Source organism: Nonomuraea sp. B208 (assembly GCF_057536035.1).
The window spans coordinates 55744-112281 of record NZ_BAAJOU010000028.1 but is presented as its reverse complement, the minus strand read 5'-3'; the positions used below and the strand labels follow the sequence as shown (position 1 = coordinate 112281).

The 56538-nt window shown below is 72.2% G+C and carries 50 protein-coding genes and 1 pseudogene (2 of these 51 cut by a window edge); 31 read left to right on the top strand and 20 right to left on the bottom strand.

The genetic code is table 11. The annotated features are described in order from the left end of the window. Together AC27IY_RS36810 and AC27IY_RS36805 are read right to left on the bottom strand one after the other, a co-directional pair. Window positions 1–367, bottom strand: partial view of an acyl-CoA dehydrogenase family protein gene (locus AC27IY_RS36810; RefSeq protein ID WP_487180858.1) — the start only. It extends 668 nt beyond the left edge of the window; only the first 367 of its 1035 coding nucleotides appear in the window; its start codon is at window positions 365–367; the stop codon falls past the left edge of the window. After that, window positions 364–1530 carry an acyl-CoA dehydrogenase family protein gene (locus AC27IY_RS36805; RefSeq protein WP_487180857.1) on the bottom strand — a complete coding sequence of 389 codons (1167 nt, stop codon included), beginning with the start codon at window positions 1528–1530 and terminating at the stop codon, window positions 364–366. The genes AC27IY_RS36810 and AC27IY_RS36805 overlap by 4 nt, the downstream gene beginning before the upstream one ends. A 215-nt stretch (window positions 1531–1745) precedes the next feature. Between AC27IY_RS36805 and AC27IY_RS36800 the strand changes: the two genes are divergently transcribed. The 3 genes from AC27IY_RS36800 to AC27IY_RS36790 all read left to right on the top strand — a co-directional run bounded on the left by AC27IY_RS36800 (window position 1746) and on the right by AC27IY_RS36790 (window position 4219). After that, a complete protein-coding gene (locus AC27IY_RS36800; RefSeq protein ID WP_423450880.1) occupies window positions 1746–2345 on the top strand; it encodes a TetR/AcrR family transcriptional regulator in 600 nt (199 codons plus the stop codon). 66 nt (window positions 2346–2411) lie between these two features. After that, window positions 2412–3398, top strand: coding sequence for an AurF N-oxygenase family protein (locus AC27IY_RS36795; protein ID WP_423450881.1), 987 nt, complete (start codon window positions 2412–2414; stop codon window positions 3396–3398). Beyond that, window positions 3395–4219 carry an SDR family NAD(P)-dependent oxidoreductase gene (locus AC27IY_RS36790; protein ID WP_487180856.1) on the top strand — a complete coding sequence of 275 codons (825 nt, stop codon included), beginning with the start codon at window positions 3395–3397 and terminating at the stop codon, window positions 4217–4219. The genes AC27IY_RS36795 and AC27IY_RS36790 overlap by 4 nt, the downstream gene beginning before the upstream one ends. On the opposite strand, the gene AC27IY_RS36785 is transcribed toward AC27IY_RS36790, so the two are convergent. Continuing rightward, window positions 4173–4940, bottom strand: coding sequence for a class I SAM-dependent methyltransferase (locus tag AC27IY_RS36785; RefSeq protein ID WP_487180855.1), 768 nt, complete (start codon window positions 4938–4940; stop codon window positions 4173–4175). The two genes, AC27IY_RS36790 and AC27IY_RS36785, sit on opposite strands and share 47 nt — an antisense overlap. Window positions 4941–4991: 51 nt before the next feature. Between AC27IY_RS36785 and AC27IY_RS36780 the strand changes: the two genes are divergently transcribed. Together AC27IY_RS36780 and AC27IY_RS36775 are read left to right on the top strand one after the other, a co-directional pair. Next, on the top strand, window positions 4992–5858 hold the full coding sequence (locus AC27IY_RS36780) for a copper resistance CopC family protein (RefSeq protein WP_487180854.1): 867 nt from the start codon (window positions 4992–4994) through the stop codon (window positions 5856–5858). Beyond that, the gene (locus AC27IY_RS36775; protein WP_423450885.1) at window positions 5855–6886 is read left to right on the top strand and encodes a copper resistance D family protein; all 1032 of its coding nucleotides are present in this window, start codon (window positions 5855–5857) and stop codon (window positions 6884–6886) included. The genes AC27IY_RS36780 and AC27IY_RS36775 overlap by 4 nt, the downstream gene beginning before the upstream one ends. 30 nt (window positions 6887–6916) lie before the next feature. Here AC27IY_RS36775 and AC27IY_RS36770 read toward each other — a convergent pair whose 3' ends face one another. Further along, window positions 6917–8095 (bottom strand): hypothetical protein, encoded by a 1179-nt coding sequence (locus tag AC27IY_RS36770; protein ID WP_487180853.1) that lies wholly within the window; start codon window positions 8093–8095, stop codon window positions 6917–6919. A 90-nt stretch (window positions 8096–8185) separates the two neighbouring features. On the opposite strand from AC27IY_RS36770, the gene AC27IY_RS36765 reads away from it, so the two are divergent. Then, on the top strand, window positions 8186–8719 hold the full coding sequence (locus tag AC27IY_RS36765) for a GNAT family N-acetyltransferase (RefSeq protein WP_487180852.1): 534 nt from the start codon (window positions 8186–8188) through the stop codon (window positions 8717–8719). Here the strand turns inward: AC27IY_RS36765 and AC27IY_RS36760 are convergent. After that, window positions 8610–9983, bottom strand: a complete 1374-nt coding sequence (locus tag AC27IY_RS36760) for a cytochrome P450 (RefSeq protein WP_487180851.1) — start codon at window positions 9981–9983, stop codon at window positions 8610–8612. The two genes, AC27IY_RS36765 and AC27IY_RS36760, sit on opposite strands and share 110 nt — an antisense overlap. 123 nt (window positions 9984–10106) lie before the next feature. On the opposite strand from AC27IY_RS36760, the gene AC27IY_RS36755 reads away from it, so the two are divergent. The 3 genes from AC27IY_RS36755 to AC27IY_RS36745 all read left to right on the top strand — a co-directional run bounded on the left by AC27IY_RS36755 (window position 10107) and on the right by AC27IY_RS36745 (window position 14378). After that, window positions 10107–10562, top strand: coding sequence for a PaaI family thioesterase (locus AC27IY_RS36755; RefSeq protein ID WP_487180850.1), 456 nt, complete (start codon window positions 10107–10109; stop codon window positions 10560–10562). A gap of 112 nt (window positions 10563–10674) precedes the next feature. Next, window positions 10675–13536: a CocE/NonD family hydrolase gene (locus AC27IY_RS36750; RefSeq protein ID WP_487180849.1), complete on the top strand. Its 2862-nt coding sequence runs from the start codon at window positions 10675–10677 to the stop codon at window positions 13534–13536. Further along, window positions 13533–14378 (top strand): ABC transporter permease, encoded by an 846-nt coding sequence (locus AC27IY_RS36745; RefSeq protein WP_344212497.1) that lies wholly within the window; start codon window positions 13533–13535, stop codon window positions 14376–14378. The genes AC27IY_RS36750 and AC27IY_RS36745 overlap by 4 nt, the downstream gene beginning before the upstream one ends. A gap of 159 nt (window positions 14379–14537) precedes the next feature. Here the strand turns inward: AC27IY_RS36745 and AC27IY_RS36740 are convergent, their stop codons facing one another. Continuing rightward, window positions 14538–14993, bottom strand: a complete 456-nt coding sequence (locus AC27IY_RS36740) for a GNAT family N-acetyltransferase (protein ID WP_487180848.1) — start codon at window positions 14991–14993, stop codon at window positions 14538–14540. 281 nt (window positions 14994–15274) lie between these two features. Between AC27IY_RS36740 and AC27IY_RS36735 the strand changes: the two genes are divergently transcribed. After that, window positions 15275–17401 (top strand): ATP-binding protein, encoded by a 2127-nt coding sequence (locus AC27IY_RS36735; RefSeq protein WP_487180847.1) that lies wholly within the window; start codon window positions 15275–15277, stop codon window positions 17399–17401. 15 nt (window positions 17402–17416) lie between these two features. Here AC27IY_RS36735 and AC27IY_RS36730 read toward each other — a convergent pair whose 3' ends face one another. Beyond that, window positions 17417–18418 carry a terpene synthase family protein gene (locus AC27IY_RS36730; protein WP_364444099.1) on the bottom strand — a complete coding sequence of 334 codons (1002 nt, stop codon included), beginning with the start codon at window positions 18416–18418 and terminating at the stop codon, window positions 17417–17419. Window positions 18419–18593: 175 nt separating this feature from the next. Here AC27IY_RS36730 and AC27IY_RS36725 point away from each other — a divergent pair, with 175 nt between their 5' ends. Both AC27IY_RS36725 and AC27IY_RS36720 read left to right on the top strand, forming a co-directional pair. After that, window positions 18594–19502, top strand: a complete 909-nt coding sequence (locus tag AC27IY_RS36725) for a proteasome assembly chaperone family protein (protein ID WP_344212505.1) — start codon at window positions 18594–18596, stop codon at window positions 19500–19502. Window positions 19503–19521: 19 nt separating this feature from the next. Beyond that, window positions 19522–20562: a Gfo/Idh/MocA family oxidoreductase gene (locus tag AC27IY_RS36720; RefSeq protein WP_371252004.1), complete on the top strand. Its 1041-nt coding sequence runs from the start codon at window positions 19522–19524 to the stop codon at window positions 20560–20562. Window positions 20563–20581: 19 nt separating this feature from the next. On the opposite strand, the gene AC27IY_RS36715 is transcribed toward AC27IY_RS36720, so the two are convergent. Beyond that, a complete protein-coding gene (locus AC27IY_RS36715; protein ID WP_344212509.1) occupies window positions 20582–21376 on the bottom strand; it encodes a tyrosine-protein phosphatase in 795 nt (264 codons plus the stop codon). A gap of 74 nt (window positions 21377–21450) precedes the next feature. Here AC27IY_RS36715 and AC27IY_RS36710 point away from each other — a divergent pair, with 74 nt between their 5' ends. Further along, entirely contained in the window at window positions 21451–22323 is an 873-nt protein-coding gene (locus tag AC27IY_RS36710; protein WP_487180846.1) for a hypothetical protein, read from the top strand. Between the two features lie 4 nt (window positions 22324–22327). On the opposite strand, the gene AC27IY_RS36705 is transcribed toward AC27IY_RS36710, so the two are convergent. Then, a complete protein-coding gene (locus AC27IY_RS36705; protein ID WP_487180845.1) occupies window positions 22328–24874 on the bottom strand; it encodes an ATP-binding protein in 2547 nt (848 codons plus the stop codon). Between the two features lie 83 nt (window positions 24875–24957). After that, window positions 24958–27060, bottom strand: coding sequence for a M6 family metalloprotease domain-containing protein (locus tag AC27IY_RS36700; RefSeq protein WP_487180844.1), 2103 nt, complete (start codon window positions 27058–27060; stop codon window positions 24958–24960). 106 nt (window positions 27061–27166) lie between these two features. Between AC27IY_RS36700 and AC27IY_RS36695 the strand changes: the two genes are divergently transcribed. Continuing rightward, complete coding sequence (locus tag AC27IY_RS36695) at window positions 27167–28315, top strand: PucR family transcriptional regulator (protein ID WP_487180843.1); 1149 nt, start codon at window positions 27167–27169, stop codon at window positions 28313–28315. An 82-nt stretch (window positions 28316–28397) separates the two neighbouring features. Then, window positions 28398–29438: an amidohydrolase family protein gene (locus AC27IY_RS36690; RefSeq protein ID WP_371251999.1), complete on the top strand. Its 1041-nt coding sequence runs from the start codon at window positions 28398–28400 to the stop codon at window positions 29436–29438. Window positions 29439–29529: 91 nt separating this feature from the next. On the opposite strand, the gene AC27IY_RS36685 is transcribed toward AC27IY_RS36690, so the two are convergent. After that, window positions 29530–29994, bottom strand: coding sequence for a MarR family winged helix-turn-helix transcriptional regulator (locus tag AC27IY_RS36685; protein ID WP_487180842.1), 465 nt, complete (start codon window positions 29992–29994; stop codon window positions 29530–29532). 67 nt (window positions 29995–30061) lie between these two features. Between AC27IY_RS36685 and AC27IY_RS36680 the strand changes: the two genes are divergently transcribed. From AC27IY_RS36680 to AC27IY_RS36655, 6 genes are all read left to right on the top strand, one after another. After that, entirely contained in the window at window positions 30062–31798 is a 1737-nt protein-coding gene (locus AC27IY_RS36680; protein WP_487180841.1) for an ABC transporter ATP-binding protein, read from the top strand. A gap of 107 nt (window positions 31799–31905) precedes the next feature. Continuing rightward, window positions 31906–33162, top strand: coding sequence for an MFS transporter (locus AC27IY_RS36675; RefSeq protein ID WP_487180840.1), 1257 nt, complete (start codon window positions 31906–31908; stop codon window positions 33160–33162). Window positions 33163–33273: 111 nt separating this feature from the next. Further along, window positions 33274–33702 carry an Hsp20/alpha crystallin family protein gene (locus AC27IY_RS36670; protein ID WP_091092062.1) on the top strand — a complete coding sequence of 143 codons (429 nt, stop codon included), beginning with the start codon at window positions 33274–33276 and terminating at the stop codon, window positions 33700–33702. A gap of 58 nt (window positions 33703–33760) precedes the next feature. Beyond that, entirely contained in the window at window positions 33761–34072 is a 312-nt protein-coding gene (locus tag AC27IY_RS36665; RefSeq protein ID WP_423476771.1) for a MerR family transcriptional regulator, read from the top strand. Between the two features lie 42 nt (window positions 34073–34114). Then, window positions 34115–34663: a hemerythrin domain-containing protein gene (locus AC27IY_RS36660; protein ID WP_487180839.1), complete on the top strand. Its 549-nt coding sequence runs from the start codon at window positions 34115–34117 to the stop codon at window positions 34661–34663. A 63-nt stretch (window positions 34664–34726) separates the two neighbouring features. Next, window positions 34727–35032 carry a DUF5709 domain-containing protein gene (locus AC27IY_RS36655; RefSeq protein ID WP_344212532.1) on the top strand — a complete coding sequence of 102 codons (306 nt, stop codon included), beginning with the start codon at window positions 34727–34729 and terminating at the stop codon, window positions 35030–35032. 210 nt (window positions 35033–35242) lie between these two features. Here AC27IY_RS36655 and AC27IY_RS36650 read toward each other — a convergent pair whose 3' ends face one another. Next, window positions 35243–35896, bottom strand: coding sequence for an HAD family hydrolase (locus AC27IY_RS36650; protein WP_487180838.1), 654 nt, complete (start codon window positions 35894–35896; stop codon window positions 35243–35245). Window positions 35897–36015: 119 nt separating this feature from the next. On the opposite strand from AC27IY_RS36650, the pseudogene AC27IY_RS36645 reads away from it, so the two are divergent. Next, window positions 36016–36480, top strand: a pseudogene (locus AC27IY_RS36645) (Uma2 family endonuclease); the annotation flags it as partial. Between the two features lie 113 nt (window positions 36481–36593). Here the strand turns inward: AC27IY_RS36645 and hrpA are convergent. Together hrpA and ppgK are read right to left on the bottom strand one after the other, a co-directional pair. After that, entirely contained in the window at window positions 36594–40469 is a 3876-nt protein-coding gene (hrpA, locus tag AC27IY_RS36640; RefSeq protein ID WP_487180837.1) for an ATP-dependent RNA helicase HrpA, read from the bottom strand. 108 nt (window positions 40470–40577) lie between these two features. Further along, entirely contained in the window at window positions 40578–41294 is a 717-nt protein-coding gene (ppgK, locus tag AC27IY_RS36635; protein WP_344212540.1) for a polyphosphate--glucose phosphotransferase, read from the bottom strand. Window positions 41295–41459: 165 nt separating this feature from the next. On the opposite strand from ppgK, the gene AC27IY_RS36630 reads away from it, so the two are divergent. Beyond that, window positions 41460–42566 carry a TIGR03118 family protein gene (locus AC27IY_RS36630; RefSeq protein WP_423450904.1) on the top strand — a complete coding sequence of 369 codons (1107 nt, stop codon included), beginning with the start codon at window positions 41460–41462 and terminating at the stop codon, window positions 42564–42566. 151 nt (window positions 42567–42717) lie between these two features. Here the strand turns inward: AC27IY_RS36630 and AC27IY_RS36625 are convergent, their stop codons facing one another. Further along, window positions 42718–43305, bottom strand: coding sequence for an HAD family hydrolase (locus AC27IY_RS36625; protein ID WP_423450905.1), 588 nt, complete (start codon window positions 43303–43305; stop codon window positions 42718–42720). 108 nt (window positions 43306–43413) lie between these two features. On the opposite strand from AC27IY_RS36625, the gene AC27IY_RS36620 reads away from it, so the two are divergent. Continuing rightward, the gene (locus AC27IY_RS36620; protein WP_423450906.1) at window positions 43414–44232 is read left to right on the top strand and encodes a DUF4253 domain-containing protein; all 819 of its coding nucleotides are present in this window, start codon (window positions 43414–43416) and stop codon (window positions 44230–44232) included. Between the two features lie 37 nt (window positions 44233–44269). Here AC27IY_RS36620 and AC27IY_RS36615 read toward each other — a convergent pair whose 3' ends face one another. Further along, a complete protein-coding gene (locus AC27IY_RS36615; protein ID WP_423450907.1) occupies window positions 44270–45064 on the bottom strand; it encodes an SAM-dependent methyltransferase in 795 nt (264 codons plus the stop codon). Window positions 45065–45258: 194 nt separating this feature from the next. Continuing rightward, complete coding sequence (locus AC27IY_RS36610) at window positions 45259–46515, bottom strand: helix-turn-helix domain-containing protein (protein ID WP_344212550.1); 1257 nt, start codon at window positions 46513–46515, stop codon at window positions 45259–45261. Window positions 46516–46804: 289 nt separating this feature from the next. Here AC27IY_RS36610 and AC27IY_RS36605 point away from each other — a divergent pair, with 289 nt between their 5' ends. From AC27IY_RS36605 to AC27IY_RS36585, 5 genes are all read left to right on the top strand, one after another. Continuing rightward, window positions 46805–47497: a hypothetical protein gene (locus AC27IY_RS36605; protein ID WP_487180835.1), complete on the top strand. Its 693-nt coding sequence runs from the start codon at window positions 46805–46807 to the stop codon at window positions 47495–47497. Between the two features lie 131 nt (window positions 47498–47628). Next, a complete protein-coding gene (locus AC27IY_RS36600) occupies window positions 47629–48210 on the top strand; it encodes a hypothetical protein (protein ID WP_487180834.1) in 582 nt (193 codons plus the stop codon). Window positions 48211–48421: 211 nt separating this feature from the next. Continuing rightward, window positions 48422–49240 carry a maleate cis-trans isomerase family protein gene (locus AC27IY_RS36595; protein ID WP_344212556.1) on the top strand — a complete coding sequence of 273 codons (819 nt, stop codon included), beginning with the start codon at window positions 48422–48424 and terminating at the stop codon, window positions 49238–49240. Next, window positions 49237–50403, top strand: coding sequence for an FAD-dependent oxidoreductase (locus tag AC27IY_RS36590; protein WP_344212558.1), 1167 nt, complete (start codon window positions 49237–49239; stop codon window positions 50401–50403). The genes AC27IY_RS36595 and AC27IY_RS36590 overlap by 4 nt, the downstream gene beginning before the upstream one ends. An 18-nt stretch (window positions 50404–50421) precedes the next feature. Next, entirely contained in the window at window positions 50422–52128 is a 1707-nt protein-coding gene (locus tag AC27IY_RS36585; protein WP_487180833.1) for an RNA polymerase sigma factor, read from the top strand. Window positions 52129–52148: 20 nt separating this feature from the next. On the opposite strand, the gene AC27IY_RS36580 is transcribed toward AC27IY_RS36585, so the two are convergent. Further along, on the bottom strand, window positions 52149–54092 hold the full coding sequence (locus AC27IY_RS36580) for a Xaa-Pro dipeptidyl-peptidase (protein ID WP_487180831.1): 1944 nt from the start codon (window positions 54090–54092) through the stop codon (window positions 52149–52151). 152 nt (window positions 54093–54244) lie between these two features. Here AC27IY_RS36580 and AC27IY_RS36575 point away from each other — a divergent pair, with 152 nt between their 5' ends. Then, window positions 54245–54904, top strand: coding sequence for a FadR/GntR family transcriptional regulator (locus AC27IY_RS36575; protein ID WP_344212564.1), 660 nt, complete (start codon window positions 54245–54247; stop codon window positions 54902–54904). A 12-nt stretch (window positions 54905–54916) separates the two neighbouring features. On the opposite strand, the gene AC27IY_RS36570 is transcribed toward AC27IY_RS36575, so the two are convergent. Continuing rightward, window positions 54917–55612 carry an LPXTG cell wall anchor domain-containing protein gene (locus tag AC27IY_RS36570; protein ID WP_487180830.1) on the bottom strand — a complete coding sequence of 232 codons (696 nt, stop codon included), beginning with the start codon at window positions 55610–55612 and terminating at the stop codon, window positions 54917–54919. A 138-nt stretch (window positions 55613–55750) separates the two neighbouring features. Between AC27IY_RS36570 and AC27IY_RS36565 the strand changes: the two genes are divergently transcribed. Then, window positions 55751–55996, top strand: a complete 246-nt coding sequence (locus tag AC27IY_RS36565; RefSeq protein WP_344212568.1) for a hypothetical protein — start codon at window positions 55751–55753, stop codon at window positions 55994–55996. 4 nt (window positions 55997–56000) lie between these two features. On the opposite strand, the gene AC27IY_RS36560 is transcribed toward AC27IY_RS36565, so the two are convergent. Then, window positions 56001–56538 carry the 3' portion of a class I SAM-dependent methyltransferase gene (locus AC27IY_RS36560; RefSeq protein ID WP_487180829.1) on the bottom strand. The gene runs 113 nt beyond the window's last position, so 538 of the gene's 651 nt are visible here — the last part of the coding sequence; the start codon falls outside the window, past its right edge; the stop codon is at window positions 56001–56003.

Below are 56538 nucleotides of genomic sequence, written 5' to 3'. Positions count from 1 at the left end.
AGGTGGGCGCGTCGCCGGCGGGCAGGCCCAGGGTGGCGGCGAGGCGGCCGTCGGCGATGCCGGACAGCAGCTCCTTGTCGGGCGTCGCGGTCAGGGCGATCGCGGCGAACGCGGTGGCGAGGAACGGTCCCGGCAGCAGCGCGGCGCCGGTCTCCTCCAGCGCGACCGACAGCTCGGTGAGTCCGGCGCCGGCGCCGCCGTACTCCTCGGGGATGATCAGGCCGGACAGGCCCAGCTCGCCGTTCAGCCGGGCGTAGACCTGCGGGTCGTAGCCCTCGCGGGCCTTGCGCAGCGGCGAGGCCGACCCCAGGAAGGACCTGACGGACTCCTGGAGCTGCCGCTGCTCTTCGCCGAGTACGAGCTTCACGCCTGCGTCCCCACCTTCAGGTCCTTGAACGGCACGTTCTTGTCCACCCGCGGCTCCGGTGGCAGCCCGAGCACGCGGTCGCCCACGATGTTGCGCATGATCTCGTTGGTGCCGCCGCCGAGCGCCAGGCCGGGCGCGATGGACAGGGCCTGGGCGAGCGGATGGTCGGCCAGCGCCGTCTCCGGCCCGACGAGCTGGGTGGCGAGGTCCGCCTGGAACATCGTGAGCTCGGCCAGCAGCAGCTTGGCGCCGCTCCCCCGCGCGCCGGGGAAGATGCCGGCCTTGGTCTCCTGGGACAGGCGCTGGTTGAACAGGGCCAGCGCGCGGCTGCGGATGTGCAGCTCGACGAGCTGGTCGCGGACCAGTGGATCGCTCGTGTCGAGGACCTTGCGCAGCGCCTCCACGGAGGCCGGGTGGTCCTTCGAGCCGCCCATGCCGACGCCCGCGGAGATCGACAGCCGCTCGTGCAGCAGCGTCGTGACGGCCACGCTCCAGCCGTCGTTGACCTCGCCGACGCGGTGCTCGTCGGGGATGATCACGTTGTCGAAGTAGATCTCGTTGAAGTTGGACCGGCCGGACATGTCCTTGAGCGGGCGTACGGTCACGCCCGGGTGGTGCATGTCCACCACGAACATGGTGAGGCCCTTGTGCTTGGGCACCTCCACGTCGGTGCGGGCCAGCAGCAGCCCCCAGTCGGCGTGGTGGGCCACCGAGGTCCACACCTTCTGGCCGTTGACCACCCAGTGGTCGCCGTCGCGCTCGGCCTTGGTCTGCAGGCTGGCGACGTCGCTGCCCGCGCCCGGCTCGGAGAAGAGCTGGCACCAGATCTCCTCGCCGCGCAGGAGCGGGCGGACGAACCGTTCGCGCTGGGCGTCGGTGCCCCGGTCGACGAGGGTCGGGCCGGTCATCCCGAGGCCGATCGAGAAGACGTAGGTGGGCAGGGTGTAGTCGCGGGCCTCGGCGGCGAAGGCGCGCTCCTCCGCCTGCGTCAGCCCCTGGCCGCCCCATTGCGCGGGCCAGGTGATGCCGGAGTAGCCGGCGTCGTAGAGCTTGGCCATGAACTCCTTGGCCCTGGAGATGGCGTCCGTCCCGGGCGGATCGCCGTGCGGAGCGTTCTCCTCCAGCCAGGCCCTGGCTGCACGCCGGTAGTCAGCAAGGTTCACTTCGACTCCTCGGTATCAGTGCTCACTTACTCTAATCAGGCGAACGCGGGACGCATAGAGCATTGCTCTGCCGACGCGGCGCGCCTGGAGGTGGCCTGGGGGTGAAGGCCCAGGCGAGCGGGTAAGGGATGGTTTCCGGCCCTGATCGACTACGGGCGAGGACCGGCCGATACCATGATCATGAAGATAGTCAGCATTGAAAAGAGTTACCCGTTGTGACATCTGGTTTCAGCCGATTACGGCGTGAGGATCTCCTGAAGACCGCCTGCGAGGTGATCGCGGACCAGGGCTTCGGCCACACCAGGACCGTCGACATCGCCCGCGCGGCAGGGGTCAGCCAGGCCCTGCTCTTCTACCACTTCGAGAGCAAGGAACGGCTGTTCGCCCAGGCTTTCATGTACGCCGCCCGGCAGCACCTGACCACGCTGGAGGACATCGAGCAGTCCAAGGCCGGGCCGCTCGACCGGCTGCGCCGGCTGCTGCGCGTGTGCGCCCCCAACATGCAGCCGGAGGGCTGGCGCCTGTGGATCGACGCGTGGGCGGAGGCGATGCGCAACGCGGAGCTGGAGCAGATCTCCCGCCGCATCGACACGCACGGCCGTCTGCTGCTGCGCTCGATCATCGAGGACGGCGCCGCGGCCGGCGAGTTCACCTGTCCCGACCCCGACGGGGCGTCCTGGCGGATCTTCGGGCTCATCGACGGGCTGGCCATCCAGATCAACGTGCATCCCAAGGTGCTCTCGCGGCGGCGGATCAACACGCTGATCCGTACGACGGCGGCGAACGAACTCGGCTTATCCCTCGAAAAGCTGTGAAACACCCCTCTTCCCGAGTTATTGGACAGTTCGTACAATTACTTGGCGAGGAGAGGAGTGCATGCGATGACACGCGCACCGAGCTCTATCACCGCCAGGGAAGCCGACGAGCAGGTGGCCGGCCGCGCCGCCTACCGGGCGGTCATCGACCGCCTGTCGAAGGCGTCGGTGGACAAGCACTGGGAGCCCTACCGCGACATCCCCTGGGACGACCCCGAGTACCGGGTGGACCCCGCCGACCCCCGGTGGGAGCTGCCCGAGGTGGACAAGCTGGGCGGGCACCCCTGGTATCGCGCCAGGACCCCGGAGACGCGCGCCGCGATCGGGCTGTGGCGGGTGGCCACCGCCATGAAGATCGGCCTGCAGTTCGAGAACCTGCTCAAGCGCGGGCTGCTCAACTACGCCTACCGGCTGCCGAACGGGTCGCCGGAGTTCCGGTACGTCTACCACGAGACCATTGAAGAGGGACATCACGGGATGATGTTCCAGGAGTTCGTGAACCGTACCGGGATGCCGATCCGGGGCATGCCGCGGCCGCTGTCGTTAGTCGCGCAGGTCGCGCCGTTGATCCCGCTGATCTCGACCGAGCTGTTCTTCGTGTTCGTGCTCGGCGGGGAGGATCCCATCGACCACGTGCAGCGCAAGGTGCTCAAGGACGACCGGCCGCACCACCCGCTGGAGGAGACGATCATGCGCATCCACATCGCGGAGGAGGCCAGGCACATCTCCTTCGCCCGGCACTACCTGCGCAACCGGGTGCCGCGCATGCCCGCGTACCGGCGGTTCATGCTGGGCGTCGCCGCGCCGCTGATCCTCGGCGTGATGGCCCGCATCATGCTCGCGCCGCCCGGCGCGATGATCCGGCACTTCCGCATCCCCCCGAACGTCGTCGCCGAGGTCTACCTGCGCAACCCCGAGGCGCGGCGCGAGATCCGCGACTCGGTGGGCAAGACCCGTGAGCTCTGCGCCGAGCTGGGGCTGGTCAACCGGTTCACCCGGCGGCTCTGGCGGGCCATGGGCATCTGGGCGGAGCCGGGGACGGCGGGCCGGTGAGGACCGCGATCGTCACCGGAGGGGCGTCCGGGATCGGGCGGGCGCTGGCGCGGGCGCTCGCCGCGCGCGGCGTCGCCGTCACGGTCGCCGACCTGAACGAGCCCGCCGACCTCGCCGCCTGGGGCAAGGGCGAGCTGGAGTACGCGCGCGTGGACGTCACCGACGCCGAGGCCGTGGCCGCGCTCGTCGAGCGGGTGGCCGGCGAGCGCGGGCGGCTGGACTTCATGGTCAACAACGCCGGCATCGCGGTCGGCGGCACCGCGCTGGAGATGACGCGGGCGCACTGGGACCGGACCATCGACGTCAACCTGCGCGGCGTCGTGCACGGGGTGCTGGCGGCCTACCCGATCATGGTGCGGCAGGGGCACGGGAACATCGTCAACACCGCGTCGATGGCGGGGCTGGTGCCCGCGCCGCTGATGCTCCCGTACACCGCCACCAAGCACGCCGTCGTCGGGCTGTCGCTGGCGCTGCGGGCCGAGGCGGCCGAGCACGGCGTACGCGTGTGCGTGGTCTGCCCAGGTTTCGTGGACACGCCGCTGCTCGACAACGCCAACCCCGGGCTGCCCGCCACCAGGATCGGCGCGGCCGCGCGGCAGGCGATCGGCCCCGGACGGCTCTACTCCGCCGACGCGCTCGCCGCGGACGTCCTGCGCGGCATGGCCCGCGGCAAGGCCGTCATCGCGGCGCCCGCGTCGGCGCGGATCGCCTGGCGGCTGGCGCGGCTGTGGCCCGGCGGCGCGGTGCGGGTCGCCGGGCTGGCGTCCCGACGGGTCAACCGCGGGGAGGACGGCGCGCCACGACCACCTCGGTCTGCCTGACGTGCTCCCACTCGCCTGAGGGGTTGTCGGCGAGCAGCTCCCTCCTCGCGTCCTCGACGAACGCCTCCAGCCGCTCGCCGAGGTGCGCAGGCGTGCTGTAGGAATAGGAGAACTGCAGGCCGAGCACGGTGTCGAGGCCGGTCGTCACGGGCCGCTCCCAGCAGTCCGTGGTGAGGTCGGAGAAGGGCGAGGCGGCCAGGACGTCGTGATGGTGCAGGCCGGTCGCCTGGTAGGTCGCGGGCGCCGTCTGCTTCCCGACGCCGAAGCGGGCGCGCACCCGCCGCATCGCCGGCTCCCACGGCTCCTCCGGCGGCTGCCTGGACGGCCCCAACAGCACGACCACGCCGTCCGGCGGGAGCAGCCGGTCGAGCTCGGCCAGCACCGCGCGGCGATCCATCCAGTGGAACGAACGGCCCATCACCACGTGGCCGAACGGCGGCAGCGCGGCCAGCCCGGTGGAGTCGCCGGACAGCCAGCGGACGTTCGGCAGGTGCGCGCCCCGGCGGCGGCCCTCCGCCAGCATCTCGGGGTCCGGGTCCACGGCCAGGACCTCGCGTACGTACGGGGCCAGCGGGATCGCCACCGTGCCGGGGCCGCAGCCGAGGTCGAGCACCGTCGCGTCCCTGCCCAGGACGGCGGCCACGTGGGCGATGGCCTCCTCGCCGTGATCCAGCCGGTGTCTGGCGTAGTACGGCGCCGCGCCGCTGAACGGGCTTCCCATGGATGGGACCATATACGGGTTCTTGACGTGTTCGATGGAAGGCTTTCGGCTTTGAGGCGGCTACTCACGGTCCTGCTGCTCGCCTGCGTCGCGGCGGTGGTCGTACCTCCGTACGCGGCTCAGGCGCACAACGTGCTGGTCGGCAGCGACCCCCGGGACGGGGCGACGCTGACGACCGCGCCCGGGCGGGTGACGCTGGTCTTCGACCAGGCGGTGCGGCAGGGGTACGCGCAGATCGGGGTCACCGGGGCGGACGGCTCCTCCTGGGCCGACGGGGACGCGGTGGTGGCCGCGGAACGGGTGTCGGTGAAGCTCAAGGCGCTGCCGGGGGGCGGGGCGTATGTGGTGGGCTATCGCATCCTGTCGGCCGACGGGCACCCGGTAACCGGCAAGCTCACCTTCACTGTGGCCTCGGCCGGCCCCGCCTCCCCGGCACCCGCGGAGGCCACCCCGGACGCCGCGGGCACCCCGAATGCCGCAGGGGCCCCGGACGGCATGGCCACCCCGGACACTGCGACCACGCCGGACGCTGCGGCCCCGGATGCTGCGGCGGCCCCGGACGCTGTGGCGACCTCGGAGGCTGTGGCGGCCTCGGAGGCTGTGGCGGCCTCGGACGCCGCAGGGGCCTCGGGGGCGGCGGCTGAGGCGGCGGCGAACGGCGGGGCCGGGATGGCGGTCGCCTGGATCGTCGGGGCGCTGGTGCTGCTCGCCGCCGGCACCGTCGTCGCCCTCCGCCGCACCCCACCCCCGGCCCCCGCCGCACCAGGCACCCCGCCCTCGGCCCCAGCGGCACCAGGCACCCTGCCCTCGGCCCCAGCGGCACCCGCTGCTCCGGACCCGGCGGCACCCGCTGCCTCAGCTCCGACGGGGCCCGCCGCCCCCTCCACGACCGACTCCGGTGAGGGGGTGCGGTCGTGAGTGTCGCGGCTCCCGCCCTTGCCCGTCCCCGGACCGGCGGGAAGCTGCTGGCCGGGGCGTTCGGTGTGTGCGCCGTGGTCGCGGCCGTGGCGGCGAGCACGTTCACCGCGCAGGAGGCCGTCCCCGGCATCCCGATGCCCGGCCCGGTCGTCGAGGTGGGCCTGCCCGTCGTACGGGTCCTGCTCGACCTCGCCGCCGTCGCCGTGGTCGGCCTGAGCCTGCTGCCGAAGCTGCTCGGCTTCGACGCCCCCGACCGCACAGAGCCGATCCTGCTGCGGGTGCGTCCGCTGGCCGTGGTCGCGGCCTGGGCGTGGGCGATCTGCGCCCTGCTGACGATCGTGTTCCAGACGGCGGAGCTGAACCCGGGCGTCGTGCCGACGTTCGGGATGATCGCCGACTATGTCGGGAATGTCGGGACGGGCCAGGGCCTGCTGTTCAGCGCCGCGTGCGCGCTCGCCGCCGCCGGGATCGGCCTGATGGCGGTGCGGTTCGGCGAGAAGGTGCCCGCCGAGCTGCGGGTGATCGTGGCGCTGTTCGGCCTGCTGCCCATCCCGGTGACCGGCCACGCCGTCGACTCGGTCTGGCACGACCCGATCATGGTCTCGATGGAGATCCACGTGATGGGCTCGGCCGCCTGGACCGGCGGCCTGATCGCGACCGTCGCCTTCGTGGGCCCGCACCGCGACCTGCTGGCGGTGACGCTGCCCAAATTCTCCCGGCTGGCGACGTTGTGCCTGCTGCTCGTCGGCCTGTCGGGCCTGGTGACCGGGCTCGGCACGATGGCGCTGACGCCGGGCGTGACGCTGCCGGACGCGATCGTGACCAGCCACTACGGCCTGCTGGTCGTGGCCAAGACCGCGCTGGTGGCCGCGCTGGTGCCGCTGGCCGCGCACATCCGCTTCCGCCTGCTGCCCGCCATCAGGACCGGCCGGGCCACCGCCCTGGTGGGCTGGGCGGTGGCCGAGGTGTCGGTGATGGGCCTGGCGTACGGGGTGGCGGTCGCGCTCACCCGCGCCTCCATCGCCTGACCCGCCAGAATCGGGTGCCGGGATCGGGGCTCAGGCGATGACGACCGCCGGGGCCTCGATCGGCGCGGGGGCGGGGACGCGCCTGCGGGCGATCCACTCGGCGGCCAGCCAGGCGGCCAGCAGCCCGAGCCCGGCCCAGACGGCCGAGGGCGTGGCGAGGGGCGGCGCGCCGGCCAGCCCCTCCTGGCCCTTCACGGCGCCGTACACCGCGCCCATGATCGTGCTCTGGACGACGAGCGCCCCGTACGCGACGGCGGTCGCCCCCACGGCCCCCACGACGGCCCGTACCGCGGGCATCCGCAGCAGGAACGCCACGTCCACCGCGAGCCCGGCCACGACCAGGAAGAACGGCACCGCCGACGGCGGGAAGCCGGTGAAGGTCAGCAGCGGCCAGATCAGCGTGCGGAAGGCGACGTACGCCCCGGCGACGAGGGTGGCGGCGCCGAAGCGGCCGATCAGCAGCCGGGCCACCACCAGCACCGACAGCCCGGCGACCACGGCGTAGACCGGGTAGAGGAAGTCGGGCACGGGAAGTGCGAAGCCGAGCATCATCGTACGGTCCACCGGCCGCCCCATCTGGTCGGCGGCGAACTGCAGCAGGATCGGCTCGGCGTAGACGGCGTTGTTGTCCCAGGCGCCGACCGACAGGATGCCGTACTCCTGGTGCTGCTCGGGGAAGTGCACGTTCTCCAGGAAGAAGGCGAGGAACGCGGCCAGCACGAGCGTGCGCTCCCTGCCGGGCGGCGCGCCCATGAACCAGCCGCGGATCACGCCCGCGATCATGAAGAACGTTCCAACGTAGAGCATGATGTGCGACGGGCTCCACGAGGTGATGTCGAGCCCGTTGACGCGGTGGTTGATCAGGTCGAGCGGGACCGCGACGAGGAAGATCCCGGTGCCCCACTGGATCAGCCTGAGCGCGAGCTTGTCGACGCCGTAGCCGGTGTAGCCGTGGATGATCGTCAGCGCCACCACGATCGCGGTGCCCGCCGAGTTGAGCAGGTGGGGCGGGGCGAGGTCGTCGCGCAGCCACTTGAAGTGCCACGAGACGTCCCAGGCCGAGCCGAGCAGCTTGAGCGTGAGCGCCACCAGCCATCCGAAGTAGAGCACCCTGAACAGGTCGTTCGGCGTCTCGCGCCCCGCCTGGCCTCTGGTCCAGTACGGCAAGGCCCACTCAGCGGCCTTCTTGATCGATGCTGGAGACTTCACGGGAGTGAATCTTACGGTCCTCGGCGACCTCGGGGCTCGGTCCCGTGGACGTCAGGGACATCCACCCCTCCTACTGCGACAATCCGCCATATGCCATACGAAATTCGGGCGGCTCGGCCGGAGGACGCCGGCGTCATCGAGGAGGTCCGCCTGGCGACCTGGCGCGTCGCCTACCGGGGCGTCATGCCCGCGGACTACCTCGCCGGGCTGGAGGTGCGGCCCGAGATCGTCCGCGACCGCGCCGACGCCCTGGCGAGCGGGCGCGTGACGGGCCGGGTGGCGGTGCGCGACGACGTACGCGGGTTCGCCCTGTACGGCCCCTCGCGGGACGAGGACGTGCCCGGTATGGAGGTGTACGCCATCTATGTGCTGCCCGAGGAGTTCTCGACGGGCATGGGGCGGGCTCTGATGGCCGCCGCCGTCGAGGATCTGGCGTCGTCCGGGCACCGGGAGGCCGGGCTGTGGGTGCTGGCGGCGAACGCGCGGGCACGCCGGTTCTACGAGCGGTTCGGGTTCAGCCCGTCCGGCCGGTCGAAGATGCTGCCCGATCCGCCGCTGGAGGAGGTCCACTACCGGATGGGCCTTGCAGGGGGCGCGGGGTCAGGCGTACCGGCAGGCTCTTGAGCCCGTTCTGGAAGTTGGAGGTGAGGCGCCGGGGCTCGGCGGCGAGCTCGATGTCCCAGCACAGCAGCTCCCTGAGCGTCGCGCGGAACTGCGCGCGGGCCAGGTGCGCGCCGAGGCAGACGTGCGGGCCGAAGCCGAAGCTGACGTGGTCGTTGGGGGCGCGGGCGAGGTCGAGGCGGTCGGGGTCGGGGAAGACGGACGGGTCGCGGTTGGCCGAGGTGTGGTAGACGACCACCTTCTCGCCCGTGCGTACGTGCTGCCCGCCGAGGGTCAGGTCACGGGTCGCCGTACGGCGGAAGTGGATCACCGGCGGCCAGAACCGCAGCAGTTCCTCGACCGCGGGCTCCAGGAGGGACGGGTCGGCGCGCAGGCGGGCCAGCTCGGCCGGGTGCTCCAGGAGCGTGAGCAGGCCGCCGGGGATGCCGTTGCGCAGGGTCTCGTTGCCCGCGACGGCGAACAGGAAGAACATGTTCTCGAACTCGCTCTCCGTCAGCCCGCCGCGCCGCATCGCGGACATGACGGACCCGTCGTCCTCGGACGCCCCGGCGAGCGCGTGCGCGTATCCGAACATGTCCGCCAGCGCCGCCCGCGACCTCGGGTTCACGCCCGGCCGCGGCTCCGGCCTCGACGCGACCGCCCGGCGGCCCATCGGCGTGAGCGAGGCGACGTCGGCCGTGGACAGGCCCGCGTGGTCGGCGTCCTGGTAGCCGATGACCCGCGAGGCCCAGTCGTACAGCAGCCGCCGGTCCCGTGCGGGAACCCCCATCACGTGGGCCAGCGTCCAGACGGGCAGGTCGGCGGCCACCTCCACGAAGTCGCACGTGCCCTGCGCGAACAGCGCCGCCGCGCGTCCGGCGATCGCCCGCTCCAGCGCGCGGACCGCACGCGGGGTGAAGGCCGCCGCCACGATCCGGCGCAGCCTGGAGTGGTCCGGCGGGTCCATGTTCAGCATCATGTCCTGGACGAACGCCAGGTCGGACGGGGTGTCGGGGTCACGGATCTGGGTGGCGCCGAGGTGCGAGGAGAAGTCCTCCGGGGTGCGGAGCACGTGCTTGACGTCGGCGTGCCGGAAGACGGCCCAGAAGCCGGGGCCCTCGCGCCAGGGGCCGACGGCGGGCTCGGGGATCCAGCGGACCGGGGTTTCTTCGCGAAGGCGGGCGAAGAGGTCGTACGGGACGGAGTTCTCGTACGTGGACGGCAAGAAGATCCGAACCGCCTCCGCGTCCGTCGCCGCCGCCGCCATGTCCGATCGATGCGCCGTCATCCCCGCCCCTTCCTGCCGGCCCTCTCGCTCCGCATACGAGCCTTCCCCCGCCCCCGCACGCAGTTATCCACAGGCAGGCACTTCTCGCCTTCGCGATGCCGGGCGAGCGTGCATGATGACCGCGTGACCTCAGCAGACCTGACACCGCAGACTCCGGCCCCGGCCGCCGGCACCAGTCCGGAAGCCCTGGACGCCATCCTCCGTGACAACTTCGCCCCGTGGATCCAGCGGCTCGGCCTGCGCGTCGAGGAGGCGGGCGAGCGCCGCACCGTCCTCCGCCTGCCCTGGTCCGACGAGCTGGCGCGCGAGGGCGGCGGCCTGTCCGGGCAGGCGATGATGGCCGCCGCCGACACCGCCACGGCCCTGGCCGTCTGCGCCGCGCGCGGCGGGTTCGTGCCGATGACGACCGTGCAGCAGTCCACGACGTTCCAGCGTCCGGTGTCGGGCCGTGACGTCCTGGTCGACGTACGCATCACCAAGCTGGGCCGCACCCTCGCCTTCGCCGAGATCACCCTCACCGCCGAGGGCGCCGCCGAGCCGGCCGCCCAGGCCACCACCGTCTACGCCCTCCTGGGCTGACCTTTCAGTGATCTTCCTGTTCCCGCAGGTCAACGGCACCGAGCGCGACCGTGACGGGCCGCCGGGACGTCCGTCTCAGAAATCTCTCAGGTGCGGAAAGTAGGCTCTCGGCATGAAACGTGTGGCCGCGCTGGTGGCAGCACTCGCCCTGATCGGGGTGACGACCTGGCTGGTGTGGCCGTCGGCTCCGCAGGCGCGGGGCCAGGACCAGGCGATAAGTGTCGTCGACGGACCCGACGACGACCAACGGGTGCAGCTGGACGCCACCTTCTTCCCTCCCTCCGGCGGCGGCAAGGCGCCGGTCGTGCTGCTCGCGCACGGGTTCGGCGGCAGCAAGCAGAGCATGAGGCAGCAGGCGGCACAGCTCGCCCAGGACGGCTACGCGGTTCTGACCTGGTCGGCGCGGGGCTTCGGACGTTCGACGGGCGAGATCGCGCTCAACTCCCCCGACTACGAGGTCAAGGACGTCAAGCAGCTCATCGACTGGGTGGCCAAGCGGCCCGAGGTCCAGCTCGACGCCGCGGGCGACCCGCGGGTGGGCATCGTGGGCGGCTCGTACGGCGGCGCCATCGCGCTGATGACGGCGGCCTTCGACCAGCGCGTCGACGCGATCGTCCCGCAGATCACCTGGGCCGACCTGGCCGACGCCCTGTTCCCGAACAACGCCGCCCGGGCGACGTCGGGCGGGCTCGGCGACCCTGAGACCGGCGTCTTCAAGCGCATGTGGTCGGGCATCTTCTTCGGCCGCGGGCTGTCCCTCGAAAGCTTCGCCCAGCAGAGCCAGACGCAGGGCCAGGGGCAGGGCTCCGCGCAGAACGGGCAGGGTCAGAACGCTCAGGGCCAGAGCAGCCAAGGACAAAACGGCCAGACGCGCGGTCAGGGCCTCGGCCAGACGGCCGCGCCGATGACGCCGGAGGAGGCGCGGTGCGGCCGGTTCCTGCCGGCCATCTGCGACATCTACCAGACCGTCGCCAAGGACGGCCGGGCCACCGACGAGGCGATCACGCTGCTGCGCGCCTCCAGCCCGATCACCGTGGCCCACCGCATCAAGGCCCCCACGCTGCTGCTGCAGGGCCAGCGCGACTCGCTGTTCCCGCTGAGCCACGCCGACGCCAACGCCAAGGCGATCGCCTCCGCAGGCACCCCGGTCAGCCTCGCCTGGTTCGACGGCGGGCACGACGGCGGCAACGGCGAGGCCGACTGGCTCTACGAGCAGACCTCGGCCTGGCTCGCCCGCTATCTCAAGGGCGAGGGCTCGGCGCAGGCGACGCCGCCGGTCAGCGGCTTCACGGTCACCCGTGACGGCGGCCGCGACCCCGGCACCCGCCAGCGCATCCGCCTGCACCCGGAGACGGCGTCGTACCCGGGTCTCGGCGGCACCGACACCACCAGCGTCCGGCTCACCGGCCCCGAGCAGAACGTCGTCAACCCGCCCGGCGGCGCGCCCGCGGCGATCTCGACCGTGCCCGGCGTCGGCTCGCTCCTGGGCGGCCAGAGCGGCGGGGTGTCGATCGACATGCCCGGTCAGAGCGCGGTGTTCGAGTCCGCGCCGCTGACCGCGCCGCTGCAGCTCACCGGCAGCTCCACCGCCGTGGTCAAGGTGACCGGCGAGGGCGAGGCGACGCTGTTCGCCAAGGTCTACGACGTGTCCGACGGCTCGCAGCTTCCGGTCCTGCCCGCCGGGCAGGTGGCGCCGTTCCGGGTGACGTTCCCGGACGGCGGCGGCAGTGTGGAGGTCACGGTCGCGTTGCCCGCCGCCGACCACAACTTCGCGGCCGGGCACCGGCTGCGCCTGGTGGTGGCCACGACCGACATGGGGTTCGCCACGCCGGCCGAGCCCGCCACGTACCAGGTGGCGCTCTCCTCCCCTGGGCTCGCCGTCCCGACGGTGCGCACCCTGTCGGCCCCGCCGGCCGGGATCGCCTGGTGGGTGTGGGCGATGCCGCTGACCGCGATCGTGATCGCCGCCATCATCCTCGCGACGGGCCGCACCTCCTCGGGGCGCACCTCCACGAGCCGCACCCGCATCAGCCGCATCTCCATCGGCGGCGCCTCCACGAACCGCACCACCGCTCCCGACCCCACCGCCGCCGCCCTCGCTGAGGCCGCCCCCGAGCCCATCGCCACCGCCGCCGTCACTCAGGCCACGCCGGACCCCACCGCGACCAACCCCACAGCCGCCACGCCCGACACCACCACCACCGCCTCGCCCGAGCCGGGCGCGAACGGCGACCCGGCGGTTCCGTTGGACATCAAGGGGCTCACGAAGGCGTACCGCAACGGGGAGCTGGCCGTCGACGGGCTGTCGTTCCGCGTCGAGCGGGGCCAGGTCCTCGGTCTGCTCGGCCCCAACGGCGCCGGCAAGACGACCACGATGCGGATGATGATGGGCCTCATCCGCCCCGACGACGGCGAGGTCCGCATCTTCGGCGAGCGGGTGACGCCGGGCGCGCCCGTGCTGTCCAGGCTCGGGTCGTTCGTCGAGGGTCCGGGTTTCCTGCCGCACCTGTCCGGCCGCGACAACATCCAGCTCTACTGGGCGGCGACCGGCCGTCCCCCCGCCGACGCGCACTTCGAGGAGGCGCTGGAGATCGCGGGCCTGGGCAAGGCGCTGGATCGGGCCGTACGCACCTACTCCCAGGGCATGCGGCAGCGGCTCGCCATCGCGCAGGCCATGCTCGGCCTGCCGGACCTGCTGGTCCTCGACGAGCCCACGAACGGTCTCGACCCGCCCCAGATCCGCGAGATGCGTGAGGTGCTCAAGCGCTACGCGCGCGACGGCCGTACCGTGATCGTCTCCAGTCACCTGCTCGCCGAGGTGGAGCAGACCTGCAGCCACGTCGTGGTCATGCAGCGGGGGCGGCTCGTGTCGGCGGGGCCGGTGTCGCGGCTGCTCACCTCGGCCACGCCCACGAACGGGCACGGGCCGCGCCTGGAAGACGTGTTCCTCGACCTCATCGGAGACAAGCCATGACCGCCGCGCCGGGCTACGCGCCCCGCCGCACGCTGCCGCTGCGCGTGGAGATCGTCCGGCAGTTCAAGCGGCGGCGGACGCTCGTCATGTTCGGGCTGCTGCTGGCCCTGCCGTGGATCCTGGTGATCGCCTTCCAGTTCGGGCCCCAGTCCAGCAACGGGGGGCAGTCGCTGCGCATCTCCGACCTGGCGACGCAGAGCGGGCTCAACTTCGCCGCCTTCGCCCTGTCGGTGTCGGCCAACTTCCTGCTGGTGGTGGCGGTCGCGATGTTCTGCGGCGACACCGTGTCCAGCGAGGCCAACTGGTCGTCGCTGCGCTATCTGCTGGCCGCGCCGATCCCCCGGGACCGGCTGCTGCGGCAGAAGCTGATCGTGGCGCTCGGCTACTCGGCGGCGGCGGTGATCTGCCTGCCGGTGATGGCGCTGGTGGCGGGCACGCTGGCGTTCGGCTGGAACGACATCCAGGTGCCGGTCACCGGCGAGATCATCCCGGCGGTGGACGTGCTGCCGCGCTTCGGCATCGTGATCGGCTACGCGCTGGTCAGCCAGCTCGTGGTGGCGGCGCTGGCGTTCCTCGTCTCGACCATGACCGACTCCCCGCTCGGGGCGGTCGGCGGGGCGGTGGGGCTGTGGATCGTCTCGACGATCCTGCAGGCGGTCGAGGCGCTGGGGTCGCTGCGCGAGTTCCTGCCCACCTACTGGAACAGCGCCTGGACGGACGCGCTCACGCCCGAGGTGGACTGGGGCGGCATGGTCAAGGGCGCGTCGGTGTCGATCACGTACGCGGCCATCCTGATCGCGATCGCCTTCCGCCGCTTCCGCCGCAAGGATGTGGTGAGCTGAACCACCGGGACTCGGCCGGCCGGGTGAGGACGCGTGCCTCCTGGGCCGCGTACGTGAGGGCGGGCCCCAGGAGGATCGTCTCCCCTGAGGGCCGCCCGTCCCGCGATGGATGCGCAGGTGTGCCCCGGCGGTGCCGGCCGAGCCCCCACTGATGAAGGGTCAGGGGAGGGTGCGTTCGAAGGTGATCAGGGTGGTGCCGGGGCCGTTGTAGGCGGGGTGCGGGCCGCGGACCGTGAAACCCATGCGCCGGTGGAACGCGATGGACGCCTCGTTCACCGGCGAGGTGGTCGCCCTCACCACCTGCCGTCCGTGGTCCCGGGCGATGCCGAAGAACGCCTCGTACAGCCTCCGGCCCAGACCGGTCCCCCGGGCCGCCGGGGAGACGCCGACGAAGTGGATGTACGCCTCGTCCTCAGCCGACGGCGAGGGGAAACCGACGAGGAAACCGGCGAGCTCGCCCGCGTCATCCGAGGCGATCAGGCTCGTACGGTGAAAGTGGTCGAGGAAGAGCCGCGGCAGGGAGGGGAGGATGGGCCGGCCCCACCACGTGTCGACGACGGCGGCGATGGCGTCGTAGTCGCCCGGTGTGGCGGGGCGCAGCCCAGGTGCGGTCACAGCAGTCCCCTCGCGGTCATGGCAGCGCGGGCCTCAGTCCCAGTGCGGGGCCTCAGTCCCAGTGCGGGGGCCTGTTGTCCAGGTAGAAGCTGTCCGCGTCCTCGTCGGGGAGGTCGTCGCCCCAGCCGAGGTCCAGGTCGTCCGAGGTCTGCTCGGGGTAGAAATCTTCCACGACCGACATGCTACCCAGACATACAAAGCAACACCGCGCGTGTCCCCAGGTCCAGGGACACGCGGCATTCGCGGGGGTACGATGCCAGGGTTGGTGTCGCCTATCCCCCGTGAGGCTGCGCATGGCCACCCCGACAGGCTGGCGACGAGAGGGCAATCTTCCGGCGGAGCTCACCAGTTTCGTCGGCCGCACGCGCCTGCTCGCCAACCTCAAACGGCACCTCGGTGAGTCCCGGCTGGTGACGGTCACGGGCATCGGAGGCGTCGGGAAGTCGCGGACGGTGCTGCGCCTGGCGCACCAGGTCCGCGCGCAGTACGCGGACGGCGTCTGGTTCGCCGATCTGGCCCGGCTGCAGGACGCGGGCATGGTCAAGCACACGATCTCCTCGGCGCTGCGCATCGCCGACCAGTCCTCGCGGGCGGAGTCGGAGTCGCTGTCGGAGTGGGTGGGCGAGCGCGACATGCTGCTCATCATCGACACCTGCGAGCACGTCGTGCAGGGCTGCGCGGAGCTGGTGCACGAGCTGCTGGAGGCCGCGCCCAACCTGAAGGTGCTGGCCACGAGCCGCCAGTCGCTGCACCTGCCGTACGAGCACGTGGTCCCGGTCCCGCCGCTGCAGGTGCCCGGCGACGACCCGGCGGAGAACCTGTTCACCAACGAGTCGGTGCAGTTGTTCGCCGCCCGCGCCGGGGCGAGCGTGCCCGACTTCCAGCTCGACGAGAACAACATCGGCACGGTGGCCGAGCTGTGCCGGCGGCTCGACGGCATCCCGCTGGCGATCGAGCTGGCCGCGGTGCGGCTGCGGGCGCTGTCGGTCGATCAGATCCTGGGGCTACTGGCCGACCGGTTCAGCCTGCTGGCCGGGGCGAGCCGGACGGCCCTGCCGCGTCACCAGACGCTGCGCGCGGCGATCGGCTGGAGCCACGAGCTGTGCGAGCCGGCCGAGCGGCTGCTGTGGGCGCGGCTGTCGGTGTTCGCGGGCGACTTCGAGCTGGACGCGGCCCGTTTCGTCTGCTCCGACGGCCGCCTGCCGTCCGAGGACATCACGGACCTCGTGACCGGCCTGGTGGAGAAGTCGGTCCTGCTCATCAGGAGCAACCACGCCGGCGTCCGCTACAAGCTGATCGACACCCTGGCCGAGTACGGCGACGAGTGGCTGGACAAGCTCGGCCAGCGCGAGCAGATGCGCCAGCGGCACCTGGAGTACTACCTGAGCCTGGCCCAGCGCAGCGAGGACGCCTGGTCGGGCCCGCGGCAGATCTACTGGTTCGTACGGATGCGCCAGGAGCACGACAACGTGCGGGTGGCGCTGGAGCACGCGCTGAAGACGCCGGGCAGGGAGATCCAGGCGCTCACGCTGCTGTCGTCGCTGTGGTTCATGTGGGTGTGCTGTGGTTTCGCCCGTGAGGGGCGGCTCTATCTGGAGCGGGCGCTGGAGGCCAATCCCGAGTTCAGCAAGGAGCGCTGCAAGGCGCTGTGGGTGCTGTCGTACGTCAAGAGCGCCCAGGGCGACAGCGTCGGAGCCCAGTCATCGGCCGAGAAGTGCAGCACCGAGGCGGTGCGGGTGGGCGACTCGCGGGCGGTGATCCTGGCCTCGAAGATGCAGGGCACGGCCGCGCTGCTCCAGGGCGACCTGCAGAAGGCGAGCGCGCTGCTGGGCGTGGCGATCGAGTTCAACACCGACAACAAGGAGCTCAACCCGGGCCTGCTGCCCGCCATCGTCGAGCTGTCGCTGGTGCTGTCCTCGCAGGGCGAGCTGTACGAGGCCGAGTCGCTGCTGCTGGACTGCCTGCAGGTGTGCCGCGAGCGCGGTGAGCTGTGGGTCAGTTCGCACGCGCAGTGGGCGCTGGCGGGCACCAGGCTGACGACGGGCCGGCCGGACGAGGCGCTGCAGAACGTCCGGGAGGCGCTGCGCATCAAGCGGCACTTCCACGACACGCTCGGCACGCTGCTGGCGCTGGAGACCGCGGCGCGCATCTTCGCCGCGCTGAACGACGCCGCGACGGCCACGCAGTTGCTGGGGGCGCTGCAGCAGAACTGGAAGACGGCCGGCCTGCCGCAGCTGGGCGCGCCCTGGATGACCGGCGACCACGACGCGTGCATCCGGGCGTGCAAACAGGAGCTGGGCGAGCTGACGTACAAGAACACCTTCGAGGAGGGCGCGCGGCGCGACCTGGACGAGGCGTCCGCGCTCGCCCTGGGCGAGCTGGACGCCACTGACGACAACCGGCCCTGACACATGGCCGGTCGGCTAGACGGCTCGTGGCCAGCGGGTGTCGTCGGGCCACGCGCCGATGTAGCGGGCGCTGCCGAGCGAGAACTCGATGTGCCCGCGGACCCAGTGTTCGAGGCCGCGGACGTACTTGCGGACCGGCAGGGTGGCCCAGCGGTCGAGCGCCGCGCGCCGGTCGAGGAAGGCGGCGACGGCGTCGTTGTGCATCTGCGCGACCTCGACCAGGGCGTTCTGGAGCGTGAGCGACTTGTGCGTGGCCAGCACCGTGACGAGGTTGTGCCGGGCCTTGTCCTTTCCGCGCTCCTTGGCGTAGGACAGCAGGTCGTTGTCCCAGCCGATGAGGTCGCAGGCGAGGTCGGAGAGCGTGCGCACGTCGGGGTGGTGCCACTCCTCGGCTTCGAGCCGGTAGCCGCCGCCCACGTCGATGAGGGCGAAGCAGGTGTACGTGGCCCCGGTGATGCGGCGCATCATGACGTAGTCCTCGGGGGTGGGGATCAGGTCGACCTCGCGGTTGGCGGCCTCCCATATCTGGGCGAACAGATACTCCTTCACCGTCGTGCGCCAGCGGTCCACCTGGGCGGGGGTGGCGAGCTCGGAGATGCGGTGGAGGAGCTCCTTGAGTGCCAGGCCGAACGCGTCGCCCTCGTCGGGCTCGCGGCGGTCGTCCAGGATCTCGAGGAGCGGGGGCAGGGCGCGGGCCAGCGCCGAGGCGCGGTGTCCCATCAGCTCGCCCTCGCAGAAGGCGTCGTCGAACGCGAACAGCCAGTTGTACCAGTCGTTGATCAGCCTGAGGCTGTCACGCGGCACCGTGGGATTGGTGCGTGCGGCGAGCATACCGATCTTGGAGCGCCGGAAGTGCTCGATGGTCTCGGCGCCTTTGAGCATGTGCGAGGCGGCCAGCCAGGTGTGGCTCTCCGCATCGACCGCGACGCCGTGCTCGTTGGTCTCCGAGGGGAACGGGCACGGCAGCGGAGGGATGTGGAGCGGCCGCCCAGAGAAGGAATGCGCAGAAGTAGCCACGCCCTAAGCATGACTACGGACTGCTCGAATGGCCACAGTCAGCATGTTCACCGGCTTTAATTCTTATTTCACACTGTGAAGCCCATCGCGCACGCCTCGATAGGGTGCCGTGCGCGGAATCGTTCCGACCCGCCATAGGTTCTGGAAAGAGTACCTAGGGAAAGGCTGTCCAACCGTGTTCGACCCGAAGGATCTCTACGAGCTCGCAGATGAGCTGCCCGAGCTGCGTGAGCCGGTGTTGCTGTACCACTTCGACGGCTTCGTCGACGCGGGGGGCTCCGGGCGTCTGGCGCTGGGCCACCTGCTGGCAGAGCTGGAGCACCGGGTCGTGGCGACGTTCGACGTGGACCGGCTGCTCGACTACCGGTCCCGCCGGCCCATCATGACCTTCGACACCGACCGCTGGGTGGAGTGCGAGAGCCCGGAGCTGGCCGTTCACCTGTTGGAGGACGCGACGGGCACGCCCTTCCTGCTGATGCAGGGGCCCGAGCCCGACCGGGAATGGGAGCTGTTCACCGCCGCGGTGAAAACGCTGGCGGAACGGCTGCGGGTGGGCAAGCTGGTGACCGTGCACGGCATCCCGATGGCTGTGCCGCACACCCGCCCGCTCGGCGTCACCATGCACGCCAGCCGGCCGGAGCTGGTCAACACGCAGAACAGCGCGTTCGGGCGGGTCCAGGTGCCGGGCAGCGCGGCCGCGCTGATCGAGCTGCGGCTCGGCGCGCAGGGCTTCGACGCGATGGGGTACGCCGTCCACGTGCCGCACTACCTGTCGCAGGCGGAATACCCGACGGCCGCGGTGACCGCGCTGGAGGCGGTGACGCGGGGCACCGGCCTGGTGTTCCCGATGGACGCGCTGCGCGACGCCGCCGAGCGCACCACGGCGGAGATCGAGGAGCAGATCCGGGCCTCCACCGAGCTCTCCACCGCGATCACCGGCCTGGAGCAGCAGTACGACGCCTTCGCCGCGGGCGCCGAACGCGAGAACCTCATCGCCGAGTCGACCCCGATGCCGACCGGCGACGAGCTCGCCGCCCAGTTCGAGCGTTTCCTCGCCGAACGGGAGGACCCGCCCGCCTCCTGAGCTTGGGTAGCCTGGCCGGATGAGCGAGATCAGGGTCGGGCTGGTCGGGTACGGAGTCGCCGGGGCGTTCTTCCACGCGCCGCTGATCGCCGCCACCCCGGGGCTGCGGCTGGCCACGGTCGTCACCCGCGATCCGGGGCGGCAGTCCGAGGTGGCCGGCCGCTACGGCGCGCAGGGCGTCGCCGACGTACGTGAGCTGTGGGAGCGGAGCGACCTCGTCGTGGTCGCCTCGCCCAACAGGACCCACGTGGCCACCGCCGCCGCGGCCATCGAGCAGGGGCTGCCGGTCGTGGTGGACAAACCGCTGGCCGGCACCGCCGAGGAGGGCCGTGAGCTGGTCCGCCTGGCCAAGGAGCGCGGCGTGCTCCTGACCGTCTTCCAGAACCGGCGGTGGGACGGCGACTTCCTGACCGTGCGCCGGCTCGCGGAGGAGGGGGCGCTCGGCGAGATCCGGCGCTTCGAGTCGCGCTTCGAACGCTGGCGGCCGGTGCCCAAGGGCGGCTGGCGGGAGAGCGGCGGGCCCGAGGAGATCGGCGGGCTGCTCTACGACCTCGGCAGCCACCTGGTGGACCAGGCGATACGGCTGCTCGGGCCGGTCCGCGAGGTCTACTGCGAGAGCGACGTACGCCGGCAGGGGGTCTCCGCCGACGACGACACGTTCGTGGCGCTGACGCACGACGGCGGGGCGCGTTCGCACCTGTGGGCCAGCTCGGTGGCGGCGCGGCTCGGCCCGCGTTTCCGGGTGCTGGGATCGGCCGCCGCGTACGTCAAGCACGGCATGGACGTGCAGGAGGAGCGCCTGCGCGCCGGGATCGCGCCCGACGCTCCGGGCTTCGGCGAGGACGAGGAGGACCGCTGGGGCGAGCTCGGCACCGCCGAGGAGCACCGGCGGGTGCGCACCGAGCCGGGGTCCTACCTCGACTTCTACCGGGGCGTGGCGGCGGCGCTGCGCGACGGCGGGCCGCCGCCGGTCGACCCGGAGAGCGCGGTGGACGTGCTCACCGTGCTGGAGGCGGCCCGCCTGTCGGCCACCCAGCGCATCCTCGTCCACCTGCCCTGAGCGCCGCCGGCCTCAGGCGTCAGTCCCGCAGCCGGGCGCGCATGGCGGCCGTGTCGTCCGCGGTCCAGCCGTTGGCCTCCAGCCAGCCCATCGGCCCGCCGAACCGCTCGTCCAGCACCCGGAAGAACTGCTCCAGGTAACGGGCGCGGGGCGCGTGGTCGTCGGCGGGACGGGAGTCGAGGTCGCCGCGGTAGGTCTCGCTGGCACGCAGGCGCTCCAGGATCAGCTCCAGCCGCTCGCCGGTCGCCACGTAGTCGGCCACGACGGCCTCCCGCGTCGCGCCCGCGACCTCCAGCGCCAGCGCGCACAGCACGCCGGTGCGGTCCTTGCCGGCCGCGCAGTGCACCAGCGCCGCCCCGTCGTCCAGCGCCATCGTGCGCAACGCCTCGATCACCGCGGACGGCCGGTCGCGCAGGTAGCCGAAGTAGAAGCCGGTGACCCGCAGCTCCTCGTCCAGCGCCCGCTCGGCCCACGGCAGCACCCGCTCGCCGTCGATCCCGGTGGGCGCGGTATCGGCCTCGACGTCGGTGTAGCGCCCGCCCTCGGCGAACAACGTCAGATGGTGATGCCGCACCTCCGGCACCCGCGTGAGCGGGCCGGGGCCCTCCAGCGCGACCTCCGCCGTGGAGCGGAGGTCCACCACGTGCCGCAGCTTCAGCTCGCCGACCAGCAGATCGACGTCGCGGGGCGTGAGCCCCTGCAGGTTGTCGGACCGGAAGATCCGGCCACTCTTCGTGACTCCGCCGTCGCCAAGGGCGACGCCACCCAGGTCGCGCGCGTTGACCGCGCCCTCAAGCTCGATCCACCTCGTCATTTCGCTCATCATCTTCGACCCTATATGTCCACCAAATATGAGCGGATTCGAGCTTCATAACGCAGCATTAACGTATGGATCCACGAGCTCTGCCTCCACGGCTGGTGATCGATCCCTCGCTGCCCCGGGAGATCTCGGTAGAGCTGCGGTCGAGCCCGCACATCCTCCGCATGGCTCGGTCCGGCAAGCGCATGGACACCACGTTCAACCCCGCGCTGCTGTTCATACTGCCCGCCTTCCTGCTGCTGATCGGGCTCCTGGTCAACCTGCCGCTCGCCATCGTGGCCACCGCCGGCGTCGGGCTGATCACGTTGTTGCGGTGGGCGGCGGTGGAGGGGGCGTACCGCACGACGAGACGGCGGCTGCGGCTCGCCTACGCGCACGCCGACCACTACGTCCTCGCCGAGGACCTGGACTACCCCTGCCAGCAGTTGCTGCGGCGGGCCCAGAACGCGGTCGAGGTCATCCTCGGCTCCAAGGTGCACCGCGCGGGCCTGATCGACACCATCGACAACCAGGTGACGCTGCCGGAGGAGGTCTGGCAGATCGCGCAGCGGCTGCGCAAGCTGTCGGCCATGCACGCCGAGCACGGCAGGCTGGTGCCGCGCGAGCTGCCGCCCGAGATGGAGGAGGCGTTCAAGCCGTACTCCAACGCCCTCGACGCCGCCTGGACGTCGCTGTCGCAGCGGGTGCGTCACCTGGAGAAGTACGCCAAACAGGTGGTCAAGACCGACAAGGTCTACCAGACGCACCGGCGGCTGGAGGCGCTGGCCGCCAGGACGCCGGACTACCAGCGGCTGATCGCCGAGACCGTCCACGACGAGCTGGCGCACCAGCACATCAGGGAGCTGGCCGACCAGGCGGCGCACGCGCGCAAGATGTTCGAGGAGAGCATCACGCAGGCGAGGCAGGCGGCGGGCGCGCTGCTGCGTACCCCGCTGACGTGAGGGCTCAGGGGGCGGCCCGCCGGAGCAGTTCGAGGGTCCTGCGCATGCCCGCCTCGTTGCCGAGGCTGCGGTAGATGTCCCTGGCCTGCTCCAGCGGCCCCACGGCGGCCTGCGGCGTGCCCGCGTCCAGGTGGACCTCTCCGAGGTAGCGGAGGCTGAGCGCCATCCACCACCGGTCCTGCAGCTCCTCGAAGGCGGCGACGGCGCGGCGCAGCTCCCGCTCGGACTCCTCGGTGCGGCCGAGGCGGGCCAGCGCGCGGCCCGCCGAGACGGCGGTGCGGGCCACGCCCCAGGAGTCGCCGAGCGCGGCCAGGATGTCCTCGGCCCTGCGTACCTGGTCCAGCTCGCGCAGGCCGCTCGCGGGGTCGCCGACCTCGCCCGCGGCGCGCAGGCAGCGGGCCTCCTCCCACAGCTCGCCCCGCTGCCGGAACATCTCGCCCGCCCGGTCGAGGCTGACGCCCGCCCGGGTGAACAGGCCGGCGGCGATCCTGCGGTCGCCCTCGCGGTGCTCGCCGCGCGCCTGCGCCGCCAGCACCTCGCCGTAGACGCGCAGCGTCTGGGCCTCGGAATAGCGGTTGCCCTGGCTCTTGAACACCTGAAGGGCGTCCTCCAGCAGCTCGCGCGCCTCCTCGGGCCGCCGCTCGGCCATCCGCATCTCGGCCAGGTTGCGCTGAGTGCGGGCCATCCACCACGGGTCGTCCTCGCCCTTGAAGGCGGTGATGGCGCCGATCAGGTAGTCCTGCGCCCGGTCCAGGTGTCCGTCGTTGAAGAGCGTCATGCCGATCGTGCGCATGGCCCTGGCCGCCCACCAGCTCTCGCCCAGCTCAGTGAAGACGTCCATGGCCCGCCGGGCCTCCTCCAGCGCGCGCTCGCGCAGGCCGAGGCCGCCGTGCACGGCGGCGCTGTCGAGCAGCGCGATGGCGAGGGCCCGCGCGTCGCCGGCGCGTTCGGCCGCGACCCGGCCGATCTCCGCGACCGCGTTCCAGTCGGCCCAGTACGCCCGCAGCGAGTGGCACAGCGAGCAGAACGCGCGGGCGAGGCCCCAGGTGAGCTCCCACAGTTCGAGCCGGCGGGCCAGGTCGACCATGGCCAGCAGCGCCAGGCGCTCGGCGTTGAGCCAGTCGGCGGCGCGTACCTCGCCGTCGGTCGTGGAGCGGCGGCCGCCCTTGCTCCAGTCCTGCGGCCAGCGGTTCTGGGCGGCCTCCTCGGCGCGGCGGCGGTAGCCGTACAGCACCCGCTCCAGCGCGGCGCGGCGGCGGGCGGGCTCGTCCTGGTCGGTCAGTTCGGCGGCGAAGACCTGGACGAGGTCGTGCAGCCGGTAGCGCATCGCGCCGGTCTGGTCGGTGCCGGAGCATTCGGCGAGCTGGGCGTCGATGAGCGCTTCGAGCTGGTCGCCGCCCTCCAGGCCGCTGATGTCGAGCAGCTCGCCGGCCACCCAGCCGGGCACGTCGGGGGCGGGCAGCGCGCTGAGCAGGCGCAGCAGGCGGCGTTGCATGCCGGTGCAGTCGTCGTAGCTGAGCTGCACCGACGCGCGCACGCTGGTCTCGACGGTCTGGGCCACTTCGAGCTGGTCGAGGCGGCGGCGGGTGTCGGCGAGCCGGCTCGCCATCTCGCGCAGCGTCCACTGCTCGCGGGTGGCGAGCCGGCCGCCGCAGATGTTGATCGCGAGCGGCAGGTGATCGCACAGCCGGACGATCTCCTTGGCGGCGGCGAGGTCGTCCACGACGCGGGCGCCGCCGGCGAGCCTGGCCAGCAGTTCGACGCCGTGCGCCTCGGTGAGCACGCCGAGCCGGCTGTCGTGGGTGCCGGCGAGGAACAGCGGGGAGCGTGAGGTGACCAGCACGGCGCAGCCGGGCTCGGCCGGGATGAGCGGCTTGACCTGGTCGGCGTCGTGGGCGTTGTCCAGGCCGATGAGGATCTTGCGGCCCTTGGTCCAGGTGAGCCAGAGCTTGCGCAGCTCGTCCAGCCCGCCGGGGTCGGTGGTGAGGCGCACGCCGAGCGCGCGCAGGAAGCCGATGAGGACCTCGTCGGGGCGGACCGGGGCGCCGACGCCGCCGCGCAGGTCGGCGTAGAGGCGGCCGTCGGGGAACCAGCCGGCGATCTCCTGGCTGAAGCGGGTCATGAGGGCGGACTTGCCGACGCCGCCGCGGCCGTAGACGGAGATGACGAGCGGCGGCGCGAGGTCGCCGGCCCGGCGGCGGGCGGTGGCGACGCCGCGCAGCTCGGCCAGGGCCTCGGCGCGGCCGGTGAAGTGCTCGGGGACGGGCGGCCACTGGTCGGGCGCCTGGCCGCCAGCGGCGCGTCCGGCCGCGCGGCGTCGCGGCTGCGACTCGGTGGTGGCCCAGGTGGTGAGGCCGACGAGAACGGCGGCGGCCACGGTCACGCCGACCTTGGCGGCGGGCGGGATGTCCCATTCGACGCTGGCCGCCAGGATGCTCGCCGCGGCGGCGGCGAGGCCCGCCGACACGGACGCGGCCCACGGCACCTTCCCGCGCCTGCGCCGGGGCCTGTCGGGTAAGTCCTCGATCTTCTCCGGCAGCTCGTCGCTCAACCGGCACCCCCTTCCGGGGGTCGATTCAAGCCGATGGGGCACGGCCACGCCAGCCGTGCCCCACCGTTTTCCACGGGATCTCGCTACAGGCCGATCACCTGGCAGGTGGCGGTCATCGTCTTGGTCGGGTCGCTCTCGGACGTGGCCGTGAGCTTGACCTGGGCCAGGCGGGCGCCGCCGGCCTCGCGCAGCGCGTTCACGGTCACGGTGTCGTGCTTGCCGAAGGCGACGGCGGCCAGCTCGTTCGGGACCTGGACGGTCCAGCCCTTGCCCTTGACCTCGGCCGACAGCCGGTAGACGTCGGAGCCGAGGTAGGCGCTGACGTCCTCGGGGTGCTGCCCCTGCGCCGGGGCCGCCTTGCCGGTGTTGAACAGGGGGAACTTGCAGGAGGAGAGGTTCTTGCCGGTGGGGACGCCGGCGCCGGGCAGCAGCTTGACGCCGCGCCGCTGCGGGCCCGCGCCGTCCAGCGAGCGGACGGCCACCTTGTACGTCAGCTCGCCGTCCTTGTTGCGCTTCAGGTCGAGGACGTAGAAGTGCAGGCGGTTGGCCTCGTCGACGTGCTCGTACTGGCTGCCGGAGCCGGTGCCGGCGTGGAAGAGCGCGTCGGAGAGCTGGCGGTAGTCGCCGATGGTGATCGGGACCTTGGTGCCGTCCGGCAGGACGTAGTCGGTCATGCCGATGTCCTGCGGGTTGGCGTCGATCACCCACTCGAACGGGGAGCGGTCCTGGTTCTTGGTCTTGGCCAGCAGGACGCCCGAGTCGGGGGTGAAGGAGTCGGCGCCCATGCGGTCCACGACCTCGACGGTGTAGTTCTCGTAGCCGCCGCCGTCGCACAGCGGGTCGGCGGCGTCGCAGGAGCTGTTGTCGGCGCCGTCGAAGGCGATGTTGACGCCGGACAGCTCGTTCTTGCCGGGCTGCACGGCCCGCGCCAGCACGTCGGCCACGACCAGGCCGGACTGGGCGAGGGCGGGGCGGGACAGGCGCAGCACGTTCTGCTCGTCCACCATGTTGAGCTTGATCTTGTTGCGCAGCATGTGCTGCGCGCCCATGGACCCGCCCGAGGTCGGCGGGATGAGCCAGCGCGAGTGCGGGCCGCCGGGGCCGTTGAAGCTGCCGCGGCTCAGCATCTCCCAGATGCCGGTGTAGGCGCGCTTCGGGGGCACCGCGTAGGGGTTGTTGTAGTTGTCGGCGATGCCGAAGATGTGGCTCAGCTCATGGGCGTAGACCCCCATGCCCGAGCTCTCGGCCTGCACCGAGTCGACGCCGAAGCGGGCGTTCGGCCAGAAGGTGGAGCCGGCCTGCCAGGAGGTCCAGTCGACGTAGCGGGTCTTGGACCAGTTGGGCAGGGCGGGGTCGTCGGGGCCCCATTCGTCCGGCACGTCCTCCTTGGTGGGGAACTTCATCATGCCGAACTCCTGCCAGGTGGACGACTCGTCCTGGCCGGCGCTCAGGTAGAAGACGAAGTCGAACTGGGCGGCGCCCTCCTGGCCGACGTCGGCGAGCCAGGCGGCGTTGCCGTCGTTGCGGAGGTTCTTGTTGCAGGTGTCGCCGGCGGGGCAGGCGTCCCGCTGGTACTCCATGGCGTACTCGTGGTCCTTGCCCGGCATGGTGTACGGGCCGAACCCGGTCAGCTCGACCCCGATGCGCCCGCCGGAGTCCTCCATCCAGTACTCGTGGATGGTGTGCCCCTTGTTGAGGGCGTTGGGGGTGTTGAGGAAGTCCTGGTAGAACTTCGCGACCTGGTCACGCGGGATGTCGTGGGCCTCGGCGCTCGGGTTCGCGAAGATCGTCGAGCCCTTCGGCTGGGTGACGACGAACGGCTGGTTCGGGTAGTCCAGCAGGACGAGCGCGCCCTTGAAGGTGCGCTGCGAGCCCTTGACGCTGGGGTCGTTCCACTGGGTGCCGGGCGGCTTCTTGTAGTCCGCCCAGGTCATGTTGTCGGGGTTCTCCCAGTTCTGCGGGTCGATCGGCTGGACGCCCGGCGTCGTGGGGCGGCCGCGCAGGGTCTGGGGGGTGTCCATGGGCGTGTCGCTCTGCCACGGCTGCGTCTGGGGCCAGTGGTCGCGGCGCCACGGGTGCTCGGGGTCGCTGGGGGGTGCTGCGGAAGCTGGGGTCGCCACCAACGCGATCGGAACCATCACGATGGTCGCGAGCAGCCCCTTGAATAGCTTCTTCGGGACAATCACGACACGACGCTATAGACGTTGTTGACCCAGATCATCGCGCAGTTGTAGGGAAGACCCATAGCGCGTTGTCCTACAAATGCAGAAATCTCCAGGTGAAGGGGTCTTCGTGGCGGATCTCCAGCGGACCGTGGACGAGCTCGCCGCCCAACTCGGCCGCCCCCTGCTGCTGGAGGACCGCGTGCAGCGCGTCGTGGCCTACAGCGAGCAGAACGGCGCCATGGACGACATCCGCCGCGACTCGATCCTGCGCCGGCGTACGACGCCGGAGGTGCGCGCCTGGTTACGTGGGGCCGGCATCCACGAGGTCACCGCGCCCATCCGCACCGCGGGCGCGCCGCACCTGGGCCTGCTGCCGCGGGTGTGCGTGCCGGTCCGGCACGCCGACGGGCTGCTCGGCTTCCTGTGGTTCATCGACTCGGACCCGCCCATGGCGGACGCCCAGGTCGCCGAGGCCCTGGCCGCCGTACCCGGCCTGGCGCTCGCGCTCTACCACGAGAGCCTGGCCTCGGAGCTGGCCTCGCACCGGGAGCTGGAGGCGGTCACCGGGCTGCTGCTCGGCGAGCAGGACGCGGCCAGGCAGCTCATCGAGGCGGGCGCGTTCCCGCAGGCGCGGGCGGTGACCGTGCACGTGGCCAGGCCGCTCGCCGCCGAGCCGTCGGACTCGCTGCGGCTGGCGCTGGAGCAGGGGCTGCTGGCGCTGCGGCGGCGGCTGAGCGGGCACCATCCGCTGCACCTGGTCCGCTACGACCACGGCGTGCTGCTCACGGCCGGGACCGCGCTCGCGGCGGACGAGCTGCACGCGGCCATGCCGGTGCCGGTGGTCGTCGGGGTCGGGCGGGAGCGGGCGGCGCTGGCGGAGGCGGCGGAGTCGTACCGGGAGGCGCGGCACGCGGCCGAGGTCGGCGCCCGGGTGCCCGCGCTCGGCCGTACGACGGAGTGGGCCCGGCTCGGCGTGTACCGCATGCTCACCCACCTCCCCGCCCAGGAGCTGCATCCGGGGCTGGAGGAGCTGCTCGCCGACGCCCAGCACCTGCCGCTGCTGGAGACCCTGGAGATCTACCTCGACCTGGCGGGCAGCGCGGTGGCGACGTCGCGGGCGCTGCGGCTGCACCGCACCTCGCTGTACTACCGGCTGCAGCGGGTGGAGGAGCTCGCGCGCACCGATCTGAAGGACGGTGAGGAGCGGCTGGCCCTGCATCTCAGCCTCAAGCTCGCCCGGCTGTCGGGACGTTACTCACCTCGGGATTTGCCCTAGCGATTTGCGTACTTGGACCTGATTGATTCCCTGGCCCGGCTCACGTTTAATGCCCTGAAGGGTTATCGGACGGAGAGTGCTGATGCCGCTGGCGACGCGTGCGGGACCGATGCTCGGGCGGCCCGCCCGGCCGCGCCCGGGGCGGCGGCGCCCGTCCGCGCCGGTCGTGCTCCACTCCGCGCCGATCGTGCTGCCCGTCAGCGCCGCGCCGCTCCGCGACGGGGCCGTGGTGGTCCGCGGCGACCGGGTCCTCCAGGTGGGGGCGCGGGCGGAGCTGCTCGCGTACTTTCCTGTCGAGACCGAGCACCGCTGGCCCGGGATGATCGTGGCCGGGGCGGTGGACGCCTGCGCGGCCGGAGCGCCCGAGCCCGGCGTGACCGCGCGCGCCACGGTGGTCCGCGACCCGCACGAGCCCGCCGGGCTGCCCGGCATCGCCTACGTCGAGGTGCGCAGCGCCGCCGAGGAGGAATGGGAGTCACGCGAGCGGGACGCCGTCATCACCATGATCCATGAGGCCGAACGGCCGGGCGGGTGCGGGCTCGCCGCGCGCACCCGGGATCCGCAGGTGCTGGAGGACGTGGCGGTGCTGGCCCGTACGTTCGGGCTGCGGCTGCTGGCCGACCTCGACGCCCACGCGCCCGTCGCCCTCGACGAGGCCGGGGTGCTCGGGCCGCTGTGCCACGTGATCTGCTCCCGGCCGCTGGACCCCGGCGAGCGCAAGCTGCTGCGACTGCGCCGCACGGCCGTCGCCGTCGGGCCCGCGCATCCCGCGGCGGACGTGCTGGCCCTGCTGGAGGAGGGCAACGTCGTCGCCTTCGGCTGTCTCGGGCTGCCGGGCGGGCCGCTCGCGCAGGCGGCGGACGTCCGGCGGCGGGCCCGCGAGCTCGGGCTGCGCCCCCGCGCGCTGGACCGGCGGCTGGTGGCGGCGGCCACGCTGGGCGGGGCGCGGGCGCTGGGCATGGACCAGGGGGCGGGCCGGATCGGGACGCTGGGTCCCGGGGCGCGGGCCGACTTCGCGGTGCACGACGCGCGCGGGCGTTATCCGTACGCGGCGCTGCTGGCCGGGGCGCCGTGCGCCGGCACGGTGCTCGGCGGCGCGATCGTCGCGGGCGCCCCCCAGTAGCGCGGTCGCCCTTGGGCGGGCCTGCTCGACGTCGCTCCCCCGCTCAGGGCCGCCCCTCGTGGGCCTGCTCGCCGTCGCTCCCCCACCCCGCTCAAGGCCGCGCCTCGCGGGCCTGCTCCAGGTCGCGGTCCCTGGCCTGCGCCGCCGCGTCCACGGTGGCCAGCAGCTCGCCGAGCTGCTCGCGCTGCCCCGGCGTGAGCACGGCGAACAGCTCCTCGCCCGCCTGCCGGCGCGCGTCGCGGGCCCGCTCGTCGGCCGCCCTCCCCTCCGGCGTCAGCTCGACCAGCGTGGAGCGGCGGTTCGCCGGATCCGTACGCCGCCGCACCAGCCCCGCCTCCTCCAGCGCGTCCACGACGGGCGTGAGCGAGCGCGGCACGATGCGCAGCCTCTCGGCGAGCTGGACCATGCGCAGCGGCCGCTCCGGATCGGCGGCGATCACCCGCAGCGCCCGCGCGTGGCTCGGGCTGAGCCCCATCGGGACCAGCCCCTGCACATAGCCGTGCCGCAGCCGCCGGTTGACCAGGTGCATCAGCTCCGCCAGCTCTCTCTCACCCATGCCGACAGTTTAGCCGAGAAAAATATGAGTTAACCTCTGTTTGAGTGCGCATCTGAAAGGAGCACCCTTGGCGGAGGAACCACGCGCGCCGCTGCGGCGCATCTTCACCCTGTTCCGCGCCTACCGGGGGCCGCTGGCCCTGGTGGGCTCCCTCATCCTGCTGTCGTCGCTGGTGTCGCTCGCCTCGCCGTTCCTCCTCCGCGAGGTGCTGGACGTCGCCATCCCGGCCAGGGACGCGGGGCTGCTCGCGCTGCTGTCCCTCGGCATGATCGCGGTGGCCGTCGCCACCAGCGTGTTCGACGTGATGCAGACGCTCATCTCCACGACGGTCGGCCAGCGGGTGATGCACGACCTGCGCATCGCCGTGTACGCGCACCTCCAGCGCATGTCCCTGGCCTTCTTCACCCGCACCAGGACCGGCGAGGTGCAGTCCCGCATCGCCAACGACATCGGCGGCATGCAGCAGGTCGTCACCTCGACCGCCTCCTCCCTCGTCTCGAACCTCACCACCGTGATCGCGACGGTCGCCGCCATGGTCGTGCTCGACTGGCGGCTGACCGTGATCTCGCTCCTGCTGCTGCCGCTGTTCGTGTGGATCAGCCGCAGGGTGGGGGCCGAGCGCAAGCGCATCACCTCCGAACGGCAGCGCAAGCTCGCCACCATCGCCTCGATGGTCCAGGAGTCGCTGTCGGTCAGCGGCATCCTGCTCGGCCGCACGATGGGCCGCTCCGACGCGCTGACCGAGCGCTTCGGCCGCGCCTCCGACGAGCTGGCCGACCTCGGCGTACGGACGAGCATGGCAGGACGGTGGCGGCAGGCGTCCATCCAGATCGTCATGGCCGCGATGCCGGCGGTGGTCTACTGGGCGGTCGGCCACACGGGGGTCATCTCGGTCGGGACGCTGGTGGCGTTCACCACGTTGCAGAAGACCCTGTTCCGGCCGGCGGTGTCGCTGCTGCGGCTGGGCGTGGAGGTGCAGACCTCGCTGGCGTTGTTCGGGCGCATCTTCGAGTACCTGGACCTGCCGGTCGACATCCGGCCCGGCACGCGCACGCTGGAGCGGGTGCGCGGCGAGGTGCGGTTCGAGGGGGTCGAGTTCTCCTACGGCGACACGCCCACGCTGAGGGGCGTGGACCTCACCGTTTCCGCCGGGTCGAGCGTGGCGGTCGTGGGCGGGACCGGCGCGGGCAAGACCACGCTGAGCTACCTGCCGACCCGCCTGTACGACGTCACCGGCGGCCGGGTGACCATCGACGGGGTGGACGTGCGGGAGCTGACGTTCGAGACGCTGAGCGCGGCCGTCGGCGTGGTCTCGCAGGAGACCTACCTCTTCCACGCCTCGATCGCCGACAACCTGCGCTTCGCCCGGCCGGAGGCGAGCGACGAGGAGCTGGAGGCGGCGGCCAGGGCCGCGCGCATCCACGACCACATCGCGGCGCTCCCCGACGGGTACGACACACTGGTGGGCGAGCGCGGCTACCGCTTCTCGGGGGGCGAGAAGCAGCGCCTGGCCATCGCGCGCACGCTGCTGCGCGACCCGCCGGTGCTGATCCTCGACGAGGCCACCAGCGCGCTCGACACGCAGACCGAGCGGGCGGTGCAGGAGGCGCTGGACGCGCTGGCGCGGGGGCGTACGACGATCACGATCGCGCACCGGCTGTCCACGGTGCGGGACGCCGACCAGATCGTGGTGCTCGACCGCGGCCGGATCACCGAACGCGGCACCCACGAGGAGCTGATGGCGGCCGGCGGCCATTACGCGGCCCTCGTCAGCCGGGACCGGCCGGAGCCGCTGTCAGCATAATCGCGTTTTAAACCGTGTTCTGCCTCACATTTCGGTCAGACCGGAATGGACGTCCCGGATCCGCACGTTCGGACCTCCGGTTTGCAAGTTCGAGGCTAGGACCCCCGTTGCTGTCAGCGTCATCCTCCACGTTCCGCGCCCTCCGCCATCACAACTACCGGCTGTGGGCAGGAGCGGACATCGTCTCCGTCACCGGCACCTGGATGCAGGTCCTCGGCCTCAACTGGCTCGTCCTGACGATCACCGATTCCGCGACCAGCGTCGGCGTCAGCCTCGTCGTCCAGGCGCTGCCGACGCTGCTGCTGGGGATGTGGGGCGGGGCGCTGGCGGACCGGCTGCCGACCCGTCCCGTCGTGATCGCCGCGCAGCTCGCGCACGCGGCGCTGGCGGCCGCGCTGGCCGTGATCGCGTTCACGGGGGTCTCGTCGGTGGCGCCGATCTACGCGGTGGCGCTGCTCAGCGGCATGGTGGGGGCGCTCGGCGGGCCGGCGCTCGGCCGCTTCGGCGCCGAGGTCGTGCCGCCCGACGACCTGCCGAACGCGATGGCGCTCGGCTCCATCCTCAGCTCCGGAGCCCGCATCCTGGGCATGAGCCTGGCCGGGGCGCTGCTGCCGCTCACCGGCGACGGCGGGCTGTTCGTGATCAACGCGGCCACGTTCTTCGTGGTCATCGCGGCGGTGCTGGTGATGCGGCGCGCGGAGTTCCACCCGCTGGAGGCGGCCGAACGGCAGCCCGGCGCGGTGCTGGAAGGACTGCGGCTCGTGCTGCGCACCCCCTGGCTGCTCGTGGTGCTGGCACTGTGGTTCGTCTCGGGTAGCGTGGGCCGCAACTTCCAGGTCACGATGGCCGCCATGAGCGCCGGCCCCCTGGGGGCGGGCGTGGGCGGCTACGGCCTGCTGTCCACGGTCTTCGGTGTCGGCACGGTGCTCGGCGGCTTCCTCGCCGCCTCCCGGCCGAGCCTCACCGTACGGCTGCTGTTGATCACCACGTTCGTGACCGGGGCGGCGCAGACGCTGAGCGGGCTCATGCCGGGGCTGTGGGCGTTCGCCGCGCTGATGGTGCCGATCGCGGCGGGCGCGGTGACCGTGGACACGACCGTCAGCGCGCGGGCGCAGCTCGACAGCCCCGAGGCGATGCGCGGCCGGATCATCGCGGCGCTGTCCATCGTCAGCGCCGCCGCGGGCGCGATCGGCGGGCCGCTGCTGGGCTGGCTCAGCGACACCTTCGGGCCCCGGCTCGCGCTGGAGATCGGCGGCGTGTGCTGCGTGGCGGCCTCGCTCCTCGCGGCCGTGGCACTGGCCCGCCTCTCGGGCCGGACGCTCCTGCAGGCGGTACGGCCGCGCCCGGCGCCCGCGTCGGCCTAACCGTTCGGATAGGTTTTGCTTACCCCGCTTGCCTGTCCATCAGGCTGGAGCTAACCTGTAACTGCAGTTGGAGGTTAGATGCAACCGAGAGCGCAGCGAGGAGGTCCCGACATGCTTCTCACCTCGATCGACCCGTTCATCCAGGAGTTCGAGCGGCAGTTCAACCGCCTGGCCCGGCAGACCTTCGACAACGGCTCGGCCATGCCGATGGACGGCCTGCGCCGTGACGACGACGTCGTCCTGCGCTTCGACCTTCCCGGCATCGACCCCGACTCCATCGAGGTCACCGTGGACCGCGGCGTCCTCAGCGTCAGCGCGCGCCGCGAGGAGGAGCTCGGCGAGAACGAGCGGGTGTTCGTGCGCGAGCGCCCCATGGGCGTCTTCACCCGCCGGGTCTACCTGTCCGAGCACCTCGACAGCGACAGGATCGACGCGGGCTACGCCAACGGCGTGCTCACCGTCCGCATCCCGGTGCTGGAGCGGGCCAAGCCGCGCAAGGTCGAGATCCGGCGAGGCGACACCAAGGCCATCAGGGCGTGACCCCGGGCGGCGCGGGGGCGGACGCCCACGTCCGCCCCCGTACCATGAGGAGGTCATGATGGCCGATCTGCCCTTCGACGACGACCACGCCCCGCTCTACTCCCTCGGGCAGGTGGCGGCGATGCTCAACGTCCAGCAGGCCTACCTGCGCCGCCTCGACCAGCACGACGTGGTCACGCCGCACCGCTCCGAGGGCGGCCAGCGGCGCTACTCCCGCCGCGACATCCTGATCGTCCAGCACGTCACCCGCATGGCCGACGAGGGCATGACCCTCATCGCCATCCGCCGCATCCTGGAGCTCGAACGCGAGCTCGCCACGCTCCGCGAGGAGCTGAAGCGGACCCGCGAGCGCCTGCGCGAGCTGGAGTGATTCGGCGATTGGACGGCGCTCCCTTGGGTAGCGCTTGACCTCATGGCAACCGACGTCATCACCCTGATCACCAAAGACCACCGGACCGTCGAATCCCTCTTCGACCGGCTCAAGAAGGGCGAGGGCGACACCAAGGCCACCGTGGCCGAGCTTCACGCCCTCCTGGTCGCGCACGCCCGTGCCGAGGAGGACCGCGTCTACCCCGGCATCGACGCCCACCACGGCGTCGAGGAGCACAAGGAGGCCGAGGTCCTGCTCGACGCACTCGTACGGGCCACCCCCGGCACCCCCGAGTTCCGCACCACCCTGGACAAGCTCGTCGAGTCGGTGCAGCACCACGTCGAGGAGGAGGAGAGCGACCTCCTGCCCCAGCTGCGGAAGTCCGCCGACGACAAGCGGCTCCAGGAGCTCGGACGGGCCTTCGAGGAGCGCAGGAACGCCGAGCTCAAGGCCCTCCGCGGGACCGCCCCGGCCACGGGCGACGCCACCAAGGCCGAGCTGTACGAGCAGGCGCAGCGGGCCGACATCCCCGGCCGTTCCCAGATGGACAAGGAAGAGCTGGCCGAAGCCCTCAAGCGGGCCGATTCATAGGATTTCGTACCTGTCCGGGGGTAGGGGATTCTTATGAGTCAACTACCTCCGGACCGGTTCGGAATGAGCGACGAACAGGACATCGAGGTCTCGGAGTGGACCGACGACCTCGGGCTCAACCACGAGGTCGTCCCCGACGACCCGCGGCACCGGGACACGCTCGACGAGCGGCTGCGGCGCGAGGCGCCCGACCGCCTGCACGAGCGGCGCTCGCTGCACCGGCTCACGCAGCCCGACGAGGGCCTGGAGCCGGATCGGGAGGACGAGGAAGTGGCCGAGGACCAGGGCGCCGACAGCGGCGACCTGTCGGCCGAGGAGCGGGCGATCCACATCGACCTCGGCGAGGACCTCGACGAGGACTTCAGGTGAGGCCCTGAGGCGAGGCCCTGAGGCGAGGCCCTGAGGCGAGGCCCTGAGGCGAGGCCCTGAGGCGAGGACTCGGCACCGCGCCGGCTACGCGTGAAGGCCCCGCGTGAAGGCCCCGCGTGAAGCTCCCCCGGTGATGGCCCCGGAGTGAAGCCCCCGCGTAAAGACGCCGCGCGAACACCCTGTGCGGGCTCCAAGTGCGTGGCGCCGCCGCTAGGTCAGCCGCTGCGCCGCCGCCAGGACCTCGTGCAGGTCGTCAACGATCGCGTCGGCGGCCCGTGCCTCCGGCCGCGCGGCGTGCAGATAGCCCCAGGGGCCGCGGCGGATGAGCGCGGTGCGCATGCCGGCCCGCCCCGCCGGGAGCACGTCGTTGTCGAGCCGGTCGCCGACGTAGAGGATCTCCCCGGGCTCCCGTCCCGCCACCGCCGCGACCTTCGCGAAGAACTCCGGCTGCGGCTTGGCCACCCCCCATCCTTCCGAGGTGTGGACGGAGTCGGCCGGCAGCTCCATCGCGGCCAGCGCGTCATAGGCCCGGCGCGGCTGGTTGCCCGCGATGATCACCTGGTAGCCGGCCTCGCGCAGCGCGCCGAGCGCCGGGCGGACGTCCGGGTAGAGGTCGTCGCCGTCGAAGTGGTTGCGCAGCCCGTCCGGGTCGTCCCGCTCCCACGCCGCCTCCTCGGCTTCAAGGTCGATGCCCGGCCGGATGATCTCGAACGCCTCGCTGTGCGACCGGTCCAGCGCCGCCATGCCGCCGAGCGCGCCCATGAGCACGAAGTGGCTCACGCCGATCCGCTCAGCCCACCGCGTCCAGATGCGCGTCTCGTCGATCAGCGTCTCGCCGACGTCGAACACCACAGCCCTGACCATCGATCCCCCTGCACTTCGCAATCAACCGCAAACCGGGATTCTCGCACGCTCGGGTTCGTCTCCCTCGACCGGCCGTGCGATACTTAGCGTGCCCGTTCGAATACGAAGGGATAACTCCGATGGTAGCGATGGCGACCGAGCCTCCGGCAGCCCAGCCAGAGGAGATCAACATGCCGCACACAGCACGTGAGTTGCTCGATGCTCTGCCCCCCCTCCCCGGTTTCCGGGCCGAGGTCATCGAAGGGAACCTGATCGTGAGCCCGATGGGCAGCCCGGAACACACCTTCATGGCGGTGAACCTGCACAACGTCCTGCTGCCGCTGAGTCTCGAACGGGGGTGGCTCGCGGCGCCGGGCGGCCTCAGCGTCTGCGTCGAAGGCCCCCGCGACGCGCTCGTGCCCGACTACACCCTGCTGCCACCCGGCTGTCCCCGCTGGGGCCGAGGCGAGCTGCTCTCCTCCGGTCTGATCATGGTCGCCGAGGTGGTCTCCCTCAGCAGCACGCACATCGACCGCGAGGAGAAGCGCCGCCTCTACGCCGTCGGCCGGGTGCCCGTCTACCTGCTGATCGACCCCGTGCCCGAGGTGCCCGTCGTCACCGTGCACAGCGACATCGCCGACGGCGCCTACCGGTCGATCGCCACCGTCCCGGTGGGCACTGCCCGCCCCCGTCGACTTCGAGCTCGACACCTCGATCTTCATGGCGTGAGCTTGTCCATCGCCTTGGTGATGCGCTTCTCGCTGATCGGCGTGGGCGTGCCCAGGGTCTGGGCGAAGAAGCTGACCCGCAGCTCCTCGATCATCCAGCGGATCTCCACCACGTCGGGATCGCCGCGCCGCGCCGGCGGCAGCTTGTCCAGCAGGTCGTGGTAGTCGTCCTCGACCTTGTGCACCCGGTCCATCCACTCCTGGTCGCGCCACGGGTCCTCGGGCAGCTTGCCGAGGCGGCGCTCGACGGCGCGGACGTAGCGGAGCAGGTCGGACAGGCGGCGGTGGCCGGTCGCCGTGACGAACCCCTTGTAGATCAGGTGGCCGAGCTGATCGCGTACGTCGTCGGTGGCGGCGCTCGGGCGCAGGGCGTCGAGGCGGGCCGTCGCCTCGTGCCAGACGGCCAGGATCTGCTCGACCTTCGCCAGCACCCCGGCCGCCGTGTCGTGCAGCTCGGCGCGGACGTGCTGGTAGAGGCGGTCGAAGGCGACCGGGTCCCAGGCGGGACCGCCGGCCTCCCCCATGAGCTGGTCGACGGCCGCGTTGACCACGTCGTCGAAGAGCGCGACCGCGCCGCCGTGCGGGCTGCGCGACAGCGCCAGCTTGGCCTGGTTGGACAGGCCGGCCAGCAGGGACTTGGCCGGGTTGGTGACGTTGAGCAGGAGCAGGCGGCGTACGCCCGGCCAGTGGGAGCGGCGCTGCTCGGCCTCGGTCTCGAAGATCTTGATGGAGACGGAGTCGCCGGCGTCCACGAGCGCCGGGTAGCCCTTCATCCGGCCCTGCTCGAACACCTTCGGCAGGCTGCCGAAACTCCAGGTGCGCAGGCCCGTCCGCTCCAGGTCGTCGCCGGCCTCGGCGAGCGTCTGACGCAGCCGGGGCGCGAGGCGGCGCTTGAGCGCGTCGAGGTCCTTGTCCTCGGCCAGCGTGCGCTTGCGCTCGTCGATCACCCGGTACGTGATCCGCAGGTGGTCGGGGATCTGGTCGAGCTGCCAGGCCTCGCGCGGCACGCGTACGCCGGTCAGGCGCAGCAGCTCGCGCTCCACGGCGGCAAGCAGCGGCTCGCCACCGGGCTTGACCGCGGCCAGCACCTGCTTGGCGTAATTGGGGGCGGGCACGAAGTTGCGGCGCAGGTTCTTCGGCAGGGAGCGGATCAGCGCGGTGATCAGCTCCTCGCGCAGGCCGGGGATCTGCCAGTCGAAGCCGTCGGAGCCGACCTGGTTGAGCACCTGGAGCGGCACGTGCACGGTGACGCCGTCGGCGTCGGCGCCCGGCTCGAACTGGTAGGTCAGCCGCATCCGCTGGCCGAGCTGCTTCCAGGTGTCGGGGTAGTCGCGCGCGCTGACGTCGGCGCCCTCGTTGACCAGCATCTCCGGCGAGAAGGTGAGCAGGTCGGGCGTCTCCTGCCTGGCCGTCTTCCACCAGGAGTCGAAGTGCCGGGCCGAGACCACGTCGGCGGGGACGCGCTGGTCGTAGAAGTCGAACAGCGCCTCGTCGCCCACCATGATGTCGCGCCGGCGGGCGCGGTTCTCCAGCTCCTCGACCTCGCCGAGCAGCTTGCGGTTGTCCTTGAGGAACCGGTGGTGGGTGTCCCAGTCGCCCTCGACGAGCGCGTGCCGGATGAACAGCTCGCGGCACAGGTCGGGGTCGATGCGGCCGTAGTTGACCTTGCGGCCGACGACGAGCGGCACGCCGTAGAGCGTGACCTTCTCCAGGGCGATGACCGCGCCCTGGTTCTTCTCCCAGTGGGGCTCGGAGTAGCTCCGTTTGACCAGGTGCTGGGCGAGGGGTTCGACCCAGGCCGGCTCGATCTTGGCGTTGACCCGCGCCCAGAGCCGGGAGGTCTCGACGAGCTCCGCCGACATGATCCACTGCGGCTGCTTCTTGGCGAGGGCCGAGCCGGGGAAGATCGCGAAGCGGGCGTTGCGGGCGCCGAGGTATTCCTGGATCGGGCGGCGGCCGCCGTCGGCCGGGCGCTGCTTGTCGAGCACGTCCTTGACGCCGATGTGCGACAGCAGGCCGACCAGCAGCGACACGTGCACGTGGTAGGGGTCGGCGGGGGTGCTGTCGGGTTGCACGCCGAGCGACTGGCGGAGCTGGCTGTAGATGTCCTGCCACTCGCGTACGCGCAGGTAGTTGAGGAACTCGGCCTTGCACAGCCGGCGGAACGCGCTGGAGGACAGCTCCCGCTGTTTCTCGCGCAGGTAGTTCCACAGGTTGAGGTGGGCCATGAAGTCGGAGTCGGGGTCGGCGAAGCGGCGGTGCTTCTCGTCGGCCTGCTGCTGCTTGTCGGCCGGCCGCTCGCGCGGGTCCTGGATGGACAGGGCGGCGGCGATGACCATGACCTCGCGCAGGCAGCCGTTCTTCTCCGCCTCCAGCACCATGCGGCCGAGACGCGGGTCGACCGGCAGGGTGGCGAGCTTGCGGCCGATCGGCGTGAGCCGGCCCTGCGCGTCGAAGGCGCCGAGCTCGTGCAGCAGGTTGACGCCGTCCTTGACCTGGCGGCGGTCCGGCGGCTCGACGAACGGGAACGCCTCGATGTCGCCGAGCCCGATCGCGGTCATCTGCAGGATGACCGAGGCCAGGTTGGTCCGCAGGATCTCGGGGTCGGTGAACTCGGGCCGGCCGAGGAAGTCCTCCTCCTCGTACAGCCGGATGCAGATGCCGTCGGAGGTGCGGCCCGAGCGGCCCTTGCGCTGGTTGGCGCTCGCCTGCGAGATGGGCTCGATGGGCAGGCGCTGGACCTTGGTGCGGTGGCTGTAGCGGGAGATGCGGGCGAAGCCGGGGTCCACGACGTATTTGATGCCGGGGACGGTGAGCGAGGTCTCGGCCACGTTGGTGGCGAGGACGATGCGCCGGCCGGTGTGCGACTGGAAGACGCGGTGCTGCTCGGCGGCGCTGAGCCGGGCGTAGAGCGGCAGGATCTCGGTGTTGCGGAACTCGGCCTTGCCCAGGGCGTCGGCCGCGTCGCGGATCTCCCGCTCGCCGGACAGGAACACGAGGATGTCGCCGGGCCCCTCGGTGATCAGCTCGCGGCAGGCGTTGACGATGCCCTGGGTCTGGTCGTCGTCCTCCTCCAGCGGCCGGTAGCGCACCTCGACGGGGTAGGTGCGGCCGGAGACCTCGATGATCGGCGCGTCGTCGAAGTGCCGGGAGAAGCGCTCGGGGTCGATGGTGGCGCTGGTGATGATGACCTTGAGGTCGGGGCGCTGGGGCAGGAGCTGCTTGAGATAGCCGAGGATGAAGTCGATGTTGAGGCTGCGCTCGTGGGCCTCGTCGATGATCAGGGTGTCGTACTGGTCGAGCATGCGGTCGTTCTGCAGCTCGGCCAGCAGGATGCCGTCGGTCATCAGCTTGACGAGCGTGCGCTCGCTCGCCTGGTCGGTGAAGCGCACCTTGTAGCCGACGACCTCGCCGAGCCCGGTGCCGAGCTCCTCGGCGACGCGCTCGGCGACCGTGCGGGCGGCGATGCGGCGGGGCTGGGTGTGGCCGATCAGGCCACGGACGCCGCGCCCCAGCTCCAGGCAGATCTTCGGGATCTGCGTGGTCTTGCCGGACCCGGTCTCACCGGCGATGATCACGACCTGGTGGTCGCGGATCGCGGCGAGGATGTCGTCCTTGCGCTGCGAGACCGGCAGGTTCTCCGGGTAGCGGATGGCGGGCACGGCGGCGCGGCGGCGTTCGAGACGCCGCTCGGCGCGTTCGACGTCGGCCAGGATCTCCGCGACGATCTTGTCCCGGGTGTCGCGGGAGCGGACCCGGCGCATGCCGTCGAGCCTGCGCCGCAGCCGCCGCTGGTCGCGCGGCATGAGCTCGGGCAGGCGGGACTGGAGGTCGGCGAGCGGAGAGGACACGGAAGGCGTTCCCATACTGCTTTCAAGGATATTTGAGCCGCGCAGAAGCGGAGCCAACGGCCCATCGTGCCCCACCGTCCGCGACCGGCGCATCCCAATATCGACAGCCCCGGCCGGGGCGGGTCAGGGGCGGGCGGCCAGGGCCGCGCCGATGATGCCGGCCTCGTTCTGCAGCCCGGCCGGCACCACCCGGGTGCGCAGCGTGATGTGCGGCAGGAACTTCTCGGCCTTCTTGCTGACGCCGCCGCCGATCACGACGAGCGACGGAGAGAACAACATCTCCACGTGCTCCAGGTATTCCTGGACCCGCTCGGCCCACTTCTCCCAGCTCAGGTCGTGCTCCTCGCGCGCCCGCGAGGAGGCCCGGTGCTCGGCGTCCTTGCCGTGGAGCTCCAGGTGCCCCAGCTCGGTGTTGGGCACCAGCACGCCGTCGCGGAACAGCGCGCTGCCGATGCCCGTGCCGAAGGTCAGCATGAGCACGGTGCCCTTCTCCCCGCGCCCGCAGCCGAACCTCATCTCGGCCACGCCGGCCGCGTCGGCGTCGTTGAGCACGGCCGCGCCGCCGAACAGCGCCGCCGCGTCCACCCCGATCCACGACCGGTCGACGTTGGCGGCCGTACGCACCACGCCGTCCACGATCACGCCGGGGAAGGTCACCCCGACCGGCCCCGTCCAGGCGAAGTGTTCGCGGATCTGCCGCACGGCGGCCTCGACCGCCTCGGGGCGGGACGGCTCAGGGGTGGGGATCCGCAGGCGCTCCTCGGTCAGCTCTCCGGCGTCGGTGTCCACGGGGGCGCCTTTGATCCCCGAACCACCGATGTCGATGCCCAGTACGTTCATGCGTGTCCCTTCCCCGATCCTGCGCGATGAAGTCGCCTGACGATTTTTCCCCATGACGGAACCTGAACCTGCCTTCGCCCGTCCACGTACCTCCCGTCACAAGCGCTAACTAGGAGGCAACGGATGCGGCCACGCATCATCACACTCTGCGCTGTTGCGGTCGTCTTGGGAGCGACTCTCACCACTCCCGCACACGCCACCACCAGGACTCGTTTCGACGTCACCAACCTTGTGTCGGACGTCCAGGGCAAAGCCCCGGTCACCGACGCCAAGGTCGTCAACCCGTGGGGCCTGGCCATGGGCAAGACGCTGTGGGTCTCCAACACGGGCACCGGCACCGCCACGGTCTACTCCGGCACCGGCAAGAAGGAGCAGACCGAGGTGTGGATCCCCGGCGGAGCACCCACCGGCCAGGTCTTCAACCCCGGCAGCGGCTTCACCGTCAAGGGCAAGCCCGCCACGTTCATCTTCTCCAGCCCGAGCGGCGCCATCACCGGCTGGAACGCCGAGGTGGACCCGAAGAACGCGATCATCGCGGCGTTCACCCGGGGCGCCGACTACAAGGGGCTCGAGCTCGTCCAGACCGAGGACGACGCCTTCCTGCTGGCCGCCGACTTCGCCGGTGGCCGCATTCACGCCTTCGACCAGGACTTCCAGCGCATCCGCCTGTCGCGCTGGCAGTTCAGGGACCCGGGGGTGCCGAGCAACTACCACGCCTACAACGTGGCGGTGGCCAACGGCAACATCTGGGTGTCGTACGCGCTGCGCGACCCGTCCACCGGCAAGCCGGTCTTCGGCAACGGCAAGGGCTTCGTGAGCCGTTTCAACGCCTCCGGCCGCGTCACAGGCCGCATCTCCCGCGTCGGGCTCAACGCCCCCTGGGGCATCACCGCCGCGCCCAGAGGCTGGGGCCAGTTCTCCGGCGCCCTGCTCGTCGGCAACTTCGGCGACGGCACCGTGCACGCCTACAAGAACAGCCGTCACCTCGGCGCGTTGACCACGGCGAACGGCCGGCCGATCGTGCTGCCGGGCCTGTGGGACCTGGAGCCGGGCACCGCGGCCACCGGCGGCGAGCGCTCCCTGTGGTTCTCCGCGGGCATCGACGGCACCAAGCACGGCCTGATCGGCGTCATCAGCCCGCAGGGCGTGAAGCCGACCTCCACCGGCGCGGCGGCCAACCCGTCCGCCTCCCCGAAGCACCCCTCGGGGCACAAGACGAGCGCCCCAGCCACCACCTCGCCGTCCTCCCAGAACCCGTACGGCGGGTATTAGGCCGGCGCTCCCGCGCCGCCGTCCCCGGCGGGCTGCTTCGCCCGGCGAGGAGCGCAGCTCGCCGAGACAGCGAGCCGGGGACGGCGGTCCCGCAGACGTTTCCGGCGCGGCCGGCGCGAGCCGCGCCGGAAACCTGCCGGTGAGGCAGAGCTCAGAACGCGCCGGCGAGCACGGCCGCCAGGTCGGCCGCCGTGCGGAAGTGCAGCCCGGTCATGCCGAGTGCTTCGGCGGCGTGCACGTTCTCCAGCCGGTCGTCGACGAACAGGCACCGCTCCGGCGGCACGCCGGCCCGCTCGGCGGCGATCTCGTAGATGCGCGGGTCGGGCTTGGCCACCCGCACGCGGTAGCTGCTGACCAGGTCGTCGGCGAAGTAGCGCAGGCCCAGCCGGTCCAGGTGCTCCTCCACGGTGTCCATGGCGTTGGTCACGAGGATCACCGGGACGTGCCGCTGCGCGCTCGCCAGCAGCGCCCTGACCTCCTCGTCGACGAAGAACGGCACCTCCATGAACTCGGCGACCGCCCGCCTGGCGGCCTCTCCCCCGCCGAGCGCGGCCACGATGGACTCGGCCCATTCCGTCTCGGTGGCGAGGCCCAGCGTGGGCGGCCCGATCAGGGCGGGATCGAAGGCGGTCTTCCGCAGCGGCAGGCCGTAACGGGCCTCGATCTCGGCCTGGACGCCGTGGTCGAACTGGCGCAGCACTCCGTCAAGGTCCGACAGGACCGCATCAAACCGGATCACAGCGCTCATTGTCGCAGCTCGCGCCTTTTCCCGTACCACCGGAAGGTCTCTGAGCGATCGTCGGCACTACCATCTCCGAGACAGGATTCGGTATCGGAACGGTAGGGCATGAGCGATCACCGGCTGCCACGTGAGCTGAGCCGGCTGTTCCCCGACGGCGGCAGGGGGCGCAGCCTCGGCGCGTCGCTTCCTCCGGGCGAGCTGGTCTGGCCCGATCCCGGTTACACGGGGCAGGGCCGGGCGGTGACTCCCGCGTTCTGGATGAGCTCCGAGCCGGTCGCCGGCGAGGACTGGGCGCTCATGCGCGCGTGGCATCCGCACAGCGGGCTGTGGCCGCTGCTGCTGGACGAGTCCGCGCAGCCGTGGGCCGTGGGCCAGGTCGTCCCCGACGATCCCCGCCAGATCGACCACTTCACCGCCGAGGGCTTCATGACCGAGGTGTGGCAGGAGTGGGTGGCGCAGATGCCGGCGGACGCGATGGAGGAGCTGGAGCCGTACGGCGCGATCTGCCCGGGCCCGGCGCCGCCGGGCGAGCTGAGGGCCGATCCCGAGGCGGTCGCCGACTGGTACGCGGCCCGGCTCGCCGCGCGGAGCCTGCCGCTCGGCCTGGTCGCCGCGGCGCGCGGGGCGGACGCGCTGGCCGTCATGGGCTGGCAGGGGGCGCTGCACCACAACGAGTGGATGGTGCCGATGGCGGCGGTCGTGCGCAGCTGGGAGGAGCGGTTCGGGGCGCGGGTGGTGAGCGTGGGCTTCAACACGCTCGAACTGAGCGTCGCCGCCCCGCCGGTGGACCCGGAGCACGCGCTGCACGTGGCGGCCGAGCACTGGACGTTCTGCCCGGACAACGTCGTGCAGGGTCCCGGCGACCTGCGAGGGTACGCCGAGCAGATCATCGGCGGGCACGCGTGGTCGTTCTGGTGGGACTGAGGCCGCCTCACGGGATGCGGGGTCACGGGATGCGGGGTCACGGGATGCGGGCCACCGCCCCGTAGGTGCCCGACGCGCTCGGGTCGTCCAGTCCGGCGGCGTCGTGACCGTCGGGCCGCCACTCCGGGACCCACACCAGCCCCGGATCGACCAGCACCAGACCGTCCAGCAGCGCCGCCACCTCCTCCTTGGCGCGGATCGCGTGACCGGGCAGCGTCATCGCCAGCAGGTCGTGGATGGCGGGCAGCAGCTCGGGCGGCACGCCGTCGAACGTGGTCTGCAGCAGCGACAGGTAGCTGCCCTCCGCCACCGCCTGGCGGACGCGCTTGATCACGTAGTGGAAGTACTCCTCGTCGTTCAGGCTGTGGGTGGACAGCAGCAGCACCGCCACGGGCCGGTCCCAGTCGAGGAAGGTCCGCATGACGTGGTCGTCGAGGACCTCGTCGATGTCGCGTACGTCGCCCTCGACCACGCGGACGAGATCGGTGACGGGCTCGATGGTCGCCCGCGCCCCGGCCAGCACCATGGGGTCGTTCTCCACGTAGACGACGCGGGGCCGCCCGCCGGGGAGCGCCTCGCGGGCCACGTCGTGCAACTGCCGGCCGGCGGGCAGCCCGGAGGGCACGCCGCTGCCGACGACGACGAATTGTTCGACGCCACCGGCGGCCAGCCAGCGCACCACACGGCGCACATGGTGAAGCACCGCCCGCGCGGCTTTCGTGGTGATCGGAGCCGCGATGTCATAACGCCGCATCGCATCCCGGTCGGCCACGAAGTTGTTCTTTCCACCCGCGGCCGCGTCGAGGATGCGGGTGGCACTGGCCTGGGTCATCTTCAGCTTCGCCAGGTTTCGGATGGCACGCTGACGCATTGAGTGTTGCCCCTTTCCCCTCGCCCACAATCTCGGGAAAAGTTGTCCTTTCGGACCCCACTCGATGACCCAGAACCTATGATCCCCGCCGGGTGAGAGAACACAACACGAAATGCCATTAGTTTTGGGTATATCTGGCTAACCGCCGGAAATGATCACTTTCCGAGCGAACGCGAAAGCCTTTCGCAATGGGCGCTCAGCAGCTCGACGGTCTCCTCGCGGGTGGTCGTCGTCACCGACAGCTTCGTGAACGCCTGGTGGTAGGACTCCACCGCGCCGGTGTCGGTGAGCAGCTCGTCGCGGTCGATGCCGTGGGCGCAGGCGACGTCGGCCTCGTACGCCTCGGCGAAGCGCCAGAGCGTGAAGGGACCGGTGCGCGGCACGTACGCCGGATCGTCCATCGGCACCACGTGCAGCGAGACGTTGGGCCGCTTGGCCTGGTCCATCAGCGTTTCGAGCTGGCGCAGCTGGATGTGCCTGCCGACGATCGAGCGCAGCAGCACGCTCTCGTCGACGATCGCCCACAGCACGACGCCGCTCTCGCGGGTGAGCGCCTCCTGGCGGGCCGTCACCAGGGCGAGCGCCTCCTCGACGGTCGGCTGGCCGTATGTGGCCGGGCCCATCACGGTGAGCGCGGCGCGGGCGTATTCCTCGGTCTGCAGCAGCGGCGGCACGAACTGGGTGTGGAAGGTGCGGATCAGCGTGGCCCGCTGCTCCAGCGCGTAGGTGGTGGCCAGCCAGACCGGGATGGAGTGCGCGTCGTACCAGGCGGCCTCGCGCTCGCCGCGGGCCAGCGACAGGACGTATTCGCGGATCGGCGGCGAGCCCACGCCGAAGAGGGTGAGCAGCCGCTCGACGGTGATCGGCGGCGGCGCGAGCCGGCCCTCCTCGATGGCGGGGATCGGCGCCGCCCCCCTGCCGAGCGCGGTCTCGACCTGCTCGACCGTCAGGTCGGCGGCCAGCCGCAGCCCGTGCAGCCGGCGGCCGAGCGCGCGGCGCTGCGGGCCGGTCAGCGGGGCGGCGGCCTCGGGGATCTCGTCGGCGGGCTCGGGCTCGTCGGGCAGTCCCTCGGCCCTGCGGGCGAGGTCGACCACGCCGCGCAGCACGCTGAGCGACGCCTCGGACAGGCCGGAGGCGGACAGGCCGAGCGTGGCGGCGCGCACCTGGAGGTCCTCGACCGCGCCGGACTCCAGGTGGTCGTCGCCGACCAGCCAGCCCACGCTCACCTGGAGGCAGGAGGCCAGCGCCCGCAGCACCTGGAGCGTCGGGTTGGTCTGTTTGCCCGTGCGGAGCTGGCTGACGTAGGCGCGGGTGATGGGGATGCCCGCCTCCGTCAGCGTGGAGGCGACCTGGGCGCCCGTGAATCCGCGCTTGGTCAGCGCGAGATCGAGCCGCTCGGCGAAGTTCGCCACGGCACACCTCCTACTGCCCGTGAACTTTTCCAGCGTAAGGGACGCGGGGCCCGGTGTCCCCCGCCATGCGGGCTAGCTCTGCCCCGCGGGTGGGAACCAACTTATGCGGAAACTGTCAGTTGACATAGCCCCCTCTTGAAGCAGACTATCGGAGCACGTTGATAAGTGAGGCTTAACGGCCGGAAGATTCTGGAGAGAGTCCCCGACGAGGAGGTGGCCGGAGGTGACCATGGAAGTCTCGGGCGGTTCCTGGTTCCAAGAGGATTCGGTCCCTTCCCCGCAGGAGCGCGTGGTACATCGCATCTGCAGTCGTGTCGCCGGGGCGGGCGTGCACGTCGCCGATCTGCCTCTGGGCGGCGTACAGGTCTGGCTGGACGACGCCGGCGACCGCTGGCGTCACTACCACCGGATGGCCCGCGAGCTGCGGCTGGCCGGCTGGCACACGGAGACCGGGCCCGACCGGCTGCTGCTGCTCGGCTGGAGCTCGGTGTGCCTGAGCCACCGCGCGAGGATGCTGGGCGCGGCCCTGTCGGGACGGCTCGCCGACTTCGACCGTACGGCGTTCACCGCCGTCATGGCGGCCACCCGGCTGCTGCACGACGGCTTCCCCGCCCAGGACCTCGCGGCCGAGGTGGAGGCGCGCTGCCGCCGCCTGCTGCGCTGGCCCGAGCGGCTGGCCGACCTCGACGGCCTGCAACGTACGTCGTCGCTGGAGCCCATGCGGCTCCGCCTGGCCCAGGTCGCCGGGCTGGAGGCCAAGGTGGGCAGGCGCTGCGGCGAGCACCTGGCACTCGCGGCGAAGGTCGCGCGGATGGTCGCCGGCGGCGCGATGCCGGCCGCCGCCCCCGCGGGCGGCCCGCGGGCCCGGCACGCCGGCCGGACGGCCGAGCGGGCGGGGCTGGGCCAGCGGGCCGGGCTGACCGAGCGCATGGTCTGCGCCAGCGTGCCGAACCTGGCCTTGAGCGCGGTGACCGCGCGATGACGACCGCTTCACTCCACACGTACGCGCCGCCGTCCGCGAGCGGGCCCGGCCCGCTCGTCCCCGCAAGGGGACCGGCGGCGCGCCTGGCGCTGGCCCCGGCGCTGTCCTGCCTTCCCGGCACCGTGCGGCACGTGCCCGAGAAAATCGGCGCGGTGCTGTTGGCCAGCGCGGTCGCGGCTGGCGTGCTGGCCAAACCGGAGGACAGCGCCTGGGGTCGGCTGGGTGCGCGTCCGCCGGGGTGCGGGGTCGCGCCCCGCCCCCGGCGGCGCGCGGCCCCGACGACACATCTCTTCACCGAAATGCTGATGACCACAAGGGACGGGATCATCTCTGGCGGGGGTTCCGTCCCGTGCGGAGGCCGCGCGAGGCGCGTCTCCGTGTCCGAGGCCATCGGCATGGGGGCGATGCCGGGCAGTGCGATCGGCGTGACGGGCGCCGCTGTGCTGATCGGCCGGCCGTCAGGGAACGGTCCGGTGCCCAAGCGTTCCTCCGTGCTGGTGGCCGTCCTGATGGCCGCCGTTCCGCTCGACTCCGCGGCGCTGGTGCGGGTCGCCGCCGCGTCGAGCCATGAGACCGCACGTCGATCTCACCACCGATCTCAACGTCGATCTCAGCGCGCGGCAGGTGGGGGGCCGGCGATGCCGAGCCGGCCCTCCGCCCACTCCGGGCGCGACCGGTTTCATCGGGTCCCCAGCCCAGCCATGCACCGATAGACAGGAGCGGACATGCTCGCGGACGAGATGCGCAGGTCACGACCACACGAGGTTCGCCCGGCCCGGCCAGGGCCGCCGCACGACGAACCCGGCGCCGAGACGGAAGCGCGCGGCGCGCACCGGTTGCGCAGGATACGGCGGACACCCGTGCCGCCCGGCCGGACGCCGCGGCACCGTGCGCACTGATCCCGCCGCTCCCGAGGAGACCTCGATGCGCACTCGTTCGGTGGTGAGCCGCGGCAGGGTGGGCGTGATCGTGGCGCCCGCGAACCCGTCTGCGGAGCCGGAGCTGACCCGCCTGCTCGGGTCGCGGGCCGACATGCACGTGGCCCGCTTCCCCGTACGGCGCGGGCTGCCCCTGGCCGAGCGCCTGGAGAGCTACAACGACGAGCTCCCCCTCATGGTGTACGCCTTCGACGGCCTGCCGCTCAACGCCATGGTCATGGCCTGCAGCGAGCCCCGCTACCTGCTCGGACCCGACGAGGACCGCGAGCAGTGCGCGCGGCTGAGCGCGGCGGCCGGCGCGCCGTTCGCCTCGTCCACCCTCGCCACCCGTGAGGCGCTGGCGCATGTCGGGGTGAGCGACATCGTGCTGGTGTCGCCGTACCAGCCGTGGCTGACGGAGCTCGCCGAACGCTTCTGGAAGACCGCCGGGCTGACGGTCACCCAGACGGTGCAGGTGCGCGCCAAGACCGGCTACTCCTCGTACGCGGTCACCCCCTCCGAGCTGATCAGCCAGGTCGAGCTGGCCGACGTGCCCGAGGACGCGGTGCTGCTGTTCACCGGCACCGGCCTGCCCACGCTGCCCGTGCTCGGCCCGCTGAGCACCGGCAACGACCGGCTGCTGCTCACCTCGAACCTCTGCACGGCCTGGTGGGCGCTGTCACGGGCCACCGGCCAGCACGTGACGCTGAGCCGCGTCCCCCACCGCAGCCGCGTCCCCGCGCAGGGAGGTCACGTCCCGGCGCAGGGAGGCCCCGTGCCGCCGCAGGGGAGCCCGATCCCCGCGCAGGGGAGGCGCCCGGCATGAACGGCGTCATCGTGGTGGGCGCGGGGCCCGCGGGACTGACCGCGGCGCTCTCGCTGGCCAGGGCGGCGATCCCGGTCACCGTGCTGGAGAGCGGGAACGAGCCGCCGCGCCAGCCACGCGCCTGCACCTTCCACCCGGCCACGCTCGACCTGCTCGACGGGCTGGGCGTGGCGGCGCCGCTGGTCGCGGGAGGGCGGGTCGTGGACCGGGTCCAGTGGCGCGACCGGCTCGGGACCGTGCTCGCCGAGATGGGCATGAACCGGCTGGACGGGCTGACCCGGCACCCGTTCCGCGTCCACGCCGACCAGAACGCGCTCACGCCGCTGCTGCTGCGGGCGCTCGCCGTCTACGGCGACGCCGACGTGCGCTTCGGCGCCCGCGTGGACGGCGTGGCCGAGGGCGGCACGGGCATCCGGGTCCGCGTGGGCCACACCTGGACGCGGGCCAGGTACCTCATCGCGGCCGACGGCGCGCAGAGCACCGTGCGGGCCGCGCTGGGGCTGCCGTTCCCCCGGTCGGGGCACATCGCGCAGGCGCTGCGGGTGTTCACCGACTCGCCGCTGGACCGGATGCTGCCGAGCCTCGCGCCGCTCACGTACGTGCGCGACGTCCAGCAGTCGTGCACCCTGTTCGGGCTGTCCGACCACTGGCGGATCATCTTCAAGATCCCCGTGGACGGGCACGAGCCGCTGTCGCAGGGGAACCTGTCGATGCTGGTGCGCCGGGCGCTGCCGGGCGCGGGCGGGCCGATCAGGGTGGCCGGCGCGGACCGGTTCGGCCTGTCGCGGGGGGTGCTGCCCTCGTACCGGTGCGGGCGGGTGCTGTTCGTCGGCGACGCGGCGCACCTGACCTCGACCGTCGGCGGGCTCAACATGAACGCCGGCATCCACGACGCCGCCGAGGCCGCCCAGGTGATCGCCGCCGTGCTGCGCGGCCGCGCCCGGCCGGCCGCGCTGGAGGCGTGGGCGTGGCGGCGGCGCTCGGTGCTGATGCAGCGGGTGCTGCCGCGTGGCGAGACCCGGCTGGTGGGCGTGCGCGAGCACGACAGCGCCCGGCTGGCCGCGGCCATGGACGGGTTGCGGGCGATCGCCGGCGACCCCGACGCGACCCGGGCGTACCTGGCCCAGGCGTCCCTGCTCGACAACGTGCCGGGACGAACGTGACGAGGAGGTGACAGCCGGATGTGGCGGACACTGTCCGACGACGCGCGGCAGGCCATCCGTGACCTGTGCGACCAGCACGGGGCGCGCCTGTACGACTACTGCCGCACCGAGCTGGCCGAGGGCGACGCCGAGCAGGCGGTCGCCGGCGCGCTGCTGACGGCTCACCTGTACGCCGAGCGCGCGGGCGACCCGGCGCTCAACCGGCCCTGGATGTACGCGCTGGCCCGCGCCCACCGCGCCGTCGTCGCCAAACCGGCGAGCATCGGCTCCTGGTCCCGCCCCGGCCGCATGTCGGAGCTGCTGCCCGAGGCCCTGCTGTCGCTGGAGCGGCCGCAGCGCGAGCTGCTGGACCTGTCCGTACGGCACGGCCTGGCCGACGCCGAGCTCGCCACGATCTTCGAGCTGGACGCGGCCGAGGTGCGCGCGATCGTGACCCGGGCCGCGGCCGGCCTGGAGGAGTGGTTCGCCGCGATCCTCGCCGCGCGCGGCCCCGACGGCTGCCCCGACCTGACCGCGCGGGTGTCGGCGTGGATGGCCGCGCCCGGCCGCCGGGCCAGGGCGAGGCTCGGCCGCCACATCCAGTCCTGTGCGACCTGCCGGGCCGCGCCCAGGACCGTGACGGCGGCGGCGCTGCTGCGCCGGCTGCCGATCGCCACCGTGCCCGGCACCCTCGCTGACCGGCTGGCGTCCGCGCAGCCGCTGCCCGGAGAGGGTCCCCTCTGGCGGGCGGACGGCTTCCCCGTGCAGGCACGCACACTGGTGGAGACCGGTTCGGCGGAGACTGGCCGCTGGGCCGGCGCTCCACCGGTCGCCGACGCCACGCCGTCCGTCCCCGTCGCCGACCCCACGACGGCGACGCAGGGAAAGCCCTGGTCGGCGGCGGGCGCGGCCGCCGCCGACCAGGAGCTCCCCGCCGCTCCCGCAGCGCGCGGGCGGCATCCGTTCGCGCCGCAGAGCCGGACCAGGGCCTTCCGCGGGGGTGCGTACACCGACAAGCTCGTCTACAGCACCACGCTCAAGGGCGAGAGCAACGGCCACGCCCGGTCCCCCGACGCGATCATCCGCTACGGCGGCATCACGATGAGCGGCGAGCCGGACGGCGCGGGCAAGCAGTGGCAGGACTACTGGAAGGAGCCGCCGGGCGACGACCCGGAGGCGGGCGCCCCGATCCGGGCGGTGTCCCGGCTGGCGCTCGTCCTCGGCGTGGGCCTGCTGGCGGCCGGCCTGGTGTGGGCGCTGCTGAACGCCCGCGACCACCCCGCCGTGGTCACCAAGGCGGCGGCGCAGACGAACGTGCTGCTGGAGCGGCCGTCGAAGTGGGTGGCCGAGGTCACCGCGCCCACGGCGGAGCCGGTCCCCGCCGGGCGTCCCGGGCTGAGCAGCGTGCCGAGGACGGCTGAGCTGCCCCGGCCGGCGCCGCCGGTGGCCCGGCTGACGCCGGCGTCGATCTCGCTGGGCGCGGCCCGCGCCGGGTCGTTCGCGCTGGCGTGCACGGGCCGCTGCACGATCACCTCGGCCAGCGCCACGTCCGGCCTGTCGGTCTCAGGCCGAAACTTCCGGGTACGCGAGGCCGCCGACTGCGGCGACCGGAACCGCAAAGGCCGGATCCTGGTCCGCTGGACCGGGACGGCCACCGGCGACGGCGTGCGCACCGGCGGCACGACCACCGCGCGGGGCACGCTGACCCTCGCCGTGAGCTGGACCACCGGCCGGGGCCCCTGCTAGCAGGGGCCCCGGGCACGGGCTTAGAAGAAGGTGAACCCCTCCTCGGGCTGCGGCAGCTCGACCCGGTCAGGTCCGTGGAACCTGGCCTTGTCCTGCGGCACGTCCGCGAGCGGCGTCCCGAGCACGAACGGCACGGCGACGGAGCTCCGCGACAGGTCGACGGTGACGGTGGCGCCGGTCCCGCTCTCCGCCGTGTAGGTGGAGTCGGTGCCGGCGATCACCAGGCCGATCCTGTGGCCCTTCCTGAAGGTGTAGTCCTGCGGCAGCGTGAGCCACTTGACGGTGCCGTACGTGCCGGCCGGCAGCGGCTTCGCCTGGCTGAGCGAGTCACGGTTCTGCACGTCGATCCAGCCGCGGGCGACGATCTCCAGCGGGCGGGTGGCGACGTTCGTGACGACCTTGCGGTAGCAGCCGTCGTCGGCCGCGGTGCTCTCGCCCCAGCAGTCCTCCTCGGTGAGCGTGGTGATGCCCTGGCCGCGCCGCCAGTCGACGCGGGCGCTCTCGCCGAAGTCGACGAGCAGGGCGGTCAGGTTGGCGGTCGGCTTGTCCAGCTTGACCCGCAGGTCGGCGGTGGGCGTGCCGGACAGGCGCAGGTCCAGCGGGAGCGCCCCGGTCGTGAACGCGACCCGGCCCGGGTGGGCGGTGCCGACGTCGGCCACCATGTCGTTCTCGCTCATGGCGACGTCGGTGAAGGTCGCGGTGCTGTTCCTGGCGGCCGGGCGCAGGCCGAGTGAGCCGTCGGCGGCGGGCCGCAGCGACGCCTTGAGCGCGAGCGGCGCGGGCCAGTCGCGCTGCGTGATCCACTGGGCCGGGCCGATCTCCACGTCGGCGCGGGGCTCCTGCGCGATGCCGTTGCGCACGCCGTGCAGGTAGTGGTCGAACCAGCGGTGCAGGGTGTCCACCCAGAGCCCACGCCGGCCCTCGAAGTCGAACGGGTCCACGTGCTGGGTCTGGCCGACCCAGATCTTGCGCGGCACGCCCCGGTCGGCGAGCGCCTTCCACCAGGTGGAGAAGTTGTCCGGCCGGACGTTGAGGTCGTTGACGGTGTGCACGGCGAACACGCTGGCCCGGACCTTCGAGGCGTCGCCGAGCAGGCCCTTGATGTAGTCGCGTTCGGCCCAGAAGGCGTTGTAGTCACCGGTGGCGTCGCCGTCCTCGGCGTCCATCCGGTCGCGGACCGCCTGGCACTTGGCCTCGGGGTCGGTGTCGACGTAGTTGGCGAGCCAGGAGGCGTAGTCGTAGTTGTAGATCACGCCGTTCGAGCGCTGGTACTTGTACCAGGAGCTGATGGCCGAGATCGGCACGATCGTCTTCAGCCCGGCCACGCCGGTGGCGGCGACGGCGTTGGCCAGCGTGCCGTCGTACGACTTGCCGATCATGGCGGCGCTGCCGGTGGTCCAGTCGGCGACGGCGGGGCTGCCGTCGGCCCTGGTGGCCTTGGCGCGGCCGTTCAGCCAGTCGATGACGGCCTTGCCGCCCAGCACGTCGGCCCTGCCGCCGACGTCGGGGCAGCCGTCGGACTTGGTGGTGCCGAGCATGTCGACGTTGAGCACGGCGTAGCCGCGGGGGACGAAGTAGTTGTCGTAGAAGAGCGGGAACTTCACGACGTCGCCCGCCGCGTCGTAGACCTTGCGCTCGCCTTCGTTGCCGCGGCCGGAGTTGTCGTAGTAGGGGCTCTCGTCGATGATCACCGGCACCTTGAGTCCGGGGCCGGACTCCTTGGGGCGGATGATGTCCACGCGTACCTTGTCGAGCGCGCCGTCGGCGTCGCTGTCGACGGGGGACTCGACGTACACGTGCTCGCGGACGGCGTCGGCGTAGGAGAAGACGGGTTGGGTGCGGCCGTTCTCGACAGTGATGGCCGGAGTGGCGGCGCGCGCGGGGAGCGCCGTGACGGTCGTGGTCGCCAGGGTGACCGCGAGGGTGACCGGCAGGGCCACGAGGGCCGGACGTAAGGATGACACGCATGACCTCCAGAGGAGCATCCGGGACAAAACGCAATCTCTCAGACAGCCGGTGACGGTGACAAGATTCGACTCGCGGAGGTCGTGGCCGGATGCCCGGCGGGCGAACCGCTTAGGGTGAGAGTCCCCACCCGAAGGAGAAGAGGGGGCACATGCGCAACGTCGCGCGGACCTCGCTCGTCGACGCGGCCATCGGCGAGCTCCGCCGGGAGATCGCCGACGGCACCTGGCCGGTCGGGACGAAGATCCCGTCCGAGAGTCAGCTCGCCCAGAGCCTCGGCATGAGCCGCCTGTCGGTACGCGAGGCGGTGCGCGTCCTCGTCCACGCCGGGCTCCTGCACACGCGGCAGGGCGACGGCACGTACGTCACCGCGACCGACGAGTCCAGGGTCGCGCTGCGCCGCCGCCTCGACACGGCGGCCGCCATGGACATCATCGACGTACGCCGCGGCCTCGACCTCGTGGCCGCCCGCCTGGCCGCCGGCCGCCGCACCGACGAGGACCTGCTCGCGCTGCGCGAGATCCTCGCCCGCAGGGCCGCCGCCGCCCGGGCCGGCGACCTCGACGGCTTCGCCGACGCCGACGTGGAGTTCCACGTACGGGTGGCCGACGCCGCCCACAACCCGCTCCTCGCCGACCTCTACCGGGGCATGAGCGACGCGCTGCGCGACAGCGTCCGCGACCAGGAGGAGGCGGCGCTGACGCCGGACACCTCGCACGAGGAGCTGCTGGGCGCGATCGAGGACGGCGACCCGGGGCGCGCGGTCGCCGTCTCGATCGCCATCCTCGACCAGCAGGCCCGCGAGCTCTGACGCGTCAGGGGCTCAGCCGGAGATCACGATGGTCTCGGCGGAGGGATCGCGCGGCGGCTCCTGGTCCTCGGTCTCCCGCCGCCTGACCAGCCACCACCCCGCGCCCGCGAGCGCCGCTCCCCCGGCCGCCGCGAGCGGCAGCGTCCACGCCGGCACCCCAGTGGCCTCCGCCACCCTGGACGGAGGGGGCGAAGGGGGCGGAGGGGGCGGAGCGGAGGCCGCGGCCGTGGCCCGCGCGACCGGCGCCGGCTCCGCGGGCAGGTCGGGGAAGCCCGGCGGCCGCACCGCGCCCCAGTAGTCCACCCCCTGCGCCACGAACCCCTCGATCGACTCCTCGCGCACCGGCTCGGCCTTCAGCCCGCCGGGCACGGACACCGTCCCCGCCGGGTACGGCGCGAACATCCCCTGCATCCCCTCGATCTTCCAGTCGCCCTCCGGCAGCACCACGGAGGCGGCGTAGTGCCCGGCCTCCGGCAGCGGCGTGCCAGGGAAGGTCAGGCTTCGGCCGTCCGGACTGGTGAAGCGCAGCCCGACCGGCGACAGCTCGCCCTCGTACGGATGGGTGCCGTGCTGCAGCACCCAGAACCCCAGCGTGTACGACGTCCCCGCCACGAACCGCTGCGGCGCCGGGTCCAGTGACGTCTCGGCCCACGCCCCGCTCGCGCCGCCGAGCCAGCCGGCGACCAGCAGAGCCAGAATCCATTTCATACGCCGGATACACCGCCCGCCGGGCGGAGGTTCCCGGACATTCGACATTTCCTGATGGGAGGCGCGTCATTCCCGTGCCTGACGCGCACAATGAAAAGGCAGGGCGAGAATTCGGCGAGGAGCGAGGAGGCTGCCGCCGTGTCCGCCGCCGGACGTCAGAATCTCGACGCGATGCTGGACGTGCTCGTCTACGAGAACGTGCTGGTGGCGTGGCGGCACGCGCCGCTGGGCGGCTACCTGATCGTCTCTCACGAGGGCGAGGAGATCAGGCTGACCGCGCAGCAGGCGGACATGTGGTCGCGGGGCGCGTTCGCCGTCTATCTGGCGCTGGTCGACGCCCGCAGGATCAGCCCGCGCATCCCCGGCGACGGCGCACGCCACTAGGGCGTCAGGGGTTGCGCGCGCGCCCCAGGATGTGGGTCAGCGTCGGCGACGACGGCAGCGGCTTGAAGGGGAAGCGCTCGCACTCCTCGATGACGAGCCCGCTGTCGCGGAGGGCGCGGGCGGTGTCGCGGTTGGGCCGGCAGCCACCGGTCACCAGGCGCCACAGCGGCGTGACGGCGTGCTGGAGCAGGCCCACCGCCGGGCGGGGCGAGCGTACGTGCTCGAAGAAGCGCACCTCGCCGCCGGGCCGCAGCACGCGGCGCACCTCGGCCAGCGCGGCCCGCTGGTCCGGCACCGAGCACAGCACCAGCGACAGCACCACCGCGTCACAGCCGCCGTCGGCGACCGGCAGCGCCCCGCCGTGGCCGGCCACCACGCGCACGGGCACCTTCGCGGCTGCCGCGGCCCGCTCGGCGTACGCGCGCAGCACGTCGTCCGGCTCGACCGCGACGACCTCGCGCACCTCGGCCGGGTAGTGCGCGAAGTTCAGCCCGTTGCCCGCGCCGACCTCCACGACCCGCCCGGACAGGCCGGTCAGCAGG

Bases quoted from the DNA above. Each gene is read 5' to 3' on its own strand.
- AC27IY_RS36795 (WP_423450881.1), top strand. From the start codon at position 2,412: ATGACACGCGCACCGAGCTCTATCACCGCCAGGGAAGCCGACGAGCAG.
- AC27IY_RS36785 (WP_487180855.1), bottom strand. From the start codon at position 4,940: ATGGGAAGCCCGTTCAGCGGCGCGGCGCCGTACTACGCCAGACACCGG.
- AC27IY_RS36765 (WP_487180852.1), top strand. From the start codon at position 8,186: ATGCCATACGAAATTCGGGCGGCTCGGCCGGAGGACGCCGGCGTCATC.
- AC27IY_RS36760 (WP_487180851.1), bottom strand. From the start codon at position 9,983: ATGACGGCGCATCGATCGGACATGGCGGCGGCGGCGACGGACGCGGAG.
- AC27IY_RS36750 (WP_487180849.1), top strand. From the start codon at position 10,675: ATGAAACGTGTGGCCGCGCTGGTGGCAGCACTCGCCCTGATCGGGGTG.
- AC27IY_RS36745 (WP_344212497.1), top strand. From the start codon at position 13,533: ATGACCGCCGCGCCGGGCTACGCGCCCCGCCGCACGCTGCCGCTGCGC.
- AC27IY_RS36720 (WP_371252004.1), top strand. From the start codon at position 19,522: ATGAGCGAGATCAGGGTCGGGCTGGTCGGGTACGGAGTCGCCGGGGCG.
- AC27IY_RS36715 (WP_344212509.1), bottom strand. From the start codon at position 21,376: ATGACGAGGTGGATCGAGCTTGAGGGCGCGGTCAACGCGCGCGACCTG.
- AC27IY_RS36710 (WP_487180846.1), top strand. From the start codon at position 21,451: ATGGATCCACGAGCTCTGCCTCCACGGCTGGTGATCGATCCCTCGCTG.
- AC27IY_RS36690 (WP_371251999.1), top strand. From the start codon at position 28,398: ATGCCGCTGGCGACGCGTGCGGGACCGATGCTCGGGCGGCCCGCCCGG.
- AC27IY_RS36685 (WP_487180842.1), bottom strand. From the start codon at position 29,994: ATGGGTGAGAGAGAGCTGGCGGAGCTGATGCACCTGGTCAACCGGCGG.
- AC27IY_RS36670 (WP_091092062.1), top strand. From the start codon at position 33,274: ATGCTTCTCACCTCGATCGACCCGTTCATCCAGGAGTTCGAGCGGCAG.
- AC27IY_RS36665 (WP_423476771.1), top strand. From the start codon at position 33,761: ATGGCCGATCTGCCCTTCGACGACGACCACGCCCCGCTCTACTCCCTC.
- AC27IY_RS36660 (WP_487180839.1), top strand. From the start codon at position 34,115: ATGGCAACCGACGTCATCACCCTGATCACCAAAGACCACCGGACCGTC.
- AC27IY_RS36655 (WP_344212532.1), top strand. From the start codon at position 34,727: ATGAGCGACGAACAGGACATCGAGGTCTCGGAGTGGACCGACGACCTC.
- AC27IY_RS36650 (WP_487180838.1), bottom strand. From the start codon at position 35,896: ATGGTCAGGGCTGTGGTGTTCGACGTCGGCGAGACGCTGATCGACGAG.
- hrpA (WP_487180837.1), bottom strand. From the start codon at position 40,469: ATGGGAACGCCTTCCGTGTCCTCTCCGCTCGCCGACCTCCAGTCCCGC.
- ppgK (WP_344212540.1), bottom strand. From the start codon at position 41,294: ATGAACGTACTGGGCATCGACATCGGTGGTTCGGGGATCAAAGGCGCC.
- AC27IY_RS36620 (WP_423450906.1), top strand. From the start codon at position 43,414: ATGAGCGATCACCGGCTGCCACGTGAGCTGAGCCGGCTGTTCCCCGAC.
- AC27IY_RS36615 (WP_423450907.1), bottom strand. From the start codon at position 45,064: ATGACCCAGGCCAGTGCCACCCGCATCCTCGACGCGGCCGCGGGTGGA.
- AC27IY_RS36595 (WP_344212556.1), top strand. From the start codon at position 48,422: ATGCGCACTCGTTCGGTGGTGAGCCGCGGCAGGGTGGGCGTGATCGTG.
- AC27IY_RS36590 (WP_344212558.1), top strand. From the start codon at position 49,237: ATGAACGGCGTCATCGTGGTGGGCGCGGGGCCCGCGGGACTGACCGCG.
- AC27IY_RS36585 (WP_487180833.1), top strand. From the start codon at position 50,422: ATGTGGCGGACACTGTCCGACGACGCGCGGCAGGCCATCCGTGACCTG.
- AC27IY_RS36575 (WP_344212564.1), top strand. From the start codon at position 54,245: ATGCGCAACGTCGCGCGGACCTCGCTCGTCGACGCGGCCATCGGCGAG.
- AC27IY_RS36570 (WP_487180830.1), bottom strand. From the start codon at position 55,612: ATGAAATGGATTCTGGCTCTGCTGGTCGCCGGCTGGCTCGGCGGCGCG.